This window comes from Herpetosiphon gulosus (genome assembly GCF_039545135.1).
Lineage (GTDB): Bacteria > Chloroflexota > Chloroflexia > Chloroflexales > Herpetosiphonaceae > Herpetosiphon > Herpetosiphon gulosus.
Genome location: NZ_BAABRU010000004.1, coordinates 57,672 through 115,342 on the forward strand (window position 1 = coordinate 57,672; position 57,671 = coordinate 115,342).

The window sequence follows — 57,671 nt, forward strand, 5'->3', positions numbered from 1 at the left end:
GAAGATGCCTTCCGCCGCCCCAATTCGGCTGATGCACGTATGGTTCCGTTCTTGTTGGGCGCGATTGCAGTGTGGTTTGGCATTTTGAATTCAGCCCGCGAAATCACCAAGGAAGGCCCAATTTATCGCCGTGAACGTTTGGCCAACCTTAAAATCGTACCTTATTTAGGCTCGAAAGTTCTGGTGCTAGCTGGCTTATGTCTCATTCAAAGCATTATTTTGATGGTCATTCTGGGCACAAAGGTCGATTTTGATCTTGGGCTGGAGGTACCATTTGGGGTTTGGGGTGGCTTTTTGGTCACAACCTTCCTCACATCGCTCACAGGCTTAGGCGTTGGCTTGTTGATTTCGGCCTCAGCTAGCTCATCGGATAAAGCCATGAGCATCATTCCCTTTGCGCTAATTCCGCAGATTGTGTTTGCTTTGGCCTTGCTGCCCTTGCCTGCGGCCTTGGCTCCAGTTTCATTCTTGGTTGGCAGCCGCTGGGCCATGCAAGCCTATGGCTCGATCGGCGGTTTGGGTGAGCCATTCGACCCAGGCAAATGTCGCGCTGGCCAAATTCCTAGCCCCAGCACCTGTGAGGTGTTTCCAACTGTGGGCTACGACGATAGTGCTGGCTATATTTTCCTGACTTGGTTTATTTTGATTGGCTACACCATGGCTTGTTTGGCAATCACGGCTTGGTTGCTCAAACGCCGTGATAAGGAAGCCTAGTTGTGAGCCAAAGTGAGCCAATTCAATGGAATGCCGTAGCCTTGCAAGCGCTCCAGGTCGAAGGCGTAAACGAGCGTTGGAATGCAGTCCAAGAGCAGTTGCACCCAATTCTGGTCGCGCTCAGTGAGCAACTTGATAGCGCTGCAGCCCGCCAATTTCCCAACACTTGGGGTTTGTACGAAGTTAGTGCCAAAACCGTTAGAGCGGTCAATCGTGGCCGCCAACGTGATCCAATCGACGATTATCATGTGGTAATCGACCGACCACCACGCGGCTGCCATATTTATCTCGGGGTTAGCGGCAGTGAAGAACGGATTTTGGTTGGAATTCAATTGTGGAATAAGCGCAAGCGTGAATTAGCAGCGGTTTGGGATCGTGGGCGGGTGCTGTGGGAGCCGTTAATTCGCAGTTTGCCCGATGTGCGCTATACCCGTGGCGAGCATGCTGAGCAACAACTTTGGCTCGATGATTATCTGGCCAATCGCAGTAGCAATTATCTTTGGGCGGGCTGGAGCTACCCTTGGCAGCAAGCGCTAGATGATAGCCAACAATTTAATCTGCAATTGATCAACCATATGTTGGCCTTGCTACCGCTCAATGAAGCAATTATGGAAATTGCCGAAGAGGAGTGGGAATTACCACCAAGCCATCTTCGCGAAGCCCGCCAAAGTTATGCCACGGGTTTCAATAGCCCAAGTATCGAAGAAATTAGCGCTAGCATTCGCCAACGGGGCTTTATCTATCCCGATGCTGTGCTGCGTTCGTATCACATTGCCCTGCAAACCAAGCCCTTGGTGATTTTGCCTGGAATTTCGGGCACAGGCAAAACCCGTTTGACTCGTGTCTATGCTGATGCAGTGCATCAAATCGCGCCGCACAGCGATAATCCCTATTATTTGGCGGTGGCCGTGCAGCCCGATTGGCATAATGCCCGCGATCTGCTGGGTTATTTCAATGCCTTGACCCAAACCTTCCAGCCAACTCCAACCTTGCGTTTGTTACTGCGAGCCAGCGCTGATCCAGCTAATCCCTATTTTCTCTGCCTTGATGAGCTGAATTTGGCGCGGCCTGAATATTATTTAGCGCCAATTTTGAGTGCGCTCGAAACCGCCGAACATCTAATCGATTTGGGTATTCCCCAAGAAGTTGCCCAAACCGTTGATGGCGAGAGCGTGCGCAATCCACTGCGTTTGCCATTAAATGTGCATATCATCGGCACAGTCAATGTTGATGAAAGCACCTTTACGCTCAGCGACAAACTGCTTGATCGAGCAAACGTGATCGAACTGACCGAGGTCGATTTAGCCGCATGGCGAGCCAGCTATCGCCGTCCGTTTAATCTGACAGCATGGCAATTATTGCTTGAATTACAACCAATCTTGGCCAGCCTTGGGCATCCATTTGGCTATCGCACGGTCGAAGAGATTGGGCGCTATTTGGAAGGCGCCGAGGGGATTATGCCGCTCAACACAGCCCTCGATTTACAAATTAAGCAAAAATTATTGCCCAAATTGCGGGGTGATGATAGCCCACGCTTTCGCAATGGCTTGCGCAGTTTGGCCCAATTGTTTGCTGCATATCCCCAATCGCAAACCAAAATTCAGGCCATGCTCGAACGACTCGATCGCGAGGGCTTTGCTGATTTTTATTAAATGAGGGGTCAGGGGCTAGGGCTTAGGATTCAGGGAGAAAGAATATAGAACATAGAGCATAGAACATAGGTAGAATATAGGCATTGAGGGTTGAGGTCGGGAATCGCCAATCTTTCGTTTCAGCAAGGAACCACTATTTCCCATCAATTGCAATTTATTGGGATTGCGTTCCCTCACCCCTAGCCCCGCTCCCACTGCGGCAGGAGCGGGGAGACCCATGGAGCGGTTCCCCCTCGCCTGCTTGGCGGGAGAGGGGGCTAGGGGGTGAGGGAATAAAACGCTATTTTTAGATATAGGAATTGGTAGCAAGCGTCGGAACATCCTTCGTGGTTAAATCTAGACTATTAACTTATAGCTCATTAAGGCATTATGACAAAACGTTTAGGAATTCTTGGTGGCGGCCAATTGGCGCGGATGTTGGTGCAAGCGGCGATTCCCTTGGGAATTGAAACCGTGGTTTTAGCCAACCGCAACGACGAGCCAGCGGCATTAGTCAGCAAAGCGGTGGTTGGCGAGTGGAATGATCGAGCCTTGCTTGATCAATTTGCTCAAGCGGTTGATGTAGTGGTACTCGAAAACGAGTTTATTGGCTCGGAAAAATTGGCCTACCTTGCCAGCAAAGGCGTGCAACTCGTGCCCGATCAAGCAACCCTTGGCTTGATCGAGGATAAAGCCCAACAAAAATTAACTTTGGCTGCCGCAGGCTTGCCTGTACCAGCCTTGGCTCTGATCGAATCGTTGGACGATGTGGCGGCCTTTGGCGCTGAACATGGCTTTCCGTTGATGTTGAAAACGCGGCGCAACGGCTATGATGGGCGCGGCACGGCCAAAATTCGCAGCGCCGAAGAGATTGGCAGCGCTTGTAGCTCATTGGGTTTTCCCGAAAATCCAGTGTTTGTTGAGGCGTGGGTTCCCTTCGAAGCCGAGTTGGCGACCTTAATTATTCGCTCAGTCAGCGGAGAACAATGTGTTTATCCAGTAATCGAAACCTATCAGCCAAGCGGTGTTTGTCGGGTGGTACGTGCGCCAGCACCCTTCTCAACGGCAATCCAGCAACAAGCCAGCGAGGTGGCGCAGGCGACGGCAGCAGCACTCGGTGGCTTAGGCATCTTGGCGGTTGAAATGTTTCTGAACAGCAAGGGCCAAATTTTGGTCAACGAGCTAGCGCCTCGCCCGCACAACACTGGGCACTATTCAATCGAGGGTTGTTATTGCTCTCAATTTGAAAATACGATTCGCGCAGCGTTGGGCTGGCCGTTGGGCGATCCTCAGTTGCGCCACCAAAGCGCGGTGATGGTCAATGTGCTTGCGCCAACCACCCGACCCTTGGAAAGCAGCTTGATTCAAACCGCGCTCAAACCGCAGGTGCATGTGCATTGGTATGATAAACGCAGCGCCAAGCCAGGCCGTAAAATTGGCCATATCACCGCTGTAGGAGCCGAATCAAGCGAGGTCGAAGCGCGTGCCCAAGCCGCCGTCGATCAGTTAGAACGAGTTTTAGCTGAACCCGTATAATTAAGCAAACAATCCCACATGTCAGGCCAATCGGGAGTTGCAATGGTGCACCCCGATCAACGCTTGGCATTTTTAATTTCACGCCAAAGGAGCATTATGTCAGCCGTTGTTGGAATTGTGATGGGCAGTGATTCGGATTTAGCGACCATGCAGGCAGCCGCCACTATTTGCCAAGAATTTGGCATTGCCTATGAAATGCGGGTGGTTTCGGCGCACCGCACGCCTGCTTTGATGGCCGAGTATGGCCAAACCGCCCATGAACGTGGCCTCAAGGTGATCATTGCTGGGGCGGGCGGGGCTGCTCACTTACCGGGCATGTTGGCAGCCTACACGCCCTTGCCAGTAATTGGTGTGCCCGTGCCAATCGGTCATCTCCAAGGCGTTGATGCCTTGATGTCAATTGTGCAAATGCCTGGTGGCGTGCCGGTTGCCACCGTCGCGATTGGTCAAGCCAAAAATGCAGGTTTATTGGCAATTCAAATTTTGGCAACCGCCGATGCCACCTTACAAGCCAAATTGATTGAATACAAACAAACCATGGCCGCCGAATCGCAAGCCAAAAACACACGGCTTCAGTCAAAGATAGAGCATAGAACATAGAACATTGGCTATGGACTATTGGCTTAGAAGTTCCAAGCAATCGCCGATAGCTCATAGCCTTCAGCCGATAGCCATCCTACAGCTCTGCGCCTCTGCGTTAATATTTCAAGCTTTGTTGCTTGCTACCAAACCATGGCGGCAATGAAAGCCACTCGGCACAAGCAGGCGTTGCTCAAGCACTGCCGCCAACTCAACCTGTATTCCAGTTTGTAGCGCACAAGTGGCTGGCTCTTGATGCTCAGCATCTAGTTGCGCAAGCGTGGCATAGCGCAAACCTTGATCAAACCAAAGCTGGGCATTGGCAAGATTGTAGAGCCGTAGCCAAAGCCACCAACTCAAGCGATAAGCCGCATGATCAATTGGCACTCGCCGTTCGCGGGCCAACAAGCCATGGCCATAACTCGCAGTTTGATGCCAATAGATTGGGTTGATTAAGCTCGCGGTGAGGCTAGTTTGATCACCGTTGCTCAGCGCTTGCGCAACCAAACGTGGCAAGGCTTGCAATCCAGCAAACGAAAGCCGCTCCTCGGGCAATGCTTGGTCGCTCAGCATTTGCCAAGCCTGAAGCATCGCCTCGCGCTGAGCGTTAGTTAGTGCAAATTCCATCAATATCATTCTCGCTGGCTCCGATTGACATAGCTTGGGCTTGGCCGCACAATGGCCTACAATTTGTCAATCAGGAGCAATTTAATATGCATCTTTTAGTGCTACAAGGCCCAAATCTTAACATGCTTGGCCAACGTGAGCCAACAATTTATGGCTCAACCACGCTGGCCGATATTCATAGCGCTATGAACGCAAAAGCCGCCAGCGCAGCCATCGAATTGACCTTCGTGCAATCGAATCATGAAGGCGTGTTGGTTGATACCCTCCACGCTCATTATGGTCAGATTCAGGGCATTATTATCAATCCAGGCGCACTCACCCACTATGGTTTGAGCCTGCGCGATGGCTTAGCCTTGATGGATGTACCGATCATCGAAGTGCATTTATCGAACGTCTATGCACGTGAGGCCTTTCGGCATCACTCGGTGGTTGCGGCAATTGCCCAAGGCCAAATTAGCGGGCTTGGTTGGCAAGGCTATCTATATGCGCTCGATTGGTTTATCCAGCACAAAGCGGCTTAATCAGCCCATTGATCGATGATTGCTGGATGCTGACCCGCCTGCAAAAGCTGCGAGAGTTGCTGATGCTCAGCGGCAATCAAACGCTTAACCAATTCGCCTAAATACAACTCCCCCGCCGCAGTTTGGATGCGTTGAGCATAGCCAGCCCATGGAATTGCCGCGATGGCTTGGGCTAGCTGTTGACGTTGTTGTTGCCATTGCTCTAGGCTGTTGGCTGCATCAACCAACTGAGCTGGCCGATTGGCGTGAGCGGCACAATCATTGGTAGCTTGTTGCTCTAAGGCGATTAATTGAGCTAAATCTGTTGGCTGCACATACTGCATCGCCGCCAAACTAGCCGCCCGCGAGCTTTGTAATAATTCTAAAATGGCTTCTTGTTCAACAAAAACCGCCATGGCAACTCCTTAATTAACAACAAATCACGGTACGCACTCTATGATACGTACCGTGATGGATTTGCAATCGGTCGGGGGAAGGGCTTTCGGCTAGACCTGCTTGGATTCAGCTCGGCTACGGCGAACTTTGAGTACGCGGTTTACCACAAACCAAATCAGGCCTACAGCAATAATTCCCAAAGCAACTTTTTCATAGCGATCAACTAAGCCAAGCACATTTTCCCATTGCGAACCAAGCACAATCCCTGCATAGGTCAAAAGACCATTCCAGATCAATGAGCCAAAGGTTGTCCAAAGCAAAAAGCGCCCCATGGGCATGCGGTTCATGCCTGCTGGAATTGAAATCAAACTACGCACCAAGGGAATCAAGCGCCCAGTAAATACTACAATCTCGCCATATTTAGCAAAGAAGCCCAAGGTTTTATCAATATCAGCTTCGCTGATGAAGAAGAATTTGCCATAGCGGCGGATAAAGCGCCGAATAATCGTTTCGTCGGCCCACATGCCAATATAATAGAGCGCCAGCGCACCCAACACTGCGCCAATTGTGCCAGCCAACAATACTGCAACAAGGTTCATCTCGCCTTTGCCAACAATAAAACCGGCAAATGGCATCACCAATTCTGAAGGGATCGGGGGAAAGAGGTTTTCGGCAAACATCACCAACGCAATGCCTGGATAGCCAAGCGCCGTAATAATCGCAGTAATAATTTCTTGAACTTTGTCCATTATTTCTGACATGAGTGTTTCTGCTCCTTTAAGTGGGGGTTGGTGGGCGGCATTTGTAGGCCACGCTTGCAAACAATACCCTAATCTCGATATTTCGACAAGTGAGTCGAGGGGTCAGTTGCTAGGTTTCAGGGGCTTGTTGTTGATCCACGAAGGGCACGAAGGTTAAGTTTTTAGCCACAAATTCTACAGATTTGTTTAATGCTGCTGCGATAGCCAACTCACTTTGTGTTTGGCCGCTGCGTTAGAGATTGCGCATACGTCCTGGCAACTGACACCTGAATCCTAATCCCTTTTCATCCCTCATAATTCATCCTTCATCCTTAACTTTGCTTTATACTTAGGCTAACAACCAAACAGCGATGGAGGGATGGCGTGCACAAGCCCGATACCAAACGACTGATTCCCCCAGGTTTTTTCCTTTTAGCGTTATTTGGCATTTTCTTAGCGATTGTCTTTGCCACTGAATCAACGCCCATGGCCGAGATTCGCTTCAACGTGGATCGTGAGGCGGCCTTGCAGCGCTCGGAGGATGCGGTGCTGGGAGTGGGTGGCGATCCAAGCCAATTCACCCAAACAATCACGTTTGGCTCGAACAACGATGCTCAATCGTATTTGATTCGCGAAGGCAGCCGCGAATTGCTCAATCAGCGGGTTGACGAAGATCTCAATCTTGCCAGTTGGAATGTGCGTTTTTGGCGTGAGCTTGATCCTGAACAATGGTTGGTTAGCATTTCGCCAACCACAGGCCGAATTTTGGCGATTAATCATCTGCGCCCCGATGAAGCAGCAGGAGCGAAATTAAGTCAAGCTGAGGCCTTGTTAATAGCGCAAGACCAATTGCCAATTCCGCTTGAACAATTGAGCTTGCTCGATCAATTTACCACGCAACAGCCTAACCGTACCGACCATACCTTTATTTGGCAGCGCCGTGATATCACTGATGCCGAAGCCCAATATCGCTACAGTGTCACGATTGCTGGCGATCAATTAGGCCAACTCGGCGAGTATTATTGGTTGCCGCAGTCGTGGTATTTGGATAAAGATTGGCAACTGCGCCGTGGTGGCATTCTCAACCACACTGGTTGGACGCTGACCTATGCCCTAACTGCCTTGATTGGGGTGGCTTGGTTTATTCAGGCACGGCGAGGGCGGTTGCGCTGGCGTTGGGCCTTGCACCTTTTTGCGGCAGTTGCAGTAGTTGGTGTGTTGGTCATGCTCAACAGCATTCCGCTCGATTTGGCCCATTATGATATTAACCAAAGCCTGCCTGTTTATTGGGGTAATGTGCTCAGTGGCTATGTTGGTCAGCTCGTTGCCATTGCCAGCACGATCCTCTTGGCGGGCATGGCTGGCGAGGCGCTCGTTTGGGAAGAAACCGAAGGCACAGTTTCGTTGAGCGAAACCCTGACCCGCCGTGGATTAGTGAGTCGCCCAGTCGTGCAGGCTTTATGGATTGGCGGCTTGGTTGGAATCTTCCAATTAGGCTTTGTTTCGGCCTTTTATGCCTTGGGTAGCCGCTATTTTGGGGTTTGGTCGCCAGTTACGCCATTGTACGACGATACGATTGCTACACCGTTTCCAGCTTTGTATGGCATGGCACTGGGCTTGTTGCCCGCCATCGGAGAGGAACTGATCTTTCGCTTGGGCGGGATTATGGTGTTGACTCGCTATTTTGGCCGACCCAAACTGGCAATCATTGTCACGGCGGTGGTTTGGGCAGCTTTGCATGCCACCTATCCTCAACATCCATTTTATATTCGCGTGGTTGAATTAAGCATTATTGGGATTTTGTTTGGCTTTTTGAGCGTGCGTTACGGCGTGTTGGCCTCAATCGCTGCCCACTATACCTACAATGCCTCGCTGTATGTGCCGCTCTTTTGGAAAACTAATAACTTCTATTTGCTCAGCGGGATTGCCGCCGCCGCCTTGGTGTTGTGGTTGTTGATTCCTTCAATCATTCGCCAACTGCGTGGAGTTCCGCTTGAGAGCGATAATACGATTCGCGCCGCGCTGCCGCCGCAAGTGCCCGAGCCAGTTGTGCCTCAATTGAGCTGGCAATGGCGACGCGATTGGAAATTATTTGCTGGTTTATCGGGCTTGGTCGCGGTTATATTGCTGGTAATTGGGCTGAATCGTGCGCCTGCCTTGGCTCGCAACGGTGTGCGCCAAGATATGGTTACCCGCACCGAAGCGCTAGCCCAAGAACGCAATATCGATCTAACGGGCCTGAATCCCAGCGTGACGGTTGTGGCCGATTGGGTTGACCTTGATTTGGCCTACATCTACGATCAACTAGATCCTGAGCAAACCGCTGCTGCGATTGAAAAAGGCACAGTTCGGGCGTGGAGCGTGCGCTGGTCGAATTGGGATCGGCCTGAGTATAGCTGGTTGGTGTATCTCGATCCGGCTGGGCGTTTGCTGTCGTATCGCTTGAGTTTGCCCGAAAATACCAGCGCGATTTCAACCACACTGGAGCAAGCTCAAACGATTGCAACCACCCATGTCAGCCAATTTATCGCGCTTGAGCAGTATGAGTTGATCAATACCAGTACCAGCCAAAAGCCCAATCGTAGCGATTACACCTTTGTATGGCAGACCAAAATGCCATGGATTGCTGAGGCCTATCGGCGCTTTGAGGTGACGGTGGCAGGCGATCAAGTGATTACTAGCTCGTCCTCGATGTACACGCCGCCTGAATATCGGCGTGAGCGCGACCAAACCACCTTGAGCGAAAGTATTCTGAGCAATTTGCGCAGCGCCTTGCGCGGTATTCCGGCCACAATCTTGCCGATTTTAGGCTTGATTGGCATTTTTCGGCGGCGCACTGAGCTTTGGCCGTGGGTTTGGTTGGGGGTTATTGCCGGGATTGGCTACTTAATACAAGGTGCTGGGCGCTGGACATTTGCCCAAGTTAGCGAACTACCACGCTTTATTTTAGCTATCAGCCAAACCTTGGCTAATGCGGTCTTGAATGGTGGCGAGCTAGCCTTGTTAGGAGCAGGCGCAGCAACCGCTTGGAACCTGACCAAAAACGAACAACAATTGCCGCTTGAAGCCTTTATTCGGGCAATTCCGCATCGAATCCAAGATTTTGTGGCCGATCGGGCACAAGTTTTGCGGCGCGAAAGCATCGTATTGGGGATAATGATCGTGCCATGGATCTTGCTGATTCGCAGCAGCATTGGTTTTACAACCGCCAAAGCTGGTTTTTGGGCCAGCGTCCAACCCCTGAACGCACAATCAGCAATGCTTGATATACTATTACAGGCAACATTTGATGCAATTACGACAAGTTTGCTCTTGATCGGTAGCCTGAGCATGCTAACATGGGTAGTACGTGGGAAGCAGCAGATCGCCTTGGCAATCACCTGTCTTGGAATCGCATTGGTTCTCTTGCCGTTGCGTGAACCAGTTCAATGGCTTGTTTTAGGCCTAGCTGTGCTGTTGAGCTTTGGGCTTGGCCGCATGCTGCGCTGGAATGGCTTGGCGTTCACTGTTGCTTTATGGTTGGCAAACATTGTACCAGCCGCCCTAACCTTACTTGCAACAACCCCACTTGCATTGCAACTGAACGGCGCAGCCTTGATCGTGTTGCTCTGTGGCTTTTGCGGGTGGTATCTTGGTGGATGGTGGCAAACACAGAATGCAGAAAATTAATCAGACCTATACAATCACTCAGCGGGCTACTTGTTTGGTGTGGAGGATGTTATGAATTCATTGGCGGCAATCCCGCACCTTCACGATCTACCACAAGTGGTTGAAACCGTGAAACGGCGACAATTATCGGGCCGACTCACATGGATCGATCACATAGATCGGGTGCATTTATTTTTTGTGGATGGGATTTTACGCCATGGCCAAGTAGACCCACATGGCCAAATTGGCGAAGATGCGGTGGATTGGCTGTTGACGCGGCGTTCGGGCCATTTCGAGTGGAATGCCGCTGATAATTTGTTTAAACCGGCGCATAGTATTAATGCCGATATGGTGGCAAATTTTGATCGGTTGTTAACGATTATGGTCGAGGGCGAAATTTTAAATCGCCCACCTGAGCACGATTTTGCCCTGGAGTTTTTTGGACTCAGTGCTGCACCAATTCCCAAGGCCGCATTAATTCCTCAGCCTGTGCGGCGTTCGTTGGTGCTGCCACCAGGCGAACACGACCCCAACAGTAGCAAGCAATTGCAAAGCCTGCCCTTGGGCAAACAATTGGAATATTTGCAAACCCGCCGTTTCTCTGGTTATGTCTACTATCAACCAGGGGCGCAAAGCACGGGCTTTGTGATGGGGATTGTGCTGTTCAGCGAGGGCCATCTACGTGGCGTGCATGCCCAAGATTTGTCCAACGATCAGTGGTATAGCGCCAATCAGGCATTGCAACATTTGGCCAATGCCCATTCACAGCCAGAACTCTACCAAACTCCCGCCCGTTTGATCGATGCATGTGCCGCAATTGTTGGGGCTGATCCCAGTCGGCCTGTGGCGATTGCTGCTTCTAAAACGATTTTGCAACAAGTAGTGAACGATGTGCATAAACGCAGCGCTACTGGCGCGGTGCAATTATGTGTGCCCGATAAACCAACCCTATATGTGCCGTTTTACCAAGGCCAAGTGATTGGTATCTTGGAGCATGAATCGGGCAATAGTCGCTTGAAACCAATGCCCAATAATCATCCATTACCCTTTGGTGTACCCAATATCACCTTGCGTGTGCTCGAACAGGCCACCAAATAACCATTAAGGTCAGCTATGTCGCAACAAACCGAAATTATCGCTGGCTTAGAGCACTTGGCGCAACACTTTGTGCGCTCGGTGCAAAGCCAGCTTGGAATTGAGCTTGAATATAATCACGTGGCGGTGAAATGGCTCAATACCTATATCGAACAAATTCGCCCCAATTATGCGCCTGAACAAGTGCCGCCCAACTTGGTTCAATCGCTTGGGGCGTTTCTTGGAGCCTGCATTATTGCCAATTACGGCGGACGTTGGGGCCACGAACACGAAAGCAACGATTGGGGCATTGCGCTGCCTGTCCAAGGGGGCGATATCTGGATTTATCCCTTCAACAAAGTCTATAAACATATTGCTGCTGGTGAAGAACATTCAGTCCGCATGTTTTACGAGGCTATTCCCAATCTGATCGATCCTAGCCGCAATTGGGGTGGGCCGCAAAGCATCGAGCTTACAACATAGAGCATAGAACGTAAGCATGAGGGATCGATTTAGCGATCGGGCGGTAGTCGCTCGATCGCTTTTTTAACGCTGAGGAGTATATGATTATCGGCTATTAGATTAACAAAAGGCGGAGGTTCGGGTCGCGCCCATACCAATCAACCTTTGTTATACACTGTTTCAGCAGGTGGATAACAAATAACTTCCAGCACATTCCCATTTGGGTCGCGTAGATAAAAGCCTTTTGTACCATCACGATGGCGATCGATCGGTTGGTTATGTTGGGTTGCTAAGGCGTTTAATTGCGTTTCATTAACCCGCACCGCCACATGCGGCGGATGTTGATAGGCCATAACCAACGCTAATTTTCCTTGGCCAATCCGTAAAAAAGCCCATGTCTCATCAGCATATAATACCTGCGCCCCACATTGCTCAACATACCAAGCAGTTGATTCAGCAATATTATTAACTACAACCGCAACATGATCCATTTCCATGGAGAAGCTCCTTGCTAGAGTAAGCGCTGATAGTGCTGGGCTAATTGTCGCCCAATTGCTTGCCAATCGTAATCTTGGGCGATCAATTGCCTACCTGCATCGCCGAGTTGTTCGGCCAAACGTGGTGTTCGCAAAATGCGCACAAGCGCTGCAGCAAATGATTGCGGCGTTTCGGCAAACAGGGCATGGGTTTCGTGCTTAAGTGCCAAGCCTTCAGCCGCCAAACTTGTCGTTACCAAAGGCAAACCTGTCGCCAAACCCTCTAAAATTTTAATCCGCACACCGCTACCCCAAAAAATTGGCGCTGCCACCACCCGACTTTGACGATAAACTGCCTGTAAATCGTCAATTGTGCCTGGTACTTGAATTGTAGCACTGGCAAGTTGTTGAATTTCAGGCGTAGGGCTGCGGCCTGCCAGCATCAAGCGGGCTTCAGGCATTTGGGCTTGAACCAACGGCCAAACCTCACGCGCCAACCATAACGCCCCTTCAACATTCGGCGGATGAAAATAGTTGCCCACAAACAACACTTGCTGCGGAGCCTGAGGCTGGCGACATAGCGGCCATTGGCTTAAATCAACTCCCGCTGGCACGGTTACGATGTTGAGTTTTGGTTGCCAACGAGCTAGGGTTCGTTGATCCGTTTCGCTCAGCGTAACTAGCAAATCACACTGGCGCAAGGCTCGCTGCTCATACAGCCACAAGCTGAGCAATCCAGCCAAGCGGCGGGCGCGGAGTTTCCAATGTTTTTCGCGTTGTAAGCGTCGCCATTGAGCCACAAACCCAACCTGATGTACGGTACAAATAATTGCCTTCAGCCCCAAATGGCGAGCAAATGGGGCATACTGGGCCATGGTTGTGCCTTCAAGTTGCAGCAAATCCGGCAGCTTGGTCGCCCAGCGTTGTTGCAAATAATCGCGCATGGGCTGCGAAAACTCCAAATGCACCGCTGGTGGATCAATTCCCCGATGCTTAGGGTTGCTTGGCGCGAAGGCATGTAGATCACGACACCATTGCGGCAACGGCCCCCAATCGACTGTTTGCGGTTGGTTGGCTAAACAATAACTATCAACAGTATAATAATCACTTAATTGACGTAGCGCATTCAAACTATGGTTTTTTGCACCAGCATGGGCTGGATACAGTGGGGTTGGGGTGAGTATACTGAGGCTTGCAGGTTGCATCAATCGGCCTACCGAAGCTAGAGAACCATTGGTCCAAGTATAGCAGACGAACAGAGAACATAGGGTCAAATCAGAAGTCAAAATAGGGATCAGGGGTCAGGATTCAGGGGTCAGGGTTTAGCACACAGAGATTTGGCTCTAGGCTATGGGCTATCGGAACCTAATCCTAACAATCTGTAACAAAATTAGGGTTCGGCATTTGGGCTATGGGATAGTACGCGCGAGTGAAACCCAACCCCTGAACTCTGTCGCCTCGCGCTGAACCCTACCCCCTGAGGCCTGAATCCTAATCAAAAAAAGGAGCAACGATGAAAATTGCATTTCTATCAGCAGAATGGGCTAATCTTGGATTGTTCTCGTATGCTGTGCCCGATCAATTATTGCAGCCCTATTTGCCAACTGGCTTAGAGCTTGATCGGCGTGATGGCTCGGCGTTCGTAAGCTTAGTGGTATTTGATTTTCTGCAAACCAAAGTTTTAGGCGTGGCGTGGCCCGGCTTTCGCAATTTTGCCGAGATGAATTTGCGCTTTTATGTGCGCCGTGGGCAGCAACGCGGAGTGGTGTTTGTGCGCGAAATCGTGCCTCAATGGCTGGTCGCCACATTAGCCAACGTCATTTATAACGAGCCGTATGTGGCCGCTCCATTGCAGAGCCATACCCAATTCAGTGCCAACCAAATCACGGTTGAGCACAATTTATATTGGCAAGGCCAAACCAATTTGGTCAAGTTAACCGCTAGCAAACAGCTGTATCACCCAAGTGCCGATAGCACCGAACACTTTTTCAAGGAGCACGAATGGGGCTTTGGGCGCAAGCGCAACGGCAAGCCAATCGTCTATCGGGTTGAACATCCTGAGTGGGATGTTTATCCAGTGGAGCGTTATCAACTGCAATTTGATTGGGGCGCGATTTATGGCCCTCAATGGGCTTGGCTAGCAAACGAAACGCCCTATTCAGCAGTCTTGGCTAAAGGCTCAGCTGTCAAGGTTTTTCCCCATCAAAAATTGCCAAATGGCTAATAAAGAGCATAGAACATAGAGCATAGGGGGTCAGGATTCAGGGGCTAGGGGTCAGATTTAACTCATAGCCGCAGCAAAACAATGGCTATAGGCTATCAAAATAATTTGTGGCTAAAAAATTAACTTCGCGATCTTCGTGCTCTTTGTGGATCAAACTATGCTCTATGTTCTATGTTCTATGTTCTATGTTCTATGTTCTATGCTACTCGCAGCACAATTTTGCCGACATGCTGGCTTGATTCAAGCAAGCGATGGGCAGCACTGGCTTCGGCCAAATCAAACACCGCTTCAATGACTGGCTGAAATGTGCCATCGGCGAAGCGTGGCAGCACATCGGCCAGCATTTGTTGAGTTAACGCAGCTTTAGCGGCAATTGGGCGGGCACGCAAGGTTGTACCACAAACTGTCAAACGTTTGAGCATCAGCGTGCGCAGATCAAGTTCAGTTTGTGCTCCACCCATTGTCGCGATAATCACCAAGCGCCCGCCAACCCGCAGGCTGGCCAAATTATCCTTGAAATAACTGGCTCCTAACATATCCAAAACGACATCAACGCCTTGCTGCTCAGTCAGGGCTTGCACTCGTTCAGGCCAGTTTTCAGTTCGATAGTTGATGCCTGCGACTGCCCCTAATTCGCGGCAACGGGCAATTTTGGTTTCAGAACCAGCAGTAATCAGCACTTCAGCGCCACGCCAACGCGCTAGTTGAATTGCCGCCGTGCCAATGCCTGAGCTGCCGCCGTGCACCAACAAGCGTTCACCAGCACTCAAGCGGCCCCAATTAAACAAATTGTCGTAGGCGGTCATCCAGACTTCGGGAATCGCCGCAGCTTGTTCGTAGCTCAAATTGTCCGGAATTGGCATGGCTAGCTCAGCCGGAATCACCACCTGTTGTGCATAACCGCCGCCTGGCAGCAAGGCACAAACTCGCGTGCCAAGCGCTGGAGTTGTGACACCTGCACCATGGCCAATCACCTCGCCTGCGATTTCTAGCCCCAAAATCTCTGAAGCTCCCGCTGGCGCTGGATACATACCACGGCGTTGCAAAATATCGGCCCGATTGACAGCAGTCGCATACACCCGAATCAACAATTCGCCAGCTTGCGGCTGCAAATCGGCAACTTCGGCCAACTGCAACACATCAGCATCACCAGCCTGCTCAAACACAATTGCTTGCATAATTACCTCATCAAATGATAAAAATACCCCTCACCCGCCGCTGTGGGAGCTAGTTCTTATAGGGGGTTGATGCTTCGAACCAATAAGCGTATAGTTTATCGGTGGATGGTTGCCCGCCACGGCATGCCCTTGAGTGGGTGCAGGGGGGATTAAAGCTCGTCCGTCGCAAACGTCAGGTCTTGGCCTTCAATATCGGCATGCCCTTGAGTGGGTGCAGGGGGGATTAAAGCCCCCTGCATCTCCCGCCTTGAGGCGGGACGGAAGGGTGGTGATCATCGATCCATAGCGATGGTCAATAATTTGGTTAAAAACCGGCCCTTGAAATGAATATGAATTGGGGTGAGGGGGTAGTTTCATAAACATTTAAAATGTTAGTGGATCAGCAGGAATTGGTGCATCGTTAGCTTTGAGTCGTTCGCTGATCAAGGCTTTGATCTTAGCTCCATGCTCCCAATCAGCCTGTTCGGTTGGCGTTTCGACCAACAAACGCGGAATCGCGGTTGGTCGGCCATCAATTCCGACCGAAACCATCGAATAAAAGCCAGTTGTACACCAGCGGCGCTCGCCCGAAATTGGATCTTCAGCCCAGGCATCGATCCGCACAATCAACGAAGTCGTGCCCGTGTAAATCACTTTGGCCAACATATCAACCAAATCACCATGGTGAATTGGCGTGCGAAAATCGATGCGTTCGGTCGAAGCAGTAACAACTTGCTGGCGGCAAAAGCGAATCGCCGCAATCGCCGCCGCACGGTCCATCATCGCCAATACTTCGCCGCCAAACATCGTGCCATGATTATTGGTTTGGCCAGGTAGCACAATATCCGACATGCGGATTAACGGAGTTCGGCGGATTGGACGCTCGTTCATGCAGCACCTCGCAGCCGCAGCAGCACCTGATAGTAGGCTAAGCCCAAGGGGCCACTCATCAAGGTGCAAATCAGGGCCGGCACAACCAACCAATGCGGAATTTGTTTCTCTTGAGCATCGCGCAAAATCGCCCGCCCAACAAAGAAATCAAAGACCAAATAATGCGTCCAGCCAGCAAATGTGCCTTTGGGGCCACCTTCTTGAAACAATTTGCCGATTGAATCGAGGGTTGGATTGAGCATCGAGCTAAAACTAAAGCCATTGCCTTCGTTTTCGACCAATGCACCACCCAACATGGCTGCGTATAGTCCGCCCATCCCAATAAAAAAGCGATCATCGTTGATCACCCGTTGAGTCCAACGCGAACGTGGTGCGCCGATCATCAACAGCCAGCCTGGAATAATCGCCAAATTTGCGAGGCGGAACAGGCGATCCAACCACGGTGAACGCGATGTTTGCATAACCAACTCCTATTGGCGAAAGATATAACTAATAGATACAACCGTTATGCCCCAAAGCACAATATCGGCCAACATCGGCAAATCCTTGAGTAATAACTCCTCAGGGCTGCCGCCTTCATCCTTTTTATAGACCAAGTAGAGATAGCGAAAAATCCCATAGATCACAAATGGCACAGTGATTAACATTAGTGGGAAAGGACTCGTAGGTATATGGGGATTGGTTGGGTTAAGCGTATACAAAATATAGGCAATCAAAGTGCTGGCGGTAATCAACGAAATCATCTCTTGCAGCAGCTCGGTTGAATATTCTTCAAGCACACGGCGATGGCTACCAGCCCCAGTTTCGAGCAACACCAACTCATGGCGACGTTTGGCCAGCGCCAAAAACAGCGATAGCAGACCAGTACAAATCAACAACCAAGGCGAAATATCGATGCCAAGCACCACCGCGCCCGAAACTGTGCGAAACACAAAGCCCGCCGCAATAATAAACACATCGAGAATCACCACATGTTTGAGTCGAAATGAATAGGCTAGTTGCATCACGACATACACAGCCAAAATAATTGCAACCCCACGACTGAGCATCCAGGCCAAGGGCAAGCCTATAACCAAGAAAATCAGGGTTGCGACAATCGCGCTACTTGGGGCAAGGTGGCCACTAGCCAATGGGCGATAACGCTTTTTAGGATGATCGCGATCCTTCTCAATATCGACCAGATCATTGATCAAATAAATTGAGCTAGCGATCAAACACCACAAACCAAAGGTTGCGAGCACTCGTAGCAGGCTTTGCGGGTTGGTCAGTAGTAGATCGTTGGCAAAAATTAAGCCCGCAAACACAAAAATATTTTTCACCCACTGCTTGGGGCGCATGGTCAAAAACAGATATTTGGGCATTTTCGATAATTGAGGTTGAACCGCTTTATATGGCTGTTGCATACGAATAACTCTACTCCTTGAGCCTGACGAATCGATTTCGCCTAGCGTTGATCATTCTACCTACCCATTGCATGTGCGTCAAACGTGATCGTGGAGTGAGGGGCTAGGGGTCAGGAGCCAGGTTTTAACGCAGAGCATACGAGGGGGCAGGATTCATGGGGCAGGGATGAGAAAAACGTATGAGTGGAATGCTAGCAATTCGTGACAAAAATAACTCCTGACCTCTGATCACTAGCCCTTGACCCCGCGATCATAAATTTAGGACTATACACAGCGCGATGATATGGTATACTAGCCGCGTTGAGTATCCCATGAGAGGCGATGCCGCCCACGCAATACATCATTCCAGCTGGTTTGATGTCGTCACTTGTCAAATTGTTTTTGCCTAATTGTTGGCAGTTTTAGGTGGTAATGGGTGACCGTACTCGATCACTCGCCAGAATTAAATGGCATGCCACAACCAAAATGACTGCCCAGGAGCACATTGGAATCCCTATGAACAAACCCAAGCAGGATGTTGCGGTTTTTATCGACTTCGAGAACATTTATGTTTCAGTTCGAGAGAAGTTCGACGCTACCCCTAATTTCGAAGCATTGATGGAACGTTGCGAGGACTATGGCCGTGTTGTAGTTGCTCGCGCTTACGCCGACTGGTATCGTTACCCACGGATTACCAGCGCTTTGTTTGCCAATAATATCGAACCGATGTATGTGCCAACCTACTATTATGATAAGGACGAAGGCCGAATGGGCCGTCCAATCAAAAATAGTGTGGATATGCACATGTGTATCGATGCAATGCGCACGCTTTACACACGCACTAATATTGGTTCTTATATCTTTATCACTGGCGATCGTGATTTCATTGCCTTGGTCAACTGTGTGCGCCAAGAAGGTAAAGATGTAATTATCGTTGGCATTGGCGGGGCTGCCTCCAGTCATCTCGCTCAAAGTGCCGATGAATTTTTGTTCTACGAGCAAATTGTTGATATTCGCCCGATGGGTGGCCGTCGCAACGAGCGCCACGAAAAAACCTTCGAGCGGGTCGAACGCCCAGAACGGGTTGAACGTAACGATCGCAGCGAACGCCCTGAACGCAGCGAACGCCCTGAACGCACTGAGCGTAGCGAACGTAATGGCCGCGATGACCGCCGCCGCGAACGCGAACGCCCTGAAAAGCATGCCGAGCCAAATTTCGAGCGGCTTGATTCACGTTCGGAGAAAACGACCGAACCACGAGTTGAAAAGCCTGCTGAAAAAGCCCCCGAAATCGTGGTGCGGCCAGCTCCAAGCACCGCGCCAGTTGTCGCAGCAACCCCCAGCAATCCCGATGCAGCAATTTACGATAAGTTGGTTGAGGCCTTGCACTTAGCCCGTAAACGTGGCTATGTGACTTCATTTGGCTCGCTCAAGGTTCTGATGAAAGAACTTCTGCCCAACTTCAAAGAAAGTCGCTATCGCGATGCCCAAGGCAAACCGTTCACCAAATTTACCGATTTTGTGCGCGAAGCCGAACGGCTTGGCAAGATTCAAATCTTCACCAGTGGCACGGTGAATGAAGTCTTCTTGCCCGATGAAGATCCCTACAAGCTCTCGCAATTTGCTGAAGATTTGCCCTCAGTTGAAGCCGAGCGCGAACTCGAACAAGAGCTTGAGTTGCAAGCCGAATCAATCGCCCCAATCACAATCGAAACGATTGGCATCGCCGATGAGCCGATGGAATTGGCTGATGGCGAGGAAGTTGCCCCAAGCAGCGAACGTGGCGACCGCAATGGCCGTCGTCGCCGTCGCCGTGGCAGCAGCCGCACTGAACAACCAGCCGTCGATGTGCTGCCCGAAGAGTTGAGCGACACAATCCTTGTGCCAGCACCAACCGAAGGTTTCAGCTTTGGCGAACGTGAATGGCAGTTGTTCTATCAGGTGATGGGCGTTTATAGCGAGCCAGTGCCATTCGCCGATATCTTTAACGATCTCCGCGAAATGCGCAATACGGCTGAGCTTGATCTAACTAATAATGCCTTGAAGGAATTGATCAAACAAGCAATTAACGAAGGCAAAGTCCAGCGCTCAAATCGTGGAGCCAAAGCCCACTATCGCTTGGTGCTCAACCCTGAGCAGTTTGATGGGTCAATCCCAGCCTTCGATCCAAGCGATCTTGCCGCCTTTGATGATGGCCCAAGTTTGCCTGACTTGGTTGATGAAGAGCCACATTTGTTGCCAGCTATGATTGGTGGCCAAACCATCGCAATTGACGATGATTACACCGCGCCAATCGATGAAGTGGCCTTGCCCGAAAGCTTTGAAGAACAGCCGTTGCCCGAAAGCGATGCCGATTATTCGTTTGCCGAGCCAATCGAGTATGAAGCACCTGTAGCAACACCAACCGCAGCCATCAAGCCACGCAAGCCCAGCCGCCGCCGCAAATCGATTGTGCCGTTGAGCGTAGCCGAAGCCATTGCCGCTAGCGTTGCCAATGATCCAGCGCCCGAGCCTGTGGTTGAAGTTGAAGCTGTGGCCGAGCCGGTGGCTGAAATTATCAGCGAGCCAAGTGTTGAACCTGCGGTTGAGGCAATGGCCGAGCCGGTGGCTGAAAAGCCCAAAAAGCGTGGTGGCCGACGGAAAGCTGCCGAGCCAGTTGAAGTCGTTGAGGAAAAACCCAAAAAAACCACGCGCCGCAAAAAGGTCGAGCCAGTCGTTGAAGCACCCGCTCCAGTCGAGCCAGCTAAAAAACCACGTCGCCGCAAAAAGGCCGCCAGCGAACCTGGAGAAGAAGCGTGAGTTGGCCTGAACAGGCAATTAAAATCTGTGGTGTGCGTAGTGTCGAAGCCGCTGTAACAGCGGCTTTGGCAGGCGCAGACCTGATTGGCATGATCTTCGCTCCCAGCAAACGCCAAATCGAGCCAAGCTTGGCGCTCGAGATTGTTCAGGCTGTACGGGCAACCGCCACGCCAAGTCAATTGGTTGGGGTGTTTGCCAATGCTAGCGCCGCCGAGATTAATCAACTTGCCCAGCAGGTTGGCCTCGATCTGGTGCAGCTTAGCGGCGATGAAGATCCAATGATCGTCAATGAAATTCCATTTCCATTGCTTAAAGCTGTCCGTTTAACCAATCAAAATAATGAGCAAGCGTGGTATGATATAGCCCAAAGCCATCAACAAGTGCGCTTGGTGGTCGATGCTCATGTGCCAGGCTCATATGGTGGGGCTGGAGTGTTGGCCGATTGGTCAGCCGCCGCCCAATTGGCCCAAACAACGCCCTTATTGCTGGCGGGCGGGCTAGAACCAACCAATGTGGCTCAAGCAATCCAAACAGTCGCCCCATGGGGGGTAGATGTCAGCAGCGGCATTGAAACCGCTGGCATCAAAGATCTAACTAAAATAACCCAATTTGTAAAAACCGCGCAGCAAGCTTTGGATGCACTGCGTGTTGCTAGGAGGAATGCATGAAATTTGGTAAATTGTTGCGCTTCGGTATCATCGCTGGTGCAGGAGCCTTGGTTTATCGGGTTTATAAACAATATAAAGCGGATCAAGCATTTGAGTTGGCTCCGGTCAGCAATTTAGGCTCAAACACCGCCGCCGTCAGCGCCAGCAGCACCAAACGCTCAATCAGCCCCGAGTTGCTGGAAATCTTGGCTTGCCCAGTCGATAAAAAACCAGTCGAATTGTATAACGATGCCAGTGGCAAAGAATGGCTGCTCAACCCACGCAACGGTTATCGCTACCCAATCGAAGATGGGATTCCGATTATGTTGATCGATGAAGGCGAAAAAAATAAAGATACCAGCCTGATTCGCGCCTAATTTGTCCAGCGTGGAACCCTATTACGGAAGGGAAGCCCTCCGGGCTTCCTTTTGTTGTTACTTGGAGTCTGGATCATGCCAAACCTCGCTGAACTTTCGACCTTCTTGCAAACCATCTTAGAGACCGAGTATTTTCCAAGTGAAGAACGGGGTACGATCTATATTTCGTCAGTGCGGCCTATTCGCCGCATGGGCTTTGCACTCGATCCATGGCCAACCTTACCATCATGGCTTGAACACGAAGATCTCGATGCGATCTTTTTGCATCGCCCACAACAACTTGATCGCGATACTGTGCCGCCAACCCGTGGGGTACTCTATGCAGGAGCACCCTTTGACGAACGCTTGACAATTGGCTTTGTGCCACGCTTGGCCGAGGTTTTGGGCTTACGCGGGCGTTCGCCCATGGCCGATAAAAGTGGCCGTCCCTTGGGCATGGTCGGCGATCTGCCCAAACCAGTGACCACTGCCGAATGGCGACGTTTGGTCATGGATATGTATGGCGGGGTCGATGAGGTTTGGGAAAATAATGTTCAATCGATCCGTAAGGTAGCGATTGTTAACCAAATTACCCCAGCCCTAGTGCAAGAGGCCGCAAATCGTGGCGCTCAAGCCTTCCTCACGCCAATTTTGCGTGAATCAGCCCAAGCGAGCTGTCGCGCCAATAATATGGCAGCCTTCAGCACTGGCATCAAACGAGCTGAACATTGGGGCTTACGCACCCTCGCAGGCATGATCCGCGAGCGCTGGGCCGGCGTGCGCACAGCGATTTTCGAAGATCGCGGCCAATAGCAGCGTATTCATCTTGATTTGCTACCCCTTCCGTTCCTTCGCCAGGGGGAAACCTTACAAGGGTAGGTTTTAATGTGCCCTCACCCCCAGCCCCTCTCCCACTGCGGCGGGCGAGGGGAGTCGCACTCTTCATGCGGCGATGGTTCCCCTCGCTCGCTCGGCGGGAGAGGGGGTTAGGGGGTGAGGGCATCCAAATCGACTCCAAATCTCACCCAATCATTGTTAAAAACCTACCCTTGTAAACTGCGTTTCCCTCCGGCGGAAGGATGGCGAAACAAAGCCTTCCATTGAATCATATTCAGGTTGGTAGCATAATCAGCTTTATAGCATACGCTTAACTACCGCAACAATGATAATAATTGATGAATCTCAGGATATTGGGCAAATTCTTGTAAATCGGCGCGAGCTTGTTGGATTAAGCGCTGTTGATCATCACCATTGCGCTGAGCGTTGAGCGCATCACTCACTGCTACTTCAGCATCGCTCAGCGCATGACGAAACGGGCTACGTTGGCTACGGGCCATCGGCAATAGATGCTGAATCATATCGGCAGCTTGTTGCAAGCTTGAAGCAGCTTGGCCACTATGTTGATCAACCGTAATTGTGCCCGTATTAACTCCTGCAACCACCCCATACACCGAGCTATTGTTGAGATTAACCGTGCCAGTATTTTGAACTGGTGCTTGCTGGCGATAATGCTCAAGCACCGCCTGCAATGAGGCTCCCCGTGCAGGATCATTTTGATGGTTATGGCCACGTTGACCCAGCACCAGATTGATTTGCTCGATCATCGCTTGGGTTTGGCTAATTTGGGCTTGGGTTTCAGCAGGCACGCTACCAGCACCCCATTGCCCAGCCTGTTGCGCCAGCATGCTCAAATTTTTGCGATGCTGCTCACGTAAATCATACAAATTTTGAGTGCTCATTTGCTCTAACATTGAAAGTTGCATAAATCTCAGTTCCTTTATTCGGCGTGACCGATAATCAAGCGCACACCAATATTCGGGCCATGGCTAAACGGACGATGCTGCAAGCGCGAACGACAACGAGCAAAATAGCGATTATGAAACCACGAACCACCACGCACAGCGACCATCAAATCGCGATGTTGCAGCCGACGATTACGCGTGGTTTGTGGGTCAAGTTCAAGGTCGCGATTGATGCTATTGGTCCATTCACAAACATTGCCCGCTAAATCCATTGGGCCATCGCTCCACGTGCCATAGGGAAACATGCCAACCGGAGTTGGTTGCTCGAGCTCGCTTTCACTGGTGTTAGCATGATCATTGCGCCATTCATCGCCCCAAGGGTATTCACGCTCGCTATGTTGGCTGGCGGCGAGTTGCCATTCAGCTTCACTCGGCAAGCGTACCACCAAATTTGGCCCAAGTGCATCAAGTTGAGGCCGTAGTTGCACGGTGAGCCAAGCACAAAAGGCATTCGCTTCGTACCAATTAACCCCAACAATTGGCTGGGTTGGGTGGTTGAAACGCTCGTTATGCCATAAATCGGGCAAGCGCCGCGGAGCTGCCCACGGTGGCAAACCATGCAACCACGAAGGATCACCGCGTCGCCAATGTCGCGCATCGTCGTTCTGCCACCACTGATCATCTAAATACCCGCGGGCGGCAACAAATTGGCTATACTCAAAGTTGGTCAAAAGATAGCGGCTCATCCAAAAGCGCTCAACGCTATAGGTTTGGGGGCGGGCATGGGGATCTTCCAGCTCAACGCTGCCAGCATGAATGCATACAACCCGCTCCGTCAATGCAATCAATGCTCCATCTTCGCCAATAAAGCGCGTATCGCCGATTGCGCCCAACACTAAGGCCGCCCGCAAACGGGTGGGAAAGGCGATGCGTGGTGGTGCCCAACGCCGCACACCTCGACTACTGCCACTCAAGCCGCCAATATTTTTGAGATGGTTGACTGCCTGCTGCCATAGATTACGCCGCCCAGCACTGGCAACTTTGGCTTTGCCAATTGCCAAAAGTAAATGCGAGCCTTGTACCTGTTCATCGGGCATGCCCCCCAGCAAATCTTGAATCACTCCAAAAATGAAGCTTTGTTTTTGAATATAGGGCGCAAAATTAGCCATGTAGTGCAAGCAAACCCGCCAATGCTCGCTGCCAGCCCGTTCGATACATTCATCGTGACGCTCTTGATTGAGCAAATACATGCCTGCTAAAAATTGCTGAAACAAACGATGGGCAAAATCATAATGCGGATTATCTTGTTGATTATTGCTGGCCTCTTGTAACAAGCCATTACTATTGATCAAGCGCAAGGTTGCATTACCAACCGCCTGCGAAAGCATATGAATTTGATTGGGATGCGGATAGCGATCGCTATAATAGCGCTGCACCACCATGTTAATTTGCTGCAAACTAAGCAAGGCTTTGCCCTGAATTTCTTCTTGGCTATGAGCGTAATAGCCTAACAATGCAACCAAGTCATACAAATCTTCAAGTGAAACGGCAATCGCCTCAGGCGCACGACGTTTGAGCAATTCGTCAATACAAATATGCAGCAATTTGCCTTCGCTCTCGGGTAAATCGGTGTGCACCATATTTACATGCACCGTCAGTGCCAAGAGCAACGGCGTGCGCGTTAGTTCATGCAACATCCCCGATTTCATCAACTCGGCATGCAGTTTAGCATGCTTTTTACGAATGCTAACAATATCAGCGTGTGAGGCATGCAAACGCCCCAGTTCGCTATAGTAATTGGTGATATACACATGTTGAGCCGTCAGATCAAATGGCATCAACTGAATTGTCGGCCAATCGTAGAGCTGGCGCGAGGGAAACGGCGGCGGCAGTGGATGCTCATAATCAAACACCCGACATGTGACGATAATTCGACTTTTGTGAAACATGCGCTGGGCATGTTCGATACAGCGTTTGACGGCGGCCAGATGTTCGGGCTGCACTTCATCAAGCCCATCGAGCAACAATAAGCCATTGCCATTGATCAATAATTCTTCAATTGCATCTTGCAGCCGTTGTTGGCGCTCAACTTCGATTCGCTGAAAGCCAACATCGCTGTTGATGGCGCGTTGGCCAAAACGCCCAGCCAATTGCAATTCGGTCACGACTTCCCAAAAAGCGGCGGCAGTTTGTTGCTCAGGGTCGGCTGGAGGTTGCACATGTTTGAGCCGCACGCGCACTGGCACAAGTTTGGTGTGCATCCAACCTTGGCTATGCAAAAATTCAGCTTTGCCTGGATCGAGCAAGGCCGCCGCTTGGGCCGAAGCCAGATACGAAACCACGGTAGTTTTGCCACCACCAGGCACACCCAAAATCACTGAACGCTGATGTTGAATTTGATTGAGCGCCTTGAGAATCGAATCTTGTAATTGCGGGCGTGGCTGTGGGCTACCCAACAGCAGCGATTGCAACAAGGCATCACCAGCAATCGGCCCATAAAAATCGGCTTGCAGCATGGTAAATACCCGCTGCAACGACATGCGCTCTTGATCGCTATCTTGGACATCAGTTCCAAGCACCAAGCGATCAGCGTTGCCCTGAACATGGGCCAGATAGTGCAAAATCAATTGATCAGTGCGCTCACCAGTGCTCAAGGGCGCATTAAAAACTTGGTTAATCCAAACATGACCAAGGTTGGTCATCACGCTCGAACCATAAACTTGACCTTGAGCAGCGGCAGGGGCAGGCGATTCGACAACAGCGGCGGCTTGTTGAGCCAACAAACTTAGTTGGTGTTGATGTTGGCCAATCATCTGATCAAGCGCCTCAATTAAATCTTGGTCGCTTTCTTGGGCACGGCGGGCTTGTAGATTAATAATTTTCTGACGGATTCGCTCAACATCGTGCATAGGCCGCCTCATGGATTACAAAAAAATACCATACATTGTAGTATGGCATAAAATAGCTCAAACGGGGGATGCCTATCCCCCGCCATTTGTCCATAAAGGGTTAGCCTATAGGGGTTAATCCCTGAAGAATTTCACATCGTAGCCCAGCCAACGGAGTTCGTTGGGCTTTTGTCGCCAATTCTCGCGCACCTTGATCCAGAGGTCGAGATAAATTTGGCGGCCAAGTGAGCGCTCGATTTCAAAGCGCGAGGTTGCGCCAATTTTGCGCAGCATCGAGCCACCCGCGCCAATGATGATGCCTTTTTGCGAATCTTTTTCGACCGAAATATTGGCGCGAATATACACAACTTTACCGCGATCTTCCCATTCTTCAACTTCGACTGCGATTGAATGGGGAATTTCTTCCTCGGTGTTGAGCATGACTTTTTCGCGAATCATCTCGGCGACCAAGCTGCGCTCGGAAACATCGGAAAGTTGATCTTCGGGGTAGAGCCGATGGCCAACTGGCAAGCGCTGAACAATTTCGGCCAATAAGGTTTCCATGCCCAATTTATCGCGGGCCGAAACCGCCACTTCCATCTCCCACGGCGCGAGGTCACGATATTCTTGCAGATGCTTATCGGCTTCATCAGTTGCATCGACTTTATTGAGCACCAAAATATGTGGCTTGCGTGAGAGCAAGACCATCTGGGCAATTTCACGATCCATGCGGTTGGGCGGCACGGTAATATCGACCATAAAACAGATTACATCGGCATTCGGGACAGCACGTTTGGCCACATCAACCATAAAATTACCAAGTTTATGGCGTGGCTTGTGAATTCCAGGCGTATCCACGAAAATAATCTGAGCATCGGGACCGTTGAGAATCCCACGCACTGGCACGCGAGTGGTTTGGGGTTTGGGCGAAACAATCGAGACTTTTTGGCCAAGGTAGGCATTCAACAAGGTCGATTTGCCAACATTGGGCTTGCCAACCAAAGCGACAAAGCCGCTATGCACTTCTTGATCGGTTGGCAGCAAGGGCTTGGGCAAGTTCGGATTGAGTTTGATTGGTTGATGAACGGCTGGCCCATCTTCGTCCTCGTCCTCAGCCTTGGCTTCAGCTTTAACCCCAAGTTTGGCATCGGCTTGCTCGTCAGCATCCTCAGCGTCCTCGTCAAACTCATCGCCAGCCTCTTCGTCAAAGGCCACCAGCCATGGGTTGAGTACGTCGAGGCGTTCGTTAAGGCCAAATTCGATCATTGCTTGAACTTCAAGGCCTAAGGCGCGGCCTTTGCGATCAAGATCAATAATCGCGTCGTAGGGCAACTCTTCGGTTGCGGCAACGACATGCTGACCAAAACTCAGGGTTAATTGCTGGGCGGCCTCGTCGTAGCTTAATTCTTCAAAGCCTTGGGCATATTGCAAAAAGCTCTTTTTCGGTGCTGAGGCCAATTGCAACCGTATACCAACAATCTGCCCAGCAGCATCTAATAAAAAGACCCCTGGAATTTCCAGTTGGCTGGCATCGTCGCCTTCGTTAATATCGGTAAAGTAGGCGTATAACGCCCGTGCATCAGCATCAAAAGTAAGTTCTAACATAACTCCATCAAATTCTAGTGTTAAGCACTTTAAGGTTGAATTGGAACAGCGGTTCCGGAAAGACTACCACCACTACTAGTTGGTGTTGGGGCAACGCTGGGTTGGGCGGTGCTATCAGTTGGGACATTGGCTGGCGCAGTTGGTTCAATTGCATTGGGCTGTTGCGTAGCCATTTGATTGGCACTACCAGCACAATCGCCAACTTTGCTCACAATCACCGTCACATTAGTATAATCGACAGCATAGAGCAAATCGCTAATATTTTTTTGAGCCTCAACTGCCGCGCGATCAAGCACACCGCTTTCACAAGCGCTGGCAGTAATCGATTGTTCAGCAAAACTGCGAGCGTTACTTTCTAAATTAATATCACCACGACTCAGCCAACCTTGTTCCCGATCATAGACCCGCGTCGCTTGATTATCAAGGCGCGAGTAGATGATCCGAGCCGGTGGCAAAGTAATTTTAATCGACTTGCCTTCGATCACAATCTGATCATCGCGGAGTTCGCTCATATCGATGCCAGCAGCTACTTCGCCGCGAGCCTGCAACAGAATTCGATCACCATAGAGCAATTCTTGGAAGAAGTTGCCTTCACTCCGCGCCTCGATCACTTGATCGGCCTGATACGAAAAGGTGATCCACTCGTCACGAGCACGTAATTGTTGCACAATCGCTGGGCCTTGGGCGTTATTGACGGTTTGAGGTTTAGTAAACCACAGACCAATGGGATCGAAAAGGCCCGTAATTGATAGCACGACCATAATCCCAAGTGCTCCGATGAGCAGAAAAAACAAACTACTAATACAACCAGAGTTGCGTTGACGATACATTAGGAGCCTCCTTTGATGAAGCTCAATCATTAAGGTACTTGCTAGTATAGCCGAAAAATGCTGGCGTGGTGCATTTTCTGCTATAGCTTGCACTATAAGGTTTTGATATTCGCATTAGGAGTGTGTTATGAGTGAACCATTATTTAAAGATGCTGATGAATTTGAGCGTACCTACGTTGGCGAACAAGCATCCGACGCTACGGTTGTACCTCCAGTTGCAGCTAACCCAGCCTTTGAACATGGCACAATGCCAACTCCGCCGCTGTATGTTGATCGCGATGGCTTGCACGCTGCACCGGTAACTCTCGACAAGCCTGAAAAGCGTGATGATTGATGGATTCCCTCACCCCCCACCCCTCTCCCACTGCGGCGGGCGAGGGGCGTTTCCGGGTGAATTTACTGATCCAAGGTCGTTGCCCACTGCATATTAGCTCCGCTCAAAGCCAAATTAGCCACTGGGCTAGCATTGCTCGGAACCCATTGGAGTTGAGTTTCAGCCATCATCGAAGGCACAATCACTGCCCCGCTGCCATCAGGCGACCACAAGACGCTGCCAACCGTTTGGCTATCTTGGCGCAAAGCTGTAATCGTGCCATCAAGCCCAACTTGGCTCAAGGTCAACGGAGCCGAAATCTGCATAGGATCGCTGCTGTTGACTGTACCCACAAAGGCCAAGTGACTACCATCTGGCTGCATGAAAACACTCGAAACTGGCTGAAATGGCTCAGCATTATCGCCATCGATCAGCGCTTTAGATTCGCCAGTGCTCGGATTGATATGCCACCAGCCAGTTGGAAACATGCCAAATGCTTCGTTGGTGACGTTGATTGCGCTGCCATCTGGCTCCCAAGCAACATGGCAACATGGATAATTGCCATCAATTGTAATTGTTAATGGCTCAGATGTGGCTAAATCAAACAGCACCAAATTGCCACCCTCGGGCACGAAACCAGCATTAGCTAGAATAGTTGTCCCATCGGGCGACCAACTATTGGGGCCATATAAAACTGAATAATCGTAAATGTCGGCAAGCGCTGAATCGCGACTACTGGTGTGGGATTGCAGCATGGTTTGCTCACCAGTAATCAAGTTGTAGATTTGCAAACCGCCCCATGAAAAGGCAATCGAACTGCCATCAGGCGACCAGCGTGGCGTATTCAATTGATCGCGATGCATAATGTTGGTATCTGCTTGTGGGTCAATCGTTGGGCCATCCACCAGAATTTGGCGATTTTGACCCAAGCCATCAACCAAAATCAGATCATTATCGGCAATGTAGGCAATTTGACCAAGCGTGCTGACATGATAATCGAACACGCCATTCGGTTCGTTCGTGATTGAGGTGAGGGTGTTGCCATCAGTTTCTAGGCGCATAATTTGCACGCCATTGGGTTGCGATGAAATCGCATACAACGGCTGAGGCAGTAGTTCACTCATTACTTCGGGGCTTGGAGCTATGGTTGCAGCAACGGTAGGCACAATTGTCGCTGCTGGGCTGGTTGGCTCAGCCGCAATCACATTGGTGGTTGGTTGAGGTTGGCTGGTGGGTGTAGTAGCACTGCTACAGCCAACTAAGCCTAGTAATAAACAGGCCAACCCACGACGATAACGCATCGGTATCCTCCTATTTCTTCAAAATCCAGAGAAATCGATGCTATCAAAGGTTGTTGCTGCTTGTCAATCAGCCATTTGTTGGTTTGCAAGGCTTTTAGATTCTTGATAGATTTTGTTTCGCCACCCTTCCGTCCCTCCGCCGGAGGGAAACGTCGGGGGTTTTCATTCCCCGACACCCCCTAAAGCACAATTTGGGCTTTATAAGTGGCCTATCGTATAGATATAAAACGATGATTGAGTAAGGTTAAAAGCTATCGACGTTTGCGCAAACGTACCAGCCAGCCAACCGGGTAGCCGAGCATTTTGGCAAGATCACCAACCAAGCGAATCAATGGCGGTAAACTCAAGGTTTTGCTGCGGCGAGTGAATGACCAGCCGTTGGTTGCTCGCCACAAACGTCGATAGGGTTTGCGGGTATAGCCAGCGATGCCCAAACCTAAAACACCCACAAGCCATGGGCGTTTAGGCAAATTGCCCATCAACAACAGTAAGCCAAGGTAGGTTGCATAGCGAATTGCATGGCGCAACGGCCAGAGGTTGGCAACCCCATCGCCCCGTGCATAGAAGAAATATTGACGAAACAAGGCGCGAAAACTGGAGCGCGGCTGAAAATGCACGACCGCATCGAGCACCGCTGTGCTGCGAAAACCCGCCGCCACTGCCGCCCGATCAAACACCAAATCTTCGCAATGGTCGAGCCATTCGGGATAGCCGCCCACGGTTTGCCACACAACTTTGCGAAAGGCCACCGATTGCCCAGCCGCCAAAAATCGGCTTGGATCAACTTCTTCAGCTAAAGGATAGTTGGTCGCACCAATCGCGGTTTCGAGATCGCTGCGCGGCGCTGCTTGGTAAAATCCAGCCACCAAATCGGCCTGATCTGCTTCGAGTGGCGCGACAATTCGTTCGAGCCAAGTGCGATCGAGCGCTAAGCCAGCATCGGTCGAGGCTATTAAGTCGCCTTGGGCATGCAAAATGGCGTTATTCCGACCAGAAGAGATGTTAAAACCGCCATAGACCAAGCGAATTGGCGCACCACGCTCAATATAGGCTTGAACAATCGCGGCGGTTGTATCGGTCGATCCACAATCATTGACCACAATTTCATCAGGTTGGCGGCTTTGAGCCAACATCGAATCCAGCAAATCGGCGATGTTATCGGCCTCGTTTTTGACTGTACAAATTAATGATAGCTGGGTCATGCTCGCTTAATCATCCAACTCATCGGGCGCAAAAGTAATTAATGCCCGCGTCCATTCAATTTCGCGTTTGAACTCAAATTTGCCGCCAAGGTCGGTATTCACGAGAGTTTCGATAATTCCTAGGCCCAGCCCAGTGCTGACGCGGCGTTTGACAGGTTCGGGGCGGGTTGGGCCATCATCACGAACCTGTACACAAGCCTGTTCGTCGTTTTCCATCCAGCCATCGATACCAATAATGCCGCCCTCGGCGCTCAAACCATGATCAAGCGCATTATGCACCAATTCGTTGATTACGATTGCCAAGACTGTGGCTGCCCGCGCATTGACCGAAACTGAATCACCAGTAATCAAAAACTCAACTGGGGTTTCGCTTGGGAGGCTCATCTGAATATTTTCGGCAATTTGCTTGGCAATATCTTGGACTGTGGTTTGGCCTTCGCCATCGTGGCTGAGCAAATTATGCACGGCGGCAATTGCATGAATACGGCGCACGCTATCATCAAGTGCTTGCCGACCTTCAGTTTCGGTGTTCAAACGCCGTGCCTGCATTTGCAACAACGCCGAGATTGTTTGTAAATTGTTGCGCACCCGATGATGAATTTCTTGCAGCAAGGTTGATTTGATCGTCAGATTGCGCTGGGTTTCTTCGTACAAGCGGGCATTTTCAATCGCAATCGCCCCTTCATCGGCAAAGGTAGTGAGCAATTGCACTTGCTCATATTCGATATGGCGCGGCGCATAGCTATAAAAACACAATGCCCCAATAATGCGATTGCCCGTGCGCATCGGCAGGGCAAACAACGAATGAAAGCCCTCGCGATAGGCAATCGCCTGCACACCCGACCAACGTTCGTCGGTGTAAGCATTCGGCACCGCAATCGCGCGATGCTCACGAATCACCTGCACAATCATATCTTCTACACCGGAAGTGCGACCAGGCCCATACGAGGCCAGCATTTTCACTTTGTTATTAGGGCGTACTTGGAAAATATCAGTGCGATCAACATCGGCTATCTTGACAGCTTGCTCCACAATCAAATGCAGTAGTGTGTCAACATCCAAGGTTGAAGCTAGCGCCGCCGTTACGCGCTGCAAGGTGGTTAATTCACGAATTTTTTGGTGTAAACGGGCATCAGTTTGTTGATACATTTGGGCATTGGCAATCGAGAGTGCAATTTCGCCCGCCACAACTTCAAGATACGAGGTTTGCTCTTGCGAAAATTCATGGGGATCACGATTTTGGACCGTGATTACACCTTGCAGGGTTTCGATATGGTGGCGTTCGCTGGCAAATAAAATCACGGGCACTGCCAACAGCGAGCGAAAATGCCATTCTTCGAGCAGCGGCTCAAGCTGGTAGCGTGGCTCATTACGCACATCAAAAATCGCCACAGGCTTACCCAATTCGCCAGCCCAACCAGTTACGCCCACACCGATTTCCACCTCGACCGTACCAATCGCCTTGGGATTCAGCCCACGGGTCGCGACCAAACGCAACATGCGGCGATGCTGATCAAAGAGATAAATCGAACAGACATCGACGCGCATCACATCGCTGACCGTATCGACGACTGTTTGAAGCGAGGCATCAATATCTAAAGTGGAATTGGCGGCGCTAATAATACGATGCAGGCCATCCAACTGCTGCACGCGGCGCATCAAGTGGTTTTGCCAATGGCGGGTGCGTTGCTCCTCGCGGGCGGCGGCATAGCCCAGCAAGAGATCGGTTACCACCGCACTAGGATCAAGCCGCGCTTGGGTAGCGGCTTCGATGCCAAGTTTGGTCAGCATTTGCGGATCAGCGTTTTGGCTTTGCCAGGTTGCGCCAAACGCCCGAAGTTCCTGCGCCTGCGCCACTGCATTATCATTCTGAAGAATCGCGAGAATAGCCGCGCTCGGAGCGCTTGTATCGATCATAACCAGCGTGCCTCATTGCAGTCGTCGTGCCGAATGAGTGTAGAGCAATTGTCGGCTTTTTGCAAGAAGTTGCCCTGACGTTTAATTGGGTGGAAGCGCTGCCAACATTTTGCGACACATCGCGGTTACTAGGGCAATTTCGCTTGGGCTAGGCCTTGAACGAGCCAGCAGATCACGCATAACCCGCACTGCGCTCGCTTGTTGTCCTGCCGTGCGCGAAAATTTAAGCTTGGTCAAAAGTTGGTCAAGCAAATTGAGCAATAGATCATGCGCTGCTTGGTCGGCCAAATCAAGGCTAGGCAACGGCTCGGCGCTGGTGGCCAAGCCCCGAATCGTATACAACGCCAACAGCACCGCATCGGCCAAATTCAACGAGGGATAGCTTGGATCGACCGGAATACTGATTAATTGGCTACACTGCTCGATTGCCGCGTTATCCAGTCCACGGTCTTCGCGACCAAATACCAAGGCCACCGGAGCAGTCGCCGCCAAAGCGGTTAAGCTTGGCGCAAATTCGGGCAAACTAAGCGCTTGGCGCTCGCCGCGACTACGACCACTAAATCCAACCACATAGCTCACATTGGCTAAGGCCTCGCCAAGGCTGGCATAGCTTTCAATCTGCTCAACCAATGCAGCACTGCGATGGGCCATATCGTCAAGCCGCTCGATCGAGTAGGTGACTGGTTGAACCAAGCGCAAGCGTTGAAAGCCAGTGTTGAGCAAAGCTCGCACTGTCGAGCCAATATTGACCTCGCGCTGTGGTTCGTGCAATACGGTAATTACATTGCTAAAAATCGTTGAACTCACTACAAATCCTTTTTTGGCATCCTTCGTGGGTCATTAGCAGAGGGAGAAAGGGATCAGTTGGCAGGGGCAAGAGGTCAGCAACCGCGAACATTGATCCACGAAGAACGCGAAGGATACGAAGAACGGAACCGTGAAGGACGCGAAGATCGCAAAGCATAAATTTTTAGCTACAAATTGGATTCTTGTCGTGTTTCCTGATCCCTGATCCCTCGCCCCTAGTTGCTCTCTGCGCCTCTATGTTAAAACCTAGCTCCTTACCCTATGTTCTATGTTCTATGTGTAATGGTTTATGCGGTTGGCAACCACCAGTATCCCCTCACCCCCTCTCCCGCCCGCGAGGCGAGGGGGAATCGTTCAGGGAGTGCTCCCCTCGCCCGCCGCAGTGGGAGAGGGGGTGGGGGTGAGGGAACAAGGGAAATGGTTGTTAACCCAATGACCCATTACATCTATGCTCTATGTTCTCATTAGGGAACCCGCGTCATACCGCCGATATCGCCTGGTTCCTCGATCAAGACTGGTGGATTACCCGCCAAATCCATCTGCCAAAGGCCCGAGAACGTCCAAACATACAACAGCGAACCATCGACAACGATCCGTGGATCTTCGAAGATTTCGCTATTGACAGGCTTGCCTTGACCTGTTGCCAGATCAACTGACCAAACTTGCCAGCCCAAGCCGTGGGCAGCCGCAGGCTTAACAAACCAATCGAGCCAGCTTGGCTGACGTTGGCCAATCGTCAAAGGACTGGCCGCGATATAAATCGTTTTACCATCCGCCGACCAGATTGGTGCTTCCAAGGCACTAACCAAGTTGGGCTGATCAAACAATACTCGTTCTTGCTTGGTTTGCAAATCGTAGAGATACAAGGTGGGGTAAATGCCGTCGCGGGTGCGCACGAAGGCCAATTGACGACCATCAGGCGAGACCGATGGAAATGTTCCGGTCATGACAAGGGTTTGTTGCACACCACTAGCAAGATCAATAGCGACAATCGAACTGCCTGATTGCAAAAAGACCCCATCGTTATCAAAACGCAAGGTTTGATAAACCCCATACAAGGTTTTGCCGTCAGGCGACCAAACTGGCGTATCGAGTGAATCGTAAATTTGCTGACCATCGCGTTTGCCGCCATCGGGCACAAACAACGATTTGCTGGCTCCGCCATCAACCGCAATTTGGTTGGCATGATTAACGGGCACAACAAAGGGTTGCTCGGCACTAGGAGTTGGCACAGGTGGGCGATACGAATAGACCACGCTTTTGCCATCGGGAGCAATACTGGGGAAGGTTGAGTAGGCATTGGGCGCTTCGTTGGTTAATTGCGTCCACTGTTTAGTGGGCAAATCGAAACGCCACAAATCCCCACCCCGCGAGATAATCAGCGAAATAGTGCCAAGGTTGGGGGCAACCGGGGCTGGCGGCGTTGCCGTCGCAGAATTAGCCGCCCCACAACTTGACAAGAGAATACAAACAAGAACATAAATCACAAATCGCATGAATTATCGCTCGCGGAGATACAGCGCTATATCAGTGCCTTGATTACTGCGCGGATCGATATAGGCTCGTGGAATAAACCCAACTCGCTCGAAACCAGCTTGCTCGTAGGCTGCCGGTAACGCTGGATGATCAAGCGGCACATGCCCGATCAATTGGTTGGCAAAGTGGTTCGATGGCAATTGGCGTAGCATTTCATTCAACAAAACCGAGGCTTGATCCATATGACCTGCTGCCAAATAACAATCGACCAAAAGCTGATGTTGTTGGTAATAGGGGTTAGGCCATGGGTAAACTGGTGGCATAATGCTGCCCCAACCAACAATTGCCCCACTGGCCGCCGTTAGGCCAGTCAAAACCGCCACATCACCCTCTTGCTGCTCAAAGGCGGGAAAGAAATCGTCGGCTCCAATATTGGCATCACCCAACATTTGCAAGCCATAATGGCGCACAATCCGATTATCTGGCGCATTGAACAATGATAACAACAACGGCACATCGGCCCGATCCGAGGAGCGCATAAACACTGCTGTGCTCGGCGCAAACAACTGCTTGAGGAAATTTTCGGGCGAATCGCCATCACTAATGCGCCATGCAATCCGATTGCCAGTGCGGCTACTTTCGCTCTCATTAATCGTCACAAAATGATACTGCTCATAGAACGACATGGCACTATCATTATGTTCAGTGCTAATAATCAGCGCTTGGCCGCTGCTGGACTCAAAATCGTTAATCGCCAACTTCAACAACTTACTAGCCAAGCCTCGGCGACGATACGGCTCAGCTGTATAAACCCGATGAATCGAACCCAATTGTGGACAGAATTTTGAACGGCAGAGCAACATCGCGCTCACAGGCCGTCCCTGCACTTGGGCCAAGTACCAAACATCTTGGCTAAAGCGCAACCCAACCAGGCGTAGGTGCATATCGAATGACCAACGCCAAGCGACCGCCGGATCTTCACCCCATCGGTGGTAAAGCTCCTCAAGCGGTTGGGCAAATTCAGAAGCAAGCGGTTGGATGCGCGAGAGGACTGCCTCAGTTCCTGCACCCAGAGCAATCCGCGCAACTTCTTCGTACATCAGCGACCCTCCAAGCTCGATAGCTCGTATGTAGGTCGCATCATACTCTAGGCCTTGCCGCTTGTCCACTACAGCCGATAGCGCAACGATTTTGGCTCAATTCACCAGCTGCATCCAAAAAAATGGGAACTTATTTCAATCACTGACGTTATTGCTCTATTGGCATATGCGGTTTCTTTGATATACCGTGCAGTTTTGGGTGAAGCCCGAGGAGAATTTGGTTGCGGTTGACACCAGATACCCATTCTTGACGCAGTATTCGGGACATACTGCCTTTGGAGGTACGAGTGGTTCGTCGTTTTTTTCGTTGTAGTTTGCTGCTGATGCTGGCCATTAGCGCACTCGCTAGCCAACATGCTACCCCGCTGGCCGCCCAAAGCCCTCAATCAAGCCCAAGCCAATTGGCAATTCGTGGTCAACTTGGCGGCGATAGTTCAAATATGGTGGTTACCACACAGGCCGCCTATGTTGGAATCGGTCCACGGGTCGTAACCTACGATTTGCACAATCCTCATCAGCCAAATTTAGCCAACCAAAGCAGCCTTTTGCCTGCTACCGTGCAAGATTTAGCGCTAGGCGAGGGTTATTTGTACGCCGCCTTGGGCTATGGCCGTGAACATGGCTTGGCTACATTTTCGCTAGCCACCCCATTAACGCCAACGCTGGTAAGTTTTTATCCGCTTGAATTATCGGCCATGAGCGTTTTCAGCTATCAAGCTTATGTCTATGTGCAGGTTGATGATGGCTTGCAGGTGTTCGATTTGAGCAACCCCAGCCAACCACAATTGGTCAATCAGCTTAATCAATATGGCATTGCCGCCGCGACGGTTCAAGGCGATCATGTTTATCTCAATATTCAATCATGGCTTTCGGGCTTCGATAGCTTGAATATCGTCGATTTGAGCACGCCCATGACTCCAACCCTCAAAGGCTCAATCATCCTTGGCGATATTTTAGATATCGAAATTGCCGCTAATTATGCTTATGTTAACACCCAAATGGGCCTGCGCGTGGTTGATATCAGCGCTGGCAGCAACCCAAGCATTATCCACCAAACCGATGATGTTGCTGGCCTGCAACTAACCACAAGTGGCAACACACTCACGATGATTGGGCTAGATTATGCCTTGCACACGTGGGATATTACCAACCCAATCACGCCGACCGAAATTGCTGCCAGCTCTGAAACGGTGCTTGGTTGGCCAACAGCTTTAATTGCCCAGCAAAACCTTGGCTATGTGCTAACTCGTTCAGGCCAAATTAATGTCTTCGATTGGAGCAATCGCCAAGCTCCTACCCGCATCGATACGACCGAAACTCCTGGCTGCAAGGAAAATGTGGCCTTGCAAGTGGTTGGCGATTATGCCTATGTAGCCGATTGGGGCCGTGGTTTGTGCATTGTTGATTTGCGCAATCCCCAACAACCAAGCGTGATTGGCCGCTTCGATTTAACCACCGAGCGCAACGCCGTCACCGATATTGCTGTCCAAGGCTCGTTGGTGTATATGGTTGATTGGAGCCATGGGATTTATGTAATCGATGTGAGCGATCCAACTGCGCCAACTCAAATCAGTTTCTTTGCAACCGCTGGTTTTCCAGCAGCGATTGCTGTGAATGGGCCGATGGTCTATGTTGGCGAATCGATCAACGATCAAGGTGTTGGTGGTAGTGTACGAATTTTCGATCTCAGCGATTTGGCCAATCCAGTTGAGCATAGCCAGTTCTACACCAGCAAAGTCGCCCAACTGGCTGTAATCGATCAAACCGTGTATGTGGCCGATAACGAGGGCGGCCTGCGGATTCTCGATGTAAGCAACCCCGATAACATTCAGATGATTGGTCAATATGCTGAAAATTGGTTCGCCATGGATCTGGTGATTCAGGATAATTATGCCTATTTGGCAACGACTAGCGGCTTAGAAATTGTTGATATCAGCAACCCCAGCCAACCAACCCAAGCAGGCCGAATGGGCGATAGCCTGATTGATGGCATCGTTGTTGACGGCGCAAGTGCCTATGTTGGCGAACATGGTGGCATTCGCCAAATTGATATTAGCCAACCGAGCAACCCTCAAGTTGTTACAGAAACCCTACTTGCTCGCGATTCATGGATTCTACCTGCGCTGCATGGTAAGGAGATTGTGGCCTTGAGCTATCATGGTGGTGGTATGTTTGTGCTTGAGCCAGAGTATCACCTATTTTTGCCTGCAATCAGCAAAAACTAATTAAGCATCGAATAACGAACTGCTGGCGCATAATCTGCTATAGATTCGCGTCAGCAGTGCTTTTTTAAGCATTTTGCACACTATTTGCTTATTTTGATTAAAGCTATGTTATAATGGGCCAAAGGTGCCGTTAGGAGGCACTACCACTGTGAAGAACCTCGTCGCTTGATGCACGTATTATCGTTCGGATGTCCGCTGTACTCCCGATCATTCAAGCATGCACTGACGACCCCAACAGTAGAACCACGACCTGTGGAGTAATAATGGAACGTTTACATAAGTTTTTGGCGCGGGCTGGCGTAGATTCACGTCGGGCTTGCGAAGATTTGATGTTGGCTGGGCGCGTATCGGTTAATGGACGAGTTCAACGCGAATTAGGAACCCAGATCGACCCCGATAAAGATGACATTCGAGTTGATGGCGAACAAATTACACCTCCAACCGAGCTTCATTACGTCTTATTGCACAAACCAAGCAGCGTCATGACTACGTTGCATGACCCTGAAGGCCGCCAAACCGTCGCCGATTTAGTCAAATCGCACAATCGTTTATTTCCCGTAGGCCGCCTCGATTACGATAGCGAAGGGCTATTGTTGATGACCGATGATGGGGATCTCACGTTCCGTTTGACCCACCCATCATTCGAAGTCGAAAAAGAATATCAGGCCTTGTTAAACCAAACACCATCAGTTGAGCAACTACGCGAATGGCGCAATGGGGTTGAACTTGACGATGGCAAAACAGCACCCGCTTGGATCGAACTATTAAATGAAACCGCCGATGGGACATGGGTTCGGGTGGTTATTCACGAAGGTCGCAACCGCCAAATTCGGCGGGTTGCCGAAGCATTAGGCTTAGAAGTCCGCCGCTTGATTCGTTTACGCGAAGGCCCACTAACTTTAGGTGAATTACAAGCAGGCCAATGGCGAGCATTAACGCCCACCGAAATTGATCGCTTGCGCATGCACGGCAAGCAAAGCAAAGCATGGACACCAGTACGCCCACAAGAAAACGCCGAGGGTGGCAAGCCACGCCGTCAAGTTCGGCGCATTGATCGGTCTGGACAGTTGGTAGAACGTCGGGCTGATGTTGAACCGCGCTTACAACGAGCGCCTCACTTTACTTCACAGGAAAATACAATGTCATTTGAAGATTTCTCAATCGAAGAAGAACGCTCCGCCGATCGCCCACGCCGTCGCCCAGAACCTCGCCGCGAAGGTGGATTTAGCGACCGTGGCCCCCGCCGTGATGGTGGCAGCCCTAGCGATCGTGGTCCTCGCCGCGAAGGTGGATTTAGCGACCGTGGCCCTCGCCGCGAAGGCGATTTTGGCGACCGTGGCCCGCGCCGTGATGGTGGCGGTTTCGGCGAACGCGGCCCTCGCCGCGAAGGTGGATTTAGCGACCGTGGTCCTCGCCGCGAAGGCGATTTTGGCGACCGCGGTCCACGCCGCGAAGGTGGATTTAGCGACCGTAGCCCACGCCGCGAAGGTGGCGATTTTGGCGACCGTGGCCCGCGCCGCGAAGGTGGTGGCTTTGGTGAACGCGGCCCCCGTCGTGATGGCGGCGATTTCGGCGACCGTGGCCCGCGCCGCGAAGGTGGTGGCTTTGGCGAACGCAACCCTCGCCGCGAAGGTGGTGGCTTTGGCGACCGTGGCCCACGCCGCGATGGCGATTTCGGCGACCGTGGCCCCCGCCGCGAAGGTGATGGCCCTCGCCGCGATTTTGGTGACCGTGGCCCTCGCCGCGAAGGTGACGGCCCTCGCCGCGATTTTGGCGACCGTGGCCCTCGTCGTGAAGGTGGCGGCTTCGGTGAACGCGGCCCTCGCCGTGAAGGTGGCGGCTTTGGCGAACGCGGCCCCCGCCGCGAAGGTGACGGCCCTCGTCGCGAAGGTGGCGGTTTTGGCGACCGTGGCCCACGCCGTGAAGGTGGCGGTTTTGGCGACCGTGGCCCTCGTCGCGAAGGTGGCGGTTTTGGCGACCGTGGCCCACGCCGTGAAGGTGGCGGTTTTGGCGACCGTGGCCCTCGTCGCGATGCCAGCGGATTTGATCGTACCAACCGTCGCGAAGAATTTTTCGATGATCGACCACGTGGTGAGCGTGGCTTAGCGCTTGATCGTGCTCATCGTGGTGATGATCGCCCTAAAAATACCTTTGGCGGTCGCCGCCCAAGCAACCAAGGCTCATTTGACCGCCGTGGATTTGATAACCGTGGTCGCGACGACCGCCGTGGATTTGATAACCGTGGCCGTGATGACCGCCGTGGTTTCGATAACCGTGGCCGTGATGACCGCCGTGGTTTCGATGATCGATCAGCAGCACCACGCGAAAAAATGGTTGAACGTGGGCCAATTTCAGCCCGCAATAATCCAGCGCCAACGCCAGCACCTACGCCAGCGCCTGTTGCCGAGCAAGCAGCTCAGCCAGCACGTCGGATGCGTGTGGTACGGCGCTTGAAAAAGGCAGGCGGTGATGAACAAGCTTAAACAGGCCTATCTACAATTAGCAGTTGAACGGGATCGAACGCGCCGTCAAGCCGAACGCTACGCCCATGAATCTCAGCGTTGGACAGAACGGATTGCGCTAGCCAAGCGTTGTGGTGAACCAGAACTGGTGACCCAAGCTCGTGAACAGGCATTGCAAACTGCGCAAGCCGAAATTCAGCTCCGCCGCGAGTTGGTACGGCAAGAAGTGCTGGTCGATCAATTGCTAGCAAGCCTTAAAGCCTAATTCATCAAACCATCAATCTCCCAAACACTGCTTGAGTTTCAGGCAGTGTTTGGCATTTAACAAACTATGCTAAAATCGGGCTAGCATTCAGGATCAAGGAAGGAGCAGCATATCCGACGCATCCAATGGTCTGCACCAATCTGGTGGGCTTTGCTCTTTTTTGCGCTCGCAATGGCAGTTGGTAGCTTATGGCTGGTTACACCAGAGGATTTTTGGTGGCAGCTCAAAATTGGCGATCTGATTCGCACGAGCGGCAGTATTCCCACGGTTGGCGTTTTTTCCGCCACCCAAGCTAATACAGCTTTTTTCTACCAAAATTGGCTCAGCCAATTCCTCTTTTCGGGGATCTATCAACTTGGTGGTTTGGTAGCAATTTTACAAATCCGCAGCCTTTTATTAATTGGTAGTTATGGTTTATTGCTCTGGCATATGTGGCGGCGGGTGAAAGCTAATGGGCGTGCCGCCATGCTCGGTTTGTTGTTGAGTGTGTTGGTAAGTTTCAATCATTGGCAAGTCCAGCCTGCAATGTTTGCTTGGCTGCTATTTATCGCCAGTTTTGTGATTGTTAGCGAGGTTGCTGCCGAACGCTGGGCAACTAAATACCTCTGGTTGATCCCGCTTATCCAATTACTTTGGGTCAACCTGCATGAAAGCTTTATCTTTGGACCAATCCTCGTCGCAACAACCGCCCTTGGAGCAATTATCGATCGGCGGCGCGATCATGATGAAGCCCCAATTTATGCAACTGCCCGAGCACTGCAAATCGCCACAGCAACTACGACCATCGCTAGTTTACTCAACCTGCATGGCTGGAATGGCTGGATCGCTGCATGGCAACAATTAACCAGCACAGTTCCCGAAGCTTTACAAACTCAATCAGGCTCACCACTATTAAATCTAGCCACCCCAAGCGCCCAAATTGGATTGGCGGTCAGCTTAATTGCCATCATCATGCTATCGGTGGTTTGGCAGCGCATGCGTAGTGCCGATCTGATCATAACGGCAATTATGGCAGCTTTTAGCTTGCTCAGCATGCGTTATCAATTTTGGTTTGGTAGTGTGGCAGGTCCGATTATTGCCGAAGCGATTGTACGCCGTGGTCGCTTACGCTTGATTAAACGCAACCCCAGCGCACCCGCATGGATTGCTGGATTAACGATCACGCTCAGCTTGATTGGGTTGCTCCTGCAACCAATTATGCGCATTTGGCTGCCTTTGCCAGCGGCTTTGCAGGGAGCATCTGGCAATTTGCCTCAAGCAAAACTGGCCAGTGCTACCACGCCAATTCAAGCAGTCGAATTTTTGCAGGCCAATCCACCACGCCAAACCTACTTCCATGATCTCGGCTATGGCAGCTATTTAATCTGGCAAGCTGGTGAGCAATTGCCTGTATTTATCGATCCGCGCGTTGGTTTATATCCCGCTGAACATTGGCAAGCCTATAGTTGTATTATGGCAGGCCGCGATTGGGAACGGCTGCTAGCGCAGGATTCAATTGATACAATCCTAGTGGATCGCGAAAACGGCAAAGATTTGCTCAGCGCAGTTCAAGCCAATTCGGCTTGGCGCGAGGTTTATGCCGATAAACAAAGCCTGATTTTTAAGCGCGATCCGCAAGCAGCCCAACCAACCAGCTCAGCCATGAGCTGTCCAGCAAATTAGTACAAGGATGTTTCATGCAGTCACCTGATCAGCAGCCACGTTCGCTCAATCGTGCCAATTTAAGCCCTGAAGAACGCAAACTCCGGCGTTCGATTGCCTTGGCCATGCTGTTTTCGCCAACAATGTGCGTGCTGCCATTATTGGCCTTTATCGCCCGTCAAAGTAGTTATAGTGTTGTGATTTGGGGCATCTGGCTGCTGATCACGCTAGCCTTAGTGTCAGTTATATGGCGAGCTGCCAGTGGGCTACGCAAAATTGCTGAACAACGCATCGAAAACGAATCCTCATCCAATCTTTAAACAGCGACTGCATCTACCTCGGTTTGTTTAAGCGAACAGAGGGTGATGCAGTTTTCTTTTTAGCAAGGAGGGGTGTGTTATGCAGGGCCAAATCGTTGAGCGCAATTTAATGGTGGTGGATGAAACCGATCATCCGGTTGATTTGCTCCAACGCTATCAACAACGTTCACTTTTGTTAATGTTAATGCGCCATGTTGGTTGTGGCCTATGTCGCCAACAGCTCTACCGTTTGCGCGAATATCAACAGCGCTTTCACCATGCCCACTGCGAAATTGCCGTGATTATTATGGGCGATGCCAAAATGGCCCATGGCTTTCGTCAGCTCAATCGCTTGCCATTTCCTGTCTATTCCGACCCCAAACAGCAAGTCTACGAGGCCTTTGAAATTGGTCAAGGCTCACTTTGGACAGTCGCTGGCCCACATGTTTTAGCGCGTCAGATGATGCTAGCATTCAAAGGCATTCCTTCATCGGTCAATTTAACTGCCGAATCAATACGCCGCCTCGGTGGCATCGTGCTGCTCAATCCTCAGGCCGAAATTAGCTTTCATCATGTCGCCAACCCAATCTATCGCTACCCAACTTGGGATGAAGTGCTAACCTATGTGGAGCCGCCACTACAACGCGCCGCCTAAACCATACATCCTTATGCCGCCAAGCGCACGTAGCCTACAATAGTGAATTTACAGCGCGATTGGATGGGTAAGATGACAGTAGTAACGAGCAACCCAATGACTGATTTATGGGTTTTGAATGAAACAGGCGAGCGGGTTGGCTTTGAAAGTCTTTGGCAGGAAAAGCCAATCTTAATCTTTTTTATGCGTAATATTGGCTGTGGCATTTGCCGCCAAACCTTGTTGAATCTGCGTGATTACGACCAAGCTTTTAAGGACGCTGGCTGGCAAATTGTGGTACTGATGATGGGCAATCTTGAGCTGGTTTCGCGCTTTCGCTCGATGTATAACATTCCCTTCCCAATTTATGTCGATCAAAGTTTGCAAGTTTACGATTATTTTGAGATTGTTGAAGGCTCGTGGCTGCAAGTGCTCTCGCCACAGGTGCTCATGCGCCAAGCCAAGCTCTTAGTTGGCGGGATGGAGTTATTGAATGGGGCTGGCTCAATGCGGCGGCTGGGCGGTGCAGCAGCGATCAATCGGGCTGGTCAAATTGTCTATCATCATGTGGCCAACCCAATTTATCGCTACCCCGAGTGGTCAAGCGTCTTGCAAACTTTGCAACAAACCAACTAAAGCCAGACCAAGCCATAGTTGATCAAGCCTGCTTGTGCTTGCAAGCCGAGTTTTTGGGCCAAACGATACGACGCGAGATTTTTGCTCGAACATTCCCAATGCACTTGTAAACCATGTTGGCGACAGGCCACGATCATCGCGGTTGCCAAGGCATAGCCCAAGCCTTGTTGTTGGTAGGCTTCTAAGGTTTCGATGCCTAAACCACAGCGTTGGGAACTAACATACTCAGCGGTGCACCATGCCACCAAGGTTTGCTCGACCTGAATGGCTAAGCCCAAACCGTTGGTAAGAAAGCGCTCAAGGCTAGGCCACATCCAACGAATTTCTTGCAGAATCGGCTGAGCGCTTGGCAGTCGCAATACTTCGGCATTAAGTTGCTTTAACTCAAATTGGCTTGGCAGTTGTGGTTGGCTTACTGCATGGCCTTGATCAGCAAAAAAGTAGCTGCTGCTTGGCTGGGCTTGATAGGGCTTGAGCACATGGTCTAATTCAAGTTGAGAGTTACCAAGCAAGCGCAGTTTGATCACCTGTCGCGCAGGCATGGCCGGAACCACCGTTTGCAACCAGTGTTGGTTAAATTCAGCCTGATCAAGCCGACGATTGCTCGCCAAATACAACACATTATTTGCTTGATCCCAGCAACTGCTCCATGTGTTGGCCCGCCAGTAGCAACCTTGCGAGTTACCAGCCTGCAACGCAGCATACACCAAGCTAAATTGGGGATCAGGCGGAAAACGACGATCGTTGGCAAGTTCGGCTAAGGGTCGTTGTTCAATCATCGCAACCTCATCTCGATTGATTAACCCTTAGCTTACCACCATTCATCATGCTTATGTTGATTCATCGGCCCGAATTTGGCCGCCAAAAACCGTAGCCTGGTTGCGACAAGGCCACGGTTAAACAAGCGTTTCCCAATTATTGCGCAACTGATTGGCTAGCCAAAGCCTTGGTTTCGACCCAATTCAAGGCATATTCGGCAACTTCTTGCCAGTTTGGTTGGCCGACAATGTAGTGATTACGCCCAGCAAATTGCTTGAAATCAGTCAGCGATTTGCTGTGACGATATTTACGATAATTGCTGTAATTCAACGAAGCCGGAATAATATGGTCAATTTCGCCAGCAATCAGCAGCAGCGGCGCATGCTCAGCCTTGAAATCTACCCAACTAACGCTGGTCAACGATTGGCGCAAATTATGCAGCGATTCGGGCACAACTTGGCTTTGATAAATCGCTTGTTGCTCAGCCAAGGGCATGCCATTAACAAAGGTATATTGAAAATGCTCAAACGGCATCATAAAAGGCTTACTGGTTGAGCGAAACGGGTTCAGCATGGGCAAGGCCGATTTGATAAACGACCATTTGGTACTGATTACGCCCTGCGGCGGAGCTGAATCGATCGCCACGCCAGCGCTAATCAACTGGCGATTGGCCAAAATTTGGGTAATCAAACCGCCCATCGAGTGGCCAATCACAATTGGTTTTTCGGGCAGGCGCTGAATAAATTGCCCATGATAATCGATACTTTCTTTTAATGTATGCTGAGCTAAAGCTGGATCATTGGCCCGTTGCTTTAATTCGGCAACACTTTGATCGCGGCCTGGCCAAGCTGGAGTTAATACCGTATAGCCCTTAGTTTGGTAATATTCAACCCACGGCTGCCATGAATGTTTCGAAACAAAAAGACCGTGAATCAAGACAATCGTTTTAGTTGGCATGACAATCCATCCTTAACATTACTAGGCGACATCGGTCGCGGCGAGTTATCTGAATGGATTCTAGTCCAACCGCAAGGTACAAAATGTCCTTTGCGGTTATGGTAAATTCCCTCACCCCCAACCCCTCTCCTGCACGCGAGGCGAGGGGGAAGCAAGACTGGAACGCCCCTCTCCCGCCGCAGTGGGAGAGGGGGCTAGGGGGTGAGGGAACCAAGTCAAACCCTTGAAATATTATATGGTTTAGTTGCTATGATTAATCCCCAGCGGCACGCCAATTTCAGCATAAATCGCTTGGCTCTCGGCGTTAGCAGGCAAAAAAGCCACAATTTGCGGAAAATCAAATTGAAAATAGCCTGCCGACATCAACAATGGTCGCAGCCAAGCCCGTTTGGGCGCTGGCTTGGTATGCGGAATTAATGCCTCTAGCACAATTGTTGGTGATTCAAGCCCCATATTCGGCGTAACCAGCGGCTTGTCAAGGCTAACAGTCGGCCATTGGCTAGCAAATTCAGGCAGTTGCAACAACTCAGCGACCAATTGTTGATACCATGGCTCATATTGGCATAGCACATTGGCCTGTTTAAAGCCATAAATCGTTTTGCGCACCATAAACTGCCATGAAGCGCGATTTTGAATCAGCTGCGGGTATAAGGGCAAATCTGGATTGCATAACAAGCCCAGCACATTCAACTGAGTTGGCTCAATCGCCGCCAACATTTCGGGCGTAACCCCAAACAAATTCAGCAAATGCTCGTTGAAATAATGCATCTGCCAATCGCGATTGATCACAAAGGCCGGCATGCTCAGTTGTTGCACAATTTCAATTGTAATCTCAAGAATTGGCGTGAGCGCCGTGCCAGTCAGGTAGGGCATAATCGGCGAACCATCGGCGGCAATCAATAAACGATTGCGCTCCTCGACTGTGCAATTCAGATAATCGGCAATATCCATCACCACCTCGCGGCGCGGCGGGCGGGTGATGCGGCCTTTGCGCATCTGCTTGTAGCTGCTATAAACCATATCTTCCAACTCGGTACGATTCCAAGCGCGTGGCCCCCATGGATCATCGGCGAGTTGCCAGCGATTTTGCGGCACGAGGCCTTGCTGGCGGCGCGATAATAATTCCTCAACCACCGCGACAAATGCCAAACAATCGGGATGCACCAGTTGTTGCCCAAGCGCCATACAACCCCCTTTTAATCGCAACTTGTCAAGGATAAATAAGTGCAGTATACTCTATTTAAACGTTTAAATAGATGAGGCCAACGATGGCAACGATCAAGGATGTTGCGCAATTAGCAGGGGTTTCAGTTGCCACGGTGTCGTATGTCTTGAACGACAGCATGCCGGTCAGTGAAGCCACGCGCAACAAAGTGCTAGCCGCAGTTGCCAAACTCGGCTACCAACCCCATCGTCAAGGCCGTAATCTGCAACGTCAACGCACCTTAACTATTGGCGTACTGTTACCCCAAGCTAATCTTTTATGTGAACTCGATTTGGCCACGTGGCTGCTCGAAGCAACCAATGCCGCAACTAGCGCAGGCTATAGTCTATTACTACAACCTGCCGATAGCCAAGCCCGTGGCGATTTGGCTGATGGTTGGATTAGCTTTGGTACAGCACTCGACCCACAATTGCCCCAAATTTGGGCGCTAGCTCCCCCGTTTGAGCAACCAGCCGTTTTGTGTGATGCAGCCTTTGCGGCGCAACGCGCGGTTGAAACCTTGACCCATGCGGGGATGCAACGGATCGGCCTGATTACGCTACCGCGCAGCATTCCAGGTTCGGCCCGTTGGTATCTGGGTTATCGCCGCGCTTTACGCCGCGCAGGTATTGCCTTTGATCCAGCGTTGGTCGTCGAGCCAGCCAACAATCGTTTTCACGATGGGGTTGCCGCCTACGAAGCGCTTGCCGCCAGCGAAAACGACTACGATGGCTTAATCGTCTGTGGCAATCAACTGGCAACCGGAGTGGTGATGGTCGATCATGCCAAAGTACCACTGATCGTTAGCCATAGCAATACCCAACGCGGCATCTCAGGCTTTCGTTGGCCAACCGAACTTTGGGCACATACCTTGGTGCGAAAACTCCTACAACAGCTTGATGGGAGCGCCATTGCTCACCGCACATGGCTCAACCCAAGCTTAGTGATTGGTTCATTAGGTTTCAAGGAGGATCTAGATGGCTTCAATTACGTTTGATCACGTTAATAAAATCTTTGGTGATGTCCATGTTCTCAAAGATCTCAACATCGATATTCCTGATCAAGAATTTTTGGTGCTGGTCGGCCCTTCAGGCTGTGGTAAATCAACGGCTTTGCGCTGTTTGGCAGGCCTCGAAGAAATTACCGACGGCCAAATTAAAATCGGGGATCGCGTGGTCAACAACGTCGCGCCCAAAGATCGCGATATTGCCATGGTGTTCCAAAGCTACGCTTTGTATCCTCACATGACGGTGTTTGATAACATGGCGTTCGGCTTGAAACTGCGCAAAGTGCCAAAGCCCGAAATCAAGCGTCGCGTCGAAGAAGCCGCCGAAATGATGGCGATTGGTCACTTGCTCGATCGCAAGCCACGCCAACTTTCGGGCGGTCAACGCCAACGGGTTGCCTTGGGCCGAGCAATCGTGCGCGATCCAGCCGTCTTCTTGATGGACGAACCACTCTCGAACTTGGATGCCAAGTTGCGGGTGCAAACCCGGGCTGAAATTAGCAAATTGCATCAACGGCTCAAAACTACCTTTATCTATGTAACCCACGACCAAACCGAAGCGATGACCATGGGTTCACGGATTGCGGTGATGCGCGATGGGATCATGCAACAACTTGATAGCCCTCAAACCTTGTATGATCATCCCGTCAACAAATTTGTGGCAGGCTTCATCGGTTCGCCCTCGATGAACTTCATCAAAGGTACCTTGACCAAAGGCGATGGCCGTTTGTTCTTCGACGGCGGCAGCTTCTCGGTGCCAATTCCCAACAGCCGCCGCGCCCACATCGAATCGCATGTTGGCAAAGAAGTTGAGCTTGGCGTGCGCCCCGAAGATGTTCACGATGCAGCGCTCTTGCCACCAGGCATTAACGGCGATGCGATCGTTGAAACCACTGTCGATGTGACCGAACCAATGGGTAGCGAAATTTATGCCTACCTGCAAAGCGGCCAACACTCAATCATCGGGCGCTTCGACCCACGCACCTCGGCCCGCCCAGGCCAGCCAATTCGCGCAGTCTATGATATGGAAAAAATGCATATCTTTGACATCGCCACCGAAAAAGCTTTGATCTAAGCCGATCAACTCACGGTATAATAACAAAGACGTAGGAGCAACCTACGTCTTTGTTCGTTTTAATGGAATGAGATGTATGCCAAATCTAGCGTTCGTGGCGGCTCTCCAAGCGCAACTTGTCAATTTGCATCACGATAACGAAGCTCGTTCACGGCTTTTACCAATCCTCGACAATGGCAATCCTAGTCGCGATTTATTGCCCCCAGCCCATATCACGCCACGCCATGGCGCAGTGTTGGCTTTGCTGTATCCCCAAGCTGAGCAGTTGTTTGTACTATTAACGCTGCGCAGTGGCAATTTGCGCAGCCATACTGGCGAAATCTCGCTACCTGGCGGCTCGATCGACCCAACTGATGCTAGCCCGGAGGCCGCCGCCTTGCGCGAAGCCCACGAAGAGGTTGGCTTGCAAACTCATCAACCAACAATCATCGGGCGGCTGAGCGAATTGTATGTTCCGGTCAGCAATTTTTTAATTACACCAATTGTCGCTTGGATCGATCATGCTCCTGATTTAGCCCTAAACCCTCATGAAGTTGCCGATGTGGTGCATTTGCCCTTGCAGCAGCTTTGGGCCGCCGATGCAGTGCAAACTGAAGAACGGATTATTCGAGGGATGACCCTGCAAGTGCCGCATTATCCCTATGGTGAGCATAAAATTTGGGGCGCAACCTCGATTATTCTGACCCAACTAGCCTTGCGAGTCCAAGCGGCGCTCCAGCAAATCTAAAGTATAATGGCGGCTGATTGCTTAGCCCTGAGAGCCAATGAAACGGATTCTTGTTTGTACAGCCCAAGTGCCTTTTGCCCGTGGTGGAGCCGAATTGCTGGCCGAAGGCCTCTTGCAAGCCTTGCGCCAAGCGGGCCACGAAGCCGATTTAGTGGCCTTGCCCTTCACCCGCACACCGCATCGCGAGTTGCTCAATAGCGCCTTGGCCTGGCGAATGCTCGATCTCAGCCAGGTCGAAGATCGGCCTGTCGATCAAGTAATCTGTACCAAATTCCCCTCGTATGCGGTGGCCCACCCCAAAAAAGTCGTTTGGTTAGTACATCAACATCGGCAACTCTACGATTGGCGCGGCACAAGTTGGAGCGATTGGGGCAGTCAGCCCGATGATGATCAACTGGCTCGTAGCCTGACCCGGCTCGATCAACAGGCCTTAGCCGAAGCCAAACGCCGTTTTAGCATCTCCAAGATTGTCAGCCAACGCTTGCAACGCTTCAATGGCCTCGCCAGCACGCCGCTGTATCCGCCTTCAATTTATAGCGGGCGTTTACGTCAAGGCCGTTACGAACCCTATATCCTGAGCATTTCGCGGCTTGATCCTGCCAAACGACTCGATTTATTGCTGCATGCCCTAACCCATACCGAACAACCAGTCAAGGCAATTATTGGCGGACGCGGCCCAGCCTTAGCCGAACTGCAAGGCTTAGCCAGGCAGCTTGGGCTGGAACAACGGGTTGAGTTTCGCGGCTGGATGGATGATCAAATATTAATCGATTTGTATGCCGATGCCCGCGCCGTCTTCTATGCCCCAATCGACGAGGATTTTGGCTTTGCCACGATCGAAGCGCTTGAGGCGGCCAAGCCTGTGCTAACTGCCCAAGATTCGGGTACGGTTCTAGAATTTATTCACGATGGCAAAACTGGCTTTGTTGCCCCAGCCGAAGCTCGGGCCATGGCCGCCCGCCTCGACACATTGTGGGCTTCTGCCGATTTGGCAGCCCAACTTGGCAGCAACGGGCCAGCCATGGTCGCCAACATTCGTTGGGAGCATGTGGTCAAACAATTAATTTTAGATTAATTACTCTTTGTAGGTGCGGCCTTTCCACGTCACCCCGCGCCCCGACCAGATCCGCCAAGCTGCTTCAGCCGCCAACAGCATATAGCAAACAATCCCCAAGGGGAAAAGCAGAGCGTGACGGCGCGATAAGCCATACAATTGCTGCATAAAGCGGCCCCAACTCCAAAAAGCAAAGCCATTGAGCAGTACTGCCATCGCACTCAACAAGAGTTTTGGCCAGAATGTCCAGCGTCGCAGCCAAGCCCACAGGCTTAGCAAGCCCAACCCAAATGGCACAACTCCAACTAAAATCTGACGAAAACCAGCCCATGACGAACGCAGGCCACCATTACGCAAACCAGCAATCGCATTTTTGACCAAGCCCTCGCGCACTTCACTGCCCTTGGTGTACATTCGCACTCGCAGCAATTCGCCAGCATACACCGCCCGCATCACCCCGCCAGCCCGCACAATCGCCTGTGCTAACTCAACATCTTCAAGCACCCGATCACGCACTGCCGCATGGCCGCCTGCGCGTTGGTAGGCGCTGCGTCGCACCAAAATAAACTGACCATTCGCCAGTACCACGCCTGAACCAGGCGTATTAACTTTGCTGACCGGATAGGCCGCCTGAATGATTGAGAAAAAGGCTGGCAGCAAGGTTTGCTCCCAAAAACTGCCCAGCTCCGAGAAAGGCAAAAACGTCAGTAGATCGAGTTTTTCGGCCTCGGCATAGGCTAGAGCTTGTTGCAACATCTCCGGTTGGGGCTTGGTATCAGCATCAAGAAACAGCAACCATTCGCTAGTGCTGGCCTCGGCCAATTGCCAACATGCCCAGCACTTGCCTGTCCAGCCAGCGGGCAATGCTTGGCCTTGCAATAAATGCACCCGTTGATCCTGCGCCGCAACATCGGCTACAATCGCAGCCGTGGCATCAGTTGAATGATCATCAAGAATACTCAGTTGCCAATCGCTCCGAGTTTGTTGTTCCATACCACGCAACACATGGCCAATATTGTGCGCTTCATTGCGGGCTGGCACCAACACAGCGATGCTGGGCACAGGTTCAGGGCTTGGGCGTGGCTCAATCTTGGGAATTTTGTTGAGCAACAAGGCATCACGCACCAATAAAATCAATGAGGCTAGCCCCAAAAGCAGCCCAATCACAACAGGAAGCATAGATCGATGAATCCTCAAATTGCAAAACAATCGTCACACTATATCACGCAGCCAACCAAACAATGGATGGATCGGTTGATCCCTTGGCTGATCGTTGGGTTGTTATTGCCAATCTATTGCTTGATGAGCAGCCCAACCATCAGTACGGCCTATGGCAGCAGTGATAGTGGCGAGCTGACAACGGCACTCTGGATTGGCGCAGTGCCGCATCCACCAGGCTCACCCACTTATTTGCTGTTTGGGCAAATTGCGCTCAACTGGCTTGGTGGCGAGCCAGCGCAGCGTTTAGCGTGGTTGAGTGCCATCGCTACGGCATTGAGTGCTGGCGTGCTCGCTGCTAGTGTTGGATTAAGCGCCAGCGAGCAATCGCCCAAAATCCGTTGGAGCGCAATGGTGGCTGCTGGCTTAGGCGTTGGGCTAAGTCAACGGATTTGGCAACAAGCGCTGGTGGTTGAAGTGTATGCCTTGGCAAATTTGTTTCAAGCTTTATTGCTTTGGCTGAGTTTACGCTGGCAGCGTTGGCAACAAACCAGCACGTTGGCGGCACTTGGCTTGGTTTTAGGCTTGGGTTTGGGCGTGCAACTGCCAGTCGCCGCATGGCTGGTTGGCTTCGGCTTGTTTTGGTTCAAAGCCAAATGGTCGATTAAATGGCGGCAGATTGGGCTATTTTGGTTGATGCTTGGGCTTGGTCTCAGTTGCTATTTGGTGTTGCCATGGCGCGGTACGACGGTTCCACAAGCAAGTTGGGGTGATTGGAGCAGCGTTGAAGGAGCAATTGCCCATATCAGCGCCAGTGAATATCGTTATTTAGTTGGAGCCGTACCACTGAGCGAGCAAATTCAACGGCTCATTTTAGCTTGTCGCGATTTGCTGGCCAGCTATTGGTGGATCGTCGGGCCATTGCTGATTGGTTTTGGTTGGACAAAAATCATACCTGCTCAACGCTGGATGCTGGTTGGTTGGGCTGGAGTTACCCTGCTTTGGGCCATCAGTTATGGCGGCGCTGATGCCCAAGTCTATCTCTTGCCAATCCATGTGTTGGCTGGTTGGTTGCTGGGAATAGGTGTTGTGGGTTTAGCACAGTATCGCCAAATCGCTGGTTGGATGTGGTTAGCGCCAGTGTTGAGCTTGCTCGCATTACCCTTGGGCTGGCAATTTTCGCTACGCGATCAAACCCAAATCCGCGATCAAGCGATCGTATTATTGCAACAACAACCGCACAATGGCCAATTGCTCAGCAACGATGATCAAACAACATTTAGTGCATGGTATGTGCAAAATGTCTTGGGGATACGACCAGATGTAGAGGTTATTGATCAGCGGTTACAACAACAGCCGTGGTATCAGCAACGGGAAGAGTTACCACTTCGCTAGGATCTTTGATAATATCGACGACCACCAGAGTTAGGTCATCAGCTTGACGGGCGGCTCCCCGGAACTCATCGACCGCCGCACAATAGGCATCGATCAGGCCAGCCGTATTTTCGGCTTCAATATCGCGCACAGCGGCACACCAACGATCAAAACTATATAACTCGCGTTGCTCGTTCATGGTTTCAATCACGCCATCGGTATAGACCACCAAGCGATCATTGGCTTGCAATTGGATGGTTTGCTCGGCATAGGGGAAATTTCGAATCGAGCGCAGCGGCGTGCCAAAGGCCTCTAGCTCTTGCACCACCCCATTACGCCGCAACAGCGGGAAAGGGTGACCAGCATTGGCAAAACGTAATTGATGATGGCGCAAATTCAGCACCCCATACCAGACTGTCATCATCTGATTGACCGCATCGTCGGCGTGCAAAATGGCATTGACATGGCGCAAAACGTGGCCTGGATTGCGCGAACGGCGGGCTTCGCTGCGAATAATTGAGCGGGTCATCGCCATCACCATGGCTGCTGCCACACTCTTGCCAGTTGCATCGCCCACGATAATGGCAATCTCATCGTCGTTCAAGCGAATCAGATCATACAAATCGCCGCTAGTTTCGAGCGCAGGCTGCACCGAAGCGCCAATATCAAGGCATTCGCTGTAGTGTTGGGGCTTGGGATAGAGTTCTTGCTGCAAATTACGGGCAATCGCCAACTCTTGGCGAATCAGGGTATCTTGCATCAATTGCTGGCGAGCCGCTTGCAGCGAGATCATCGAATTATCAAGTGTGCGTTGATAAAGCCAAGCAATCGCTGTAGTTACTACAAAAAAGCTTAATATTGGTAATAGATCCGCTATCCAAGCAAAATTTGGTTGATATATTAAGTAAAAAATAATTGACATATTAATAAAAAATGCTATAAGTGCAGATTGATAGTTCACCAAAAATGTAAATAACATAATACAGATACTGCACATATACATAAACAAATTAACAGAATTACTGCTGTCTGTCGCTGCTAGTGCCATAAACATTAGATTGGAATAGGCACAAAATATAATATATGGTTTATTATTATCGACTTTTTTGCTTACATACTTAATGAATAGAAAATAACTCATATCAATTGCCAATATAAGCATTGGCATAAAGCGCATTTCTTGATTAATAATAGATGTAATAAAAATTAGTACTATAAAAAATAAATGAATATAAATAACAACATTAATAATGGTATTAAAAAAAACAGATTTTCTTACAGAATCTGTTTGATCTTCGATATTCTTAGTACTTTTAATATCAATTAGGCCCATAGTTATATATTCTTCAGCCACAATATCATTACCTATAATATTGTGGCTGAATCCTAAACCAATAATTAATACCAGCCGCTAATTCTAGCTGAGGCTCCTGATCCTTGGAAATTGGTTGCAGATGCTTCGACCTGTTGCAATTCGTCATCAGTTAAGTTAAAACCATGGTTTTTGAGAGTTTCGGCAATATTGCTACTATCCAACAGTTCTTGGCGGAAGGCTTCGTCCGAGGTGGCTTGATCGATCAGGCGTTGAAACTCCACGCTGTACTTTGAACTCATACGGGATTCCTCCAGAGTATGGGTGTTGGATTGACCATCATTATATAAAGATCTTGGATATTAGCAATAGGTCAGGAGTTCAAGCCATTCTTACAGTTCAAGCAAGCCTTCGGCTACAACAAGCAATGTATCTTTGGGTACAATCAACTGTTAGTTATGTTGAGTATATTAATGCTTGAGCGTCGCGAGAATATAGTTAATCAGATCACGATCACGATCATCAAGGCCATTCAATAAACGTTGGGGATCACGTTCGCCCGCCCAAATCTGCTCAACTGCCGCGCTGAGTTGCCAACCAAGGCTCTCAAGGTCTGCCAAGGTCAAGCGTAATTCGGCGCGTGGTAGCGCAGGATCGTCAGTTGCTGCTACAATAGCATCAAGCAAACTTGCAAAATCTTCGAGATCCATTCCGCCGCCAGCATCACTCTGTTGCACTACCAGCATTTGAATGCTGAGCAATAATTCACCGAGTTGGTCTTGCTCATGGCGTTCTAGCCGATCATACAAAAACTGAATTTGGGCTTGATCATTATTCAGCACTGCTTCGCGCAAATCAGCGGGCAGTTGTTCGATCAATTGCTCAATGGTCGGGGCTTCAGCGTAGCGGTCAAGGGCTTGCTCAATCTGGAGTTGTTGAAACTGCTCAAGTTGTTGGGCTACCAAGTGTTGTTGCTCGACTGACAGCATTGCAAAAGCGGCTTCAACCGCCAGCACATCGCCACTTTCAAGCGCTTGGAGTAAGGCTGGGGGCAAACTAGCAAGCAATTCGCGTAGTTCGGTGGTATTCATAACTGCCTCCTTTGCAGCTATCGTATCACAGAAATTTGGGGGTATTTTCATGGGGCGTTTTGTACGTTGGCTGGTGTTTCGGCTCTTACGTTTGTACTACCCTCGCATCGCCGTCGAAGGCTTGGAGCAGTTGCCACGTGGGCGGGTAATGTTTGTGCTCAATCACCCCAATGGCTTGCTTGACCCGCTCTTGTTGATGTTAATTCTCGGCCAGCCGGTGGCATTTTTGGCCAAAAATACTTTTTTCAACAACCCCATTGGCCGTTGGATGATGCAAAGCTTTGGGGCATTGCCAATCTATCGCCAACGCGATGCCGCCGAAGGCAGCAACACCCGCGATCAGAATGAAACGACCTTTGCCCGTTGTCGCCAACTTTTAGCTGATCAGCATCATTTAGCCTTATTTCCCGAAGGCACATCACATTCTGAGGCTTATTTGTTGCCGTTACGCTCAGGCGCAGCCCGGATTGCGCTCGGTGCCGAGGCTGAGCACAATTGGCAACTTGATCTCAACATCGTGCCAATTGGCTTATGGTATGAAGATAAACATATTTTTCGTTCTTCGGTGCTCTTATTAGTTGGCAAACCAATTCATGTAGCCGAATTTCAGCATGCCGAGGCTGAACGCGAACAGGCAGTTGCTGGTTTGACCAGCCGTATGGCCGAGCATTTGGGTGGCGTGGTGTTTCAGGCAGGTAATGCCGAATTACTGCGTGGCCTGCCAGTGATGGTCGGCTGGACAGTTGATCGCTTGCGCCGCAAACGCCCAAGT

Annotated in this window: 53 protein-coding genes (2 of these 53 cut by a window edge); 27 read left to right on the forward strand and 26 right to left on the reverse strand. The window is 50.8% G+C overall.

Annotation, left to right across the window (positions count from 1 at the left end):
- The 4 genes from ABEB26_RS06000 to purE all read left to right on the forward strand — a co-directional run.
- A protein-coding gene (locus tag ABEB26_RS06000) for an FHA domain-containing protein (protein ID WP_345721069.1) crosses the window boundary here: on the forward strand, positions 1-714 show its end. It extends 1,923 nt beyond the left edge of the window; 714 of the gene's 2,637 nt are visible here — the last part of the coding sequence; the start codon falls outside the window, past its left edge; it ends in the stop codon at positions 712-714.
- A gap of 2 nt (positions 715-716) precedes the next feature.
- Complete coding sequence (locus ABEB26_RS06005; RefSeq protein WP_345721071.1) at positions 717-2,366, forward strand: McrB family protein; 1,650 nt, start codon at positions 717-719, stop codon at positions 2,364-2,366.
- A gap of 369 nt (positions 2,367-2,735) precedes the next feature.
- Positions 2,736-3,881 carry a 5-(carboxyamino)imidazole ribonucleotide synthase gene (locus ABEB26_RS06010; protein ID WP_345721072.1) on the forward strand — a complete coding sequence of 382 codons (1,146 nt, stop codon included), beginning with the start codon at positions 2,736-2,738 and terminating at the stop codon, positions 3,879-3,881.
- Positions 3,882-3,977: 96 nt separating this feature from the next.
- A complete protein-coding gene (gene purE, locus ABEB26_RS06015; protein ID WP_345721073.1) occupies positions 3,978-4,481 on the forward strand; it encodes a 5-(carboxyamino)imidazole ribonucleotide mutase in 504 nt (167 codons plus the stop codon).
- Between the two features lie 105 nt (positions 4,482-4,586).
- Here the strand turns inward: purE and ABEB26_RS06020 are convergent, their stop codons facing one another.
- Positions 4,587-5,087 (reverse strand): hypothetical protein, encoded by a 501-nt coding sequence (locus ABEB26_RS06020; protein WP_345721074.1) that lies wholly within the window; start codon positions 5,085-5,087, stop codon positions 4,587-4,589.
- 86 nt (positions 5,088-5,173) lie between these two features.
- Here ABEB26_RS06020 and aroQ point away from each other — a divergent pair, with 86 nt between their 5' ends.
- On the forward strand, positions 5,174-5,608 hold the full coding sequence (gene aroQ / locus ABEB26_RS06025) for a type II 3-dehydroquinate dehydratase (protein WP_345721075.1): 435 nt from the start codon (positions 5,174-5,176) through the stop codon (positions 5,606-5,608).
- Here aroQ and ABEB26_RS06030 read toward each other — a convergent pair.
- Complete coding sequence (locus tag ABEB26_RS06030) at positions 5,605-6,003, reverse strand: hypothetical protein (protein WP_345721076.1); 399 nt, start codon at positions 6,001-6,003, stop codon at positions 5,605-5,607. The two genes, aroQ and ABEB26_RS06030, sit on opposite strands and share 4 nt — an antisense overlap.
- Positions 6,004-6,093: 90 nt before the next feature.
- Complete coding sequence (locus ABEB26_RS06035; protein WP_345721077.1) at positions 6,094-6,744, reverse strand: DedA family protein; 651 nt, start codon at positions 6,742-6,744, stop codon at positions 6,094-6,096.
- A gap of 363 nt (positions 6,745-7,107) precedes the next feature.
- Between ABEB26_RS06035 and ABEB26_RS06040 the strand changes: the two genes are divergently transcribed.
- The 3 genes from ABEB26_RS06040 to ABEB26_RS06050 are packed head-to-tail and all read left to right on the forward strand — an operon-like array spanning position 7,108 to position 11,928.
- Entirely contained in the window at positions 7,108-10,392 is a 3,285-nt protein-coding gene (locus ABEB26_RS06040; RefSeq protein ID WP_345721078.1) for a CPBP family intramembrane glutamic endopeptidase, read from the forward strand.
- Positions 10,393-10,443: 51 nt separating this feature from the next.
- Positions 10,444-11,469, forward strand: coding sequence for a hypothetical protein (locus ABEB26_RS06045; protein WP_345721079.1), 1,026 nt, complete (start codon positions 10,444-10,446; stop codon positions 11,467-11,469).
- 15 nt (positions 11,470-11,484) lie between these two features.
- The gene (locus ABEB26_RS06050; protein ID WP_345721080.1) at positions 11,485-11,928 is read left to right on the forward strand and encodes a DUF3806 domain-containing protein; all 444 of its coding nucleotides are present in this window, start codon (positions 11,485-11,487) and stop codon (positions 11,926-11,928) included.
- A 137-nt stretch (positions 11,929-12,065) separates the two neighbouring features.
- Here ABEB26_RS06050 and ABEB26_RS06055 read toward each other — a convergent pair whose 3' ends face one another.
- The gene (locus tag ABEB26_RS06055; RefSeq protein ID WP_345721081.1) at positions 12,066-12,404 is read right to left on the reverse strand and encodes a VOC family protein; all 339 of its coding nucleotides are present in this window, start codon (positions 12,402-12,404) and stop codon (positions 12,066-12,068) included.
- A gap of 14 nt (positions 12,405-12,418) precedes the next feature.
- A complete protein-coding gene (locus ABEB26_RS06060) occupies positions 12,419-13,588 on the reverse strand; it encodes a glycosyltransferase family 4 protein (protein WP_345721082.1) in 1,170 nt (389 codons plus the stop codon).
- A gap of 308 nt (positions 13,589-13,896) precedes the next feature.
- On the opposite strand from ABEB26_RS06060, the gene ABEB26_RS06065 reads away from it, so the two are divergent.
- Positions 13,897-14,607, forward strand: a complete 711-nt coding sequence (locus ABEB26_RS06065; protein WP_345721083.1) for a YqjF family protein — start codon at positions 13,897-13,899, stop codon at positions 14,605-14,607.
- Positions 14,608-14,804: 197 nt separating this feature from the next.
- Here the strand turns inward: ABEB26_RS06065 and ABEB26_RS06070 are convergent, their stop codons facing one another.
- The 4 genes from ABEB26_RS06070 to ABEB26_RS06085 form a co-directional block, all read right to left on the reverse strand.
- A complete protein-coding gene (locus ABEB26_RS06070) occupies positions 14,805-15,785 on the reverse strand; it encodes an NAD(P)H-quinone oxidoreductase (protein WP_345721084.1) in 981 nt (326 codons plus the stop codon).
- Between the two features lie 363 nt (positions 15,786-16,148).
- Positions 16,149-16,655 carry an acyl-CoA thioesterase gene (locus tag ABEB26_RS06075; RefSeq protein WP_012190778.1) on the reverse strand — a complete coding sequence of 169 codons (507 nt, stop codon included), beginning with the start codon at positions 16,653-16,655 and terminating at the stop codon, positions 16,149-16,151.
- A complete protein-coding gene (locus ABEB26_RS06080; protein ID WP_345721085.1) occupies positions 16,652-17,116 on the reverse strand; it encodes an ABA4-like family protein in 465 nt (154 codons plus the stop codon). The genes ABEB26_RS06075 and ABEB26_RS06080 overlap by 4 nt, the downstream gene beginning before the upstream one ends.
- A gap of 9 nt (positions 17,117-17,125) precedes the next feature.
- Positions 17,126-18,058 carry a decaprenyl-phosphate phosphoribosyltransferase gene (locus ABEB26_RS06085; RefSeq protein WP_345721086.1) on the reverse strand — a complete coding sequence of 311 codons (933 nt, stop codon included), beginning with the start codon at positions 18,056-18,058 and terminating at the stop codon, positions 17,126-17,128.
- A gap of 495 nt (positions 18,059-18,553) precedes the next feature.
- On the opposite strand from ABEB26_RS06085, the gene ABEB26_RS06090 reads away from it, so the two are divergent.
- From ABEB26_RS06090 to ABEB26_RS06105, 4 genes are all read left to right on the forward strand, one after another.
- Positions 18,554-20,836: an NYN domain-containing protein gene (locus ABEB26_RS06090; RefSeq protein WP_345721087.1), complete on the forward strand. Its 2,283-nt coding sequence runs from the start codon at positions 18,554-18,556 to the stop codon at positions 20,834-20,836.
- On the forward strand, positions 20,833-21,504 hold the full coding sequence (locus tag ABEB26_RS06095) for a phosphoribosylanthranilate isomerase (protein WP_345721088.1): 672 nt from the start codon (positions 20,833-20,835) through the stop codon (positions 21,502-21,504). The genes ABEB26_RS06090 and ABEB26_RS06095 overlap by 4 nt, the downstream gene beginning before the upstream one ends.
- The gene (locus ABEB26_RS06100) at positions 21,501-21,860 is read left to right on the forward strand and encodes a Trm112 family protein (protein ID WP_345721089.1); all 360 of its coding nucleotides are present in this window, start codon (positions 21,501-21,503) and stop codon (positions 21,858-21,860) included. Before ABEB26_RS06095 ends, ABEB26_RS06100 begins: the two co-directional genes overlap by 4 nt.
- Positions 21,861-21,935: 75 nt before the next feature.
- Positions 21,936-22,652 (forward strand): Nif3-like dinuclear metal center hexameric protein, encoded by a 717-nt coding sequence (locus ABEB26_RS06105; RefSeq protein WP_345721090.1) that lies wholly within the window; start codon positions 21,936-21,938, stop codon positions 22,650-22,652.
- A gap of 338 nt (positions 22,653-22,990) precedes the next feature.
- Here ABEB26_RS06105 and ABEB26_RS06110 read toward each other — a convergent pair whose 3' ends face one another.
- The 4 genes from ABEB26_RS06110 to ABEB26_RS06125 all read right to left on the reverse strand — a co-directional run bounded on the left by ABEB26_RS06110 (position 22,991) and on the right by ABEB26_RS06125 (position 28,904).
- A complete protein-coding gene (locus tag ABEB26_RS06110) occupies positions 22,991-23,602 on the reverse strand; it encodes a hypothetical protein (protein ID WP_345721091.1) in 612 nt (203 codons plus the stop codon).
- 14 nt (positions 23,603-23,616) lie between these two features.
- Positions 23,617-26,490 carry an SUMF1/EgtB/PvdO family nonheme iron enzyme gene (locus ABEB26_RS06115; RefSeq protein ID WP_345721092.1) on the reverse strand — a complete coding sequence of 958 codons (2,874 nt, stop codon included), beginning with the start codon at positions 26,488-26,490 and terminating at the stop codon, positions 23,617-23,619.
- Between the two features lie 114 nt (positions 26,491-26,604).
- Positions 26,605-28,074 (reverse strand): GTPase Era, encoded by a 1,470-nt coding sequence (gene era, locus ABEB26_RS06120; protein ID WP_345721093.1) that lies wholly within the window; start codon positions 28,072-28,074, stop codon positions 26,605-26,607.
- 29 nt (positions 28,075-28,103) lie between these two features.
- Positions 28,104-28,904, reverse strand: coding sequence for a DUF4230 domain-containing protein (locus tag ABEB26_RS06125; RefSeq protein WP_345721094.1), 801 nt, complete (start codon positions 28,902-28,904; stop codon positions 28,104-28,106).
- Positions 28,905-29,031: 127 nt separating this feature from the next.
- Between ABEB26_RS06125 and ABEB26_RS06130 the strand changes: the two genes are divergently transcribed.
- A complete protein-coding gene (locus ABEB26_RS06130) occupies positions 29,032-29,238 on the forward strand; it encodes a hypothetical protein (protein ID WP_345721095.1) in 207 nt (68 codons plus the stop codon).
- A 62-nt stretch (positions 29,239-29,300) separates the two neighbouring features.
- Here the strand turns inward: ABEB26_RS06130 and ABEB26_RS06135 are convergent, their stop codons facing one another.
- The 6 genes from ABEB26_RS06135 to ABEB26_RS06160 all read right to left on the reverse strand — a co-directional run bounded on the left by ABEB26_RS06135 (position 29,301) and on the right by ABEB26_RS06160 (position 37,020).
- Positions 29,301-30,518, reverse strand: a complete 1,218-nt coding sequence (locus ABEB26_RS06135; RefSeq protein WP_345721096.1) for a hypothetical protein — start codon at positions 30,516-30,518, stop codon at positions 29,301-29,303.
- A gap of 251 nt (positions 30,519-30,769) precedes the next feature.
- Positions 30,770-31,720 carry a glycosyltransferase gene (locus ABEB26_RS06140; protein ID WP_345721097.1) on the reverse strand — a complete coding sequence of 317 codons (951 nt, stop codon included), beginning with the start codon at positions 31,718-31,720 and terminating at the stop codon, positions 30,770-30,772.
- A 6-nt stretch (positions 31,721-31,726) separates the two neighbouring features.
- Positions 31,727-33,637 carry a GAF domain-containing protein gene (locus ABEB26_RS06145; protein WP_345721098.1) on the reverse strand — a complete coding sequence of 637 codons (1,911 nt, stop codon included), beginning with the start codon at positions 33,635-33,637 and terminating at the stop codon, positions 31,727-31,729.
- A gap of 81 nt (positions 33,638-33,718) precedes the next feature.
- Entirely contained in the window at positions 33,719-34,444 is a 726-nt protein-coding gene (locus tag ABEB26_RS06150) for an RNA methyltransferase (protein WP_345721099.1), read from the reverse strand.
- 464 nt (positions 34,445-34,908) lie between these two features.
- Entirely contained in the window at positions 34,909-35,940 is a 1,032-nt protein-coding gene (locus ABEB26_RS06155) for a TolB family protein (RefSeq protein WP_345721100.1), read from the reverse strand.
- Positions 35,941-35,943: 3 nt separating this feature from the next.
- Entirely contained in the window at positions 35,944-37,020 is a 1,077-nt protein-coding gene (locus ABEB26_RS06160) for a GNAT family N-acetyltransferase (protein ID WP_345721101.1), read from the reverse strand.
- Between the two features lie 287 nt (positions 37,021-37,307).
- On the opposite strand from ABEB26_RS06160, the gene ABEB26_RS06165 reads away from it, so the two are divergent.
- From ABEB26_RS06165 to ABEB26_RS06195, 7 genes are all read left to right on the forward strand, one after another.
- Positions 37,308-39,245, forward strand: a complete 1,938-nt coding sequence (locus ABEB26_RS06165) for an LVIVD repeat-containing protein (protein WP_345721102.1) — start codon at positions 37,308-37,310, stop codon at positions 39,243-39,245.
- A 263-nt stretch (positions 39,246-39,508) separates the two neighbouring features.
- Positions 39,509-41,728 (forward strand): pseudouridine synthase, encoded by a 2,220-nt coding sequence (locus tag ABEB26_RS06170; protein WP_345721103.1) that lies wholly within the window; start codon positions 39,509-39,511, stop codon positions 41,726-41,728.
- Entirely contained in the window at positions 41,715-41,972 is a 258-nt protein-coding gene (locus ABEB26_RS06175) for a hypothetical protein (protein WP_345721104.1), read from the forward strand. Before ABEB26_RS06170 ends, ABEB26_RS06175 begins: the two co-directional genes overlap by 14 nt.
- 171 nt (positions 41,973-42,143) lie before the next feature.
- Positions 42,144-43,634 carry a hypothetical protein gene (locus tag ABEB26_RS06180; protein ID WP_345721105.1) on the forward strand — a complete coding sequence of 497 codons (1,491 nt, stop codon included), beginning with the start codon at positions 42,144-42,146 and terminating at the stop codon, positions 43,632-43,634.
- A gap of 14 nt (positions 43,635-43,648) precedes the next feature.
- Entirely contained in the window at positions 43,649-43,933 is a 285-nt protein-coding gene (locus tag ABEB26_RS06185; RefSeq protein ID WP_345721106.1) for a hypothetical protein, read from the forward strand.
- Between the two features lie 79 nt (positions 43,934-44,012).
- The gene (locus tag ABEB26_RS06190) at positions 44,013-44,567 is read left to right on the forward strand and encodes an AhpC/TSA family protein (protein ID WP_345721108.1); all 555 of its coding nucleotides are present in this window, start codon (positions 44,013-44,015) and stop codon (positions 44,565-44,567) included.
- 72 nt (positions 44,568-44,639) lie between these two features.
- A complete protein-coding gene (locus tag ABEB26_RS06195; RefSeq protein ID WP_345721109.1) occupies positions 44,640-45,182 on the forward strand; it encodes a redoxin domain-containing protein in 543 nt (180 codons plus the stop codon).
- Here the strand turns inward: ABEB26_RS06195 and ABEB26_RS06200 are convergent.
- The 3 genes from ABEB26_RS06200 to ABEB26_RS06210 all read right to left on the reverse strand — a co-directional run bounded on the left by ABEB26_RS06200 (position 45,179) and on the right by ABEB26_RS06210 (position 48,083).
- Positions 45,179-45,961, reverse strand: coding sequence for a GNAT family N-acetyltransferase (locus tag ABEB26_RS06200; protein ID WP_345721110.1), 783 nt, complete (start codon positions 45,959-45,961; stop codon positions 45,179-45,181). The two genes, ABEB26_RS06195 and ABEB26_RS06200, sit on opposite strands and share 4 nt — an antisense overlap.
- Positions 45,962-46,097: 136 nt before the next feature.
- Entirely contained in the window at positions 46,098-46,898 is an 801-nt protein-coding gene (locus tag ABEB26_RS06205) for an alpha/beta hydrolase (protein WP_345721111.1), read from the reverse strand.
- 240 nt (positions 46,899-47,138) lie between these two features.
- Entirely contained in the window at positions 47,139-48,083 is a 945-nt protein-coding gene (locus ABEB26_RS06210; RefSeq protein ID WP_345721112.1) for a PAS domain-containing protein, read from the reverse strand.
- 83 nt (positions 48,084-48,166) lie between these two features.
- Between ABEB26_RS06210 and ABEB26_RS06215 the strand changes: the two genes are divergently transcribed.
- From ABEB26_RS06215 to ABEB26_RS06230, 4 genes are all read left to right on the forward strand, one after another.
- On the forward strand, positions 48,167-49,099 hold the full coding sequence (locus ABEB26_RS06215) for a LacI family DNA-binding transcriptional regulator (RefSeq protein WP_345721113.1): 933 nt from the start codon (positions 48,167-48,169) through the stop codon (positions 49,097-49,099).
- A complete protein-coding gene (locus tag ABEB26_RS06220; protein ID WP_345721114.1) occupies positions 49,080-50,183 on the forward strand; it encodes an ABC transporter ATP-binding protein in 1,104 nt (367 codons plus the stop codon). Before ABEB26_RS06215 ends, ABEB26_RS06220 begins: the two co-directional genes overlap by 20 nt.
- Positions 50,184-50,259: 76 nt before the next feature.
- The gene (locus ABEB26_RS06225) at positions 50,260-50,910 is read left to right on the forward strand and encodes an NUDIX hydrolase (protein ID WP_345721115.1); all 651 of its coding nucleotides are present in this window, start codon (positions 50,260-50,262) and stop codon (positions 50,908-50,910) included.
- Between the two features lie 37 nt (positions 50,911-50,947).
- A complete protein-coding gene (locus tag ABEB26_RS06230) occupies positions 50,948-51,985 on the forward strand; it encodes a glycosyltransferase family 4 protein (protein WP_345721116.1) in 1,038 nt (345 codons plus the stop codon).
- On the opposite strand, the gene ABEB26_RS06235 is transcribed toward ABEB26_RS06230, so the two are convergent.
- Entirely contained in the window at positions 51,986-53,143 is a 1,158-nt protein-coding gene (locus ABEB26_RS06235; protein WP_345721117.1) for a glycosyltransferase, read from the reverse strand.
- A 6-nt stretch (positions 53,144-53,149) separates the two neighbouring features.
- On the opposite strand from ABEB26_RS06235, the gene ABEB26_RS06240 reads away from it, so the two are divergent.
- The gene (locus tag ABEB26_RS06240) at positions 53,150-54,517 is read left to right on the forward strand and encodes a glycosyltransferase family 117 protein (RefSeq protein WP_345721118.1); all 1,368 of its coding nucleotides are present in this window, start codon (positions 53,150-53,152) and stop codon (positions 54,515-54,517) included.
- Here ABEB26_RS06240 and ABEB26_RS06245 read toward each other — a convergent pair.
- From ABEB26_RS06245 to ABEB26_RS06255, 3 genes are all read right to left on the reverse strand, one after another.
- The gene (locus tag ABEB26_RS06245; RefSeq protein ID WP_345721120.1) at positions 54,453-55,418 is read right to left on the reverse strand and encodes a PP2C family protein-serine/threonine phosphatase; all 966 of its coding nucleotides are present in this window, start codon (positions 55,416-55,418) and stop codon (positions 54,453-54,455) included. The two genes, ABEB26_RS06240 and ABEB26_RS06245, sit on opposite strands and share 65 nt — an antisense overlap.
- Before the next feature lie 476 nt (positions 55,419-55,894).
- Positions 55,895-56,110 carry a Franean1_4349 family RiPP gene (locus ABEB26_RS06250; protein WP_345721121.1) on the reverse strand — a complete coding sequence of 72 codons (216 nt, stop codon included), beginning with the start codon at positions 56,108-56,110 and terminating at the stop codon, positions 55,895-55,897.
- A gap of 168 nt (positions 56,111-56,278) precedes the next feature.
- The gene (locus ABEB26_RS06255; RefSeq protein ID WP_345721122.1) at positions 56,279-56,899 is read right to left on the reverse strand and encodes a hypothetical protein; all 621 of its coding nucleotides are present in this window, start codon (positions 56,897-56,899) and stop codon (positions 56,279-56,281) included.
- A 49-nt stretch (positions 56,900-56,948) separates the two neighbouring features.
- Between ABEB26_RS06255 and ABEB26_RS06260 the strand changes: the two genes are divergently transcribed.
- On the forward strand, positions 56,949-57,671 hold the 5' portion of the coding sequence (locus ABEB26_RS06260) for a 1-acyl-sn-glycerol-3-phosphate acyltransferase (RefSeq protein WP_345721123.1). Its footprint extends 570 nt past the window's final position; the window shows 723 of its 1,293 coding nt (coding positions 1-723); it begins with the start codon at positions 56,949-56,951; the stop codon falls past the right edge of the window.

What these genes read in the sequence shown, in the direction of transcription:
- ABEB26_RS06205 (WP_345721111.1), bottom strand. Translation starts at nt 46,898, where the DNA reads ATGCCAACTAAAACGATTGTCTTGATTCACGGTCTTTTTGTTTCGAAA.
- ABEB26_RS06080 (WP_345721085.1), bottom strand. Translation starts at nt 17,116, where the DNA reads ATGCAAACATCGCGTTCACCGTGGTTGGATCGCCTGTTCCGCCTCGCA.
- ABEB26_RS06240 (WP_345721118.1), top strand. Translation starts at nt 53,150, where the DNA reads ATGAATCCTCAAATTGCAAAACAATCGTCACACTATATCACGCAGCCA.
- ABEB26_RS06160 (WP_345721101.1), bottom strand. Translation starts at nt 37,020, where the DNA reads ATGTACGAAGAAGTTGCGCGGATTGCTCTGGGTGCAGGAACTGAGGCA.
- ABEB26_RS06055 (WP_345721081.1), bottom strand. Translation starts at nt 12,404, where the DNA reads ATGGAAATGGATCATGTTGCGGTTGTAGTTAATAATATTGCTGAATCA.
- ABEB26_RS06130 (WP_345721095.1), top strand. Translation starts at nt 29,032, where the DNA reads ATGAGTGAACCATTATTTAAAGATGCTGATGAATTTGAGCGTACCTAC.
- ABEB26_RS06190 (WP_345721108.1), top strand. Translation starts at nt 44,013, where the DNA reads ATGCAGGGCCAAATCGTTGAGCGCAATTTAATGGTGGTGGATGAAACC.
- ABEB26_RS06145 (WP_345721098.1), bottom strand. Translation starts at nt 33,637, where the DNA reads ATGATCGATACAAGCGCTCCGAGCGCGGCTATTCTCGCGATTCTTCAG.
- purE (WP_345721073.1), top strand. Translation starts at nt 3,978, where the DNA reads ATGTCAGCCGTTGTTGGAATTGTGATGGGCAGTGATTCGGATTTAGCG.
- ABEB26_RS06230 (WP_345721116.1), top strand. Translation starts at nt 50,948, where the DNA reads ATGAAACGGATTCTTGTTTGTACAGCCCAAGTGCCTTTTGCCCGTGGT.
- ABEB26_RS06135 (WP_345721096.1), bottom strand. Translation starts at nt 30,518, where the DNA reads ATGCGTTATCGTCGTGGGTTGGCCTGTTTATTACTAGGCTTAGTTGGC.
- ABEB26_RS06170 (WP_345721103.1), top strand. Translation starts at nt 39,509, where the DNA reads ATGGAACGTTTACATAAGTTTTTGGCGCGGGCTGGCGTAGATTCACGT.
- ABEB26_RS06225 (WP_345721115.1), top strand. Translation starts at nt 50,260, where the DNA reads ATGCCAAATCTAGCGTTCGTGGCGGCTCTCCAAGCGCAACTTGTCAAT.
- ABEB26_RS06180 (WP_345721105.1), top strand. Translation starts at nt 42,144, where the DNA reads ATGGCAGTTGGTAGCTTATGGCTGGTTACACCAGAGGATTTTTGGTGG.
- ABEB26_RS06060 (WP_345721082.1), bottom strand. Translation starts at nt 13,588, where the DNA reads ATGCAACCTGCAAGCCTCAGTATACTCACCCCAACCCCACTGTATCCA.
- ABEB26_RS06035 (WP_345721077.1), bottom strand. Translation starts at nt 6,744, where the DNA reads ATGTCAGAAATAATGGACAAAGTTCAAGAAATTATTACTGCGATTATT.
- ABEB26_RS06110 (WP_345721091.1), bottom strand. Translation starts at nt 23,602, where the DNA reads ATGCAACTTTCAATGTTAGAGCAAATGAGCACTCAAAATTTGTATGAT.
- ABEB26_RS06175 (WP_345721104.1), top strand. Translation starts at nt 41,715, where the DNA reads ATGAACAAGCTTAAACAGGCCTATCTACAATTAGCAGTTGAACGGGAT.
- ABEB26_RS06155 (WP_345721100.1), bottom strand. Translation starts at nt 35,940, where the DNA reads ATGCGATTTGTGATTTATGTTCTTGTTTGTATTCTCTTGTCAAGTTGT.
- ABEB26_RS06210 (WP_345721112.1), bottom strand. Translation starts at nt 48,083, where the DNA reads ATGGCGCTTGGGCAACAACTGGTGCATCCCGATTGTTTGGCATTTGTC.
- ABEB26_RS06100 (WP_345721089.1), top strand. Translation starts at nt 21,501, where the DNA reads ATGAAATTTGGTAAATTGTTGCGCTTCGGTATCATCGCTGGTGCAGGA.
- ABEB26_RS06090 (WP_345721087.1), top strand. Translation starts at nt 18,554, where the DNA reads ATGAACAAACCCAAGCAGGATGTTGCGGTTTTTATCGACTTCGAGAAC.
- ABEB26_RS06125 (WP_345721094.1), bottom strand. Translation starts at nt 28,904, where the DNA reads ATGTATCGTCAACGCAACTCTGGTTGTATTAGTAGTTTGTTTTTTCTG.
- aroQ (WP_345721075.1), top strand. Translation starts at nt 5,174, where the DNA reads ATGCATCTTTTAGTGCTACAAGGCCCAAATCTTAACATGCTTGGCCAA.
- ABEB26_RS06085 (WP_345721086.1), bottom strand. Translation starts at nt 18,058, where the DNA reads ATGCAACAGCCATATAAAGCGGTTCAACCTCAATTATCGAAAATGCCC.
- ABEB26_RS06045 (WP_345721079.1), top strand. Translation starts at nt 10,444, where the DNA reads ATGAATTCATTGGCGGCAATCCCGCACCTTCACGATCTACCACAAGTG.
- ABEB26_RS06250 (WP_345721121.1), bottom strand. Translation starts at nt 56,110, where the DNA reads ATGAGTTCAAAGTACAGCGTGGAGTTTCAACGCCTGATCGATCAAGCC.
- ABEB26_RS06185 (WP_345721106.1), top strand. Translation starts at nt 43,649, where the DNA reads ATGCAGTCACCTGATCAGCAGCCACGTTCGCTCAATCGTGCCAATTTA.
- ABEB26_RS06245 (WP_345721120.1), bottom strand. Translation starts at nt 55,418, where the DNA reads ATGTCAATTATTTTTTACTTAATATATCAACCAAATTTTGCTTGGATA.
- ABEB26_RS06115 (WP_345721092.1), bottom strand. Translation starts at nt 26,490, where the DNA reads ATGCACGATGTTGAGCGAATCCGTCAGAAAATTATTAATCTACAAGCC.
- ABEB26_RS06215 (WP_345721113.1), top strand. Translation starts at nt 48,167, where the DNA reads ATGGCAACGATCAAGGATGTTGCGCAATTAGCAGGGGTTTCAGTTGCC.
- ABEB26_RS06220 (WP_345721114.1), top strand. Translation starts at nt 49,080, where the DNA reads ATGGCTTCAATTACGTTTGATCACGTTAATAAAATCTTTGGTGATGTC.
- ABEB26_RS06200 (WP_345721110.1), bottom strand. Translation starts at nt 45,961, where the DNA reads ATGATTGAACAACGACCCTTAGCCGAACTTGCCAACGATCGTCGTTTT.
- ABEB26_RS06255 (WP_345721122.1), bottom strand. Translation starts at nt 56,899, where the DNA reads ATGAATACCACCGAACTACGCGAATTGCTTGCTAGTTTGCCCCCAGCC.
- ABEB26_RS06075 (WP_012190778.1), bottom strand. Translation starts at nt 16,655, where the DNA reads ATGAACGAGCGTCCAATCCGCCGAACTCCGTTAATCCGCATGTCGGAT.
- ABEB26_RS06140 (WP_345721097.1), bottom strand. Translation starts at nt 31,720, where the DNA reads ATGACCCAGCTATCATTAATTTGTACAGTCAAAAACGAGGCCGATAAC.
- ABEB26_RS06030 (WP_345721076.1), bottom strand. Translation starts at nt 6,003, where the DNA reads ATGGCGGTTTTTGTTGAACAAGAAGCCATTTTAGAATTATTACAAAGC.
- ABEB26_RS06065 (WP_345721083.1), top strand. Translation starts at nt 13,897, where the DNA reads ATGAAAATTGCATTTCTATCAGCAGAATGGGCTAATCTTGGATTGTTC.
- ABEB26_RS06105 (WP_345721090.1), top strand. Translation starts at nt 21,936, where the DNA reads ATGCCAAACCTCGCTGAACTTTCGACCTTCTTGCAAACCATCTTAGAG.
- ABEB26_RS06070 (WP_345721084.1), bottom strand. Translation starts at nt 15,785, where the DNA reads ATGCAAGCAATTGTGTTTGAGCAGGCTGGTGATGCTGATGTGTTGCAG.
- ABEB26_RS06195 (WP_345721109.1), top strand. Translation starts at nt 44,640, where the DNA reads ATGACAGTAGTAACGAGCAACCCAATGACTGATTTATGGGTTTTGAAT.
- ABEB26_RS06235 (WP_345721117.1), bottom strand. Translation starts at nt 53,143, where the DNA reads ATGCTTCCTGTTGTGATTGGGCTGCTTTTGGGGCTAGCCTCATTGATT.
- era (WP_345721093.1), bottom strand. Translation starts at nt 28,074, where the DNA reads ATGTTAGAACTTACTTTTGATGCTGATGCACGGGCGTTATACGCCTAC.
- ABEB26_RS06050 (WP_345721080.1), top strand. Translation starts at nt 11,485, where the DNA reads ATGTCGCAACAAACCGAAATTATCGCTGGCTTAGAGCACTTGGCGCAA.
- ABEB26_RS06020 (WP_345721074.1), bottom strand. Translation starts at nt 5,087, where the DNA reads ATGGAATTTGCACTAACTAACGCTCAGCGCGAGGCGATGCTTCAGGCT.
- ABEB26_RS06010 (WP_345721072.1), top strand. Translation starts at nt 2,736, where the DNA reads ATGACAAAACGTTTAGGAATTCTTGGTGGCGGCCAATTGGCGCGGATG.